This is a genomic window from Streptomyces sp. NPDC007905, assembly GCF_042959345.1.
Lineage (GTDB): Bacteria > Actinomycetota > Actinomycetes > Streptomycetales > Streptomycetaceae > Streptomyces.
Window position 1 is genome coordinate 696,954 of the sequence record NZ_JBIBKS010000001.1, and the last position, 55,283, is coordinate 752,236.

General features: G+C 72.5%; 50 protein-coding genes, 1 tRNA gene, 3 pseudogenes and 1 riboswitch (1 of these 55 only partly in view). Of the genes and pseudogenes, 23 read left to right on the forward strand and 31 right to left on the reverse strand.

Translation table 11 applies throughout. The features are described 5' to 3' along the window. The first annotated feature begins 107 nt into the window (after window positions 1-107). Complete coding sequence (locus ACFZDC_RS03350) at window positions 108-1,076, forward strand: glycosyltransferase (RefSeq protein ID WP_391319642.1); 969 nt, start codon at window positions 108-110, stop codon at window positions 1,074-1,076. A gap of 246 nt (window positions 1,077-1,322) precedes the next feature. On the opposite strand, the gene ACFZDC_RS03355 is transcribed toward ACFZDC_RS03350, so the two are convergent. Beyond that, on the reverse strand, window positions 1,323-3,251 hold the full coding sequence (locus tag ACFZDC_RS03355) for an ABC transporter transmembrane domain-containing protein (RefSeq protein WP_391319729.1): 1,929 nt from the start codon (window positions 3,249-3,251) through the stop codon (window positions 1,323-1,325). A 93-nt stretch (window positions 3,252-3,344) separates the two neighbouring features. Here ACFZDC_RS03355 and ACFZDC_RS03360 point away from each other — a divergent pair, with 93 nt between their 5' ends. Beyond that, window positions 3,345-4,412, forward strand: a complete 1,068-nt coding sequence (locus tag ACFZDC_RS03360; RefSeq protein WP_391319643.1) for a lysylphosphatidylglycerol synthase domain-containing protein — start codon at window positions 3,345-3,347, stop codon at window positions 4,410-4,412. A gap of 46 nt (window positions 4,413-4,458) precedes the next feature. Beyond that, entirely contained in the window at window positions 4,459-5,223 is a 765-nt protein-coding gene (locus ACFZDC_RS03365) for a crotonase/enoyl-CoA hydratase family protein (protein ID WP_391319644.1), read from the forward strand. Here the strand turns inward: ACFZDC_RS03365 and ACFZDC_RS03370 are convergent. Genes ACFZDC_RS03370 through ACFZDC_RS03380 form a run of 3 tightly spaced genes read right to left on the reverse strand, consistent with a single transcriptional unit; the run spans window position 5,208 to window position 9,105 of the window. Then, entirely contained in the window at window positions 5,208-6,278 is a 1,071-nt protein-coding gene (locus tag ACFZDC_RS03370) for an FAD-dependent oxidoreductase (RefSeq protein ID WP_391319645.1), read from the reverse strand. The genes ACFZDC_RS03365 and ACFZDC_RS03370 overlap by 16 nt on opposite strands. Further along, on the reverse strand, window positions 6,275-7,678 hold the full coding sequence (locus ACFZDC_RS03375; RefSeq protein WP_391319646.1) for an FAD-dependent oxidoreductase: 1,404 nt from the start codon (window positions 7,676-7,678) through the stop codon (window positions 6,275-6,277). The genes ACFZDC_RS03370 and ACFZDC_RS03375 overlap by 4 nt, the downstream gene beginning before the upstream one ends. Beyond that, window positions 7,675-9,105, reverse strand: a complete 1,431-nt coding sequence (locus ACFZDC_RS03380) for an FGGY family carbohydrate kinase (RefSeq protein ID WP_391319647.1) — start codon at window positions 9,103-9,105, stop codon at window positions 7,675-7,677. The genes ACFZDC_RS03375 and ACFZDC_RS03380 overlap by 4 nt, the downstream gene beginning before the upstream one ends. Before the next feature lie 264 nt (window positions 9,106-9,369). On the opposite strand from ACFZDC_RS03380, the gene ACFZDC_RS03385 reads away from it, so the two are divergent. From ACFZDC_RS03385 to ACFZDC_RS03400, 4 genes are all read left to right on the forward strand, one after another. Beyond that, window positions 9,370-10,362 (forward strand): hypothetical protein, encoded by a 993-nt coding sequence (locus ACFZDC_RS03385; protein WP_391319648.1) that lies wholly within the window; start codon window positions 9,370-9,372, stop codon window positions 10,360-10,362. Window positions 10,363-10,399: 37 nt separating this feature from the next. Further along, window positions 10,400-11,932: an amino acid permease gene (locus ACFZDC_RS03390; protein ID WP_391319649.1), complete on the forward strand. Its 1,533-nt coding sequence runs from the start codon at window positions 10,400-10,402 to the stop codon at window positions 11,930-11,932. A gap of 176 nt (window positions 11,933-12,108) precedes the next feature. Further along, window positions 12,109-13,197 (forward strand): mechanosensitive ion channel domain-containing protein, encoded by a 1,089-nt coding sequence (locus ACFZDC_RS03395; protein WP_391319650.1) that lies wholly within the window; start codon window positions 12,109-12,111, stop codon window positions 13,195-13,197. Between the two features lie 115 nt (window positions 13,198-13,312). Further along, a complete protein-coding gene (locus ACFZDC_RS03400) occupies window positions 13,313-13,783 on the forward strand; it encodes a DUF4186 family protein (RefSeq protein WP_391319651.1) in 471 nt (156 codons plus the stop codon). On the opposite strand, the gene ACFZDC_RS03405 is transcribed toward ACFZDC_RS03400, so the two are convergent. Continuing rightward, window positions 13,784-15,346, reverse strand: a complete 1,563-nt coding sequence (locus ACFZDC_RS03405; RefSeq protein WP_391319652.1) for a M1 family aminopeptidase — start codon at window positions 15,344-15,346, stop codon at window positions 13,784-13,786. A gap of 197 nt (window positions 15,347-15,543) precedes the next feature. Here ACFZDC_RS03405 and ACFZDC_RS03410 point away from each other — a divergent pair, with 197 nt between their 5' ends. Then, a complete protein-coding gene (locus ACFZDC_RS03410) occupies window positions 15,544-17,763 on the forward strand; it encodes an NADP-dependent isocitrate dehydrogenase (RefSeq protein WP_391319653.1) in 2,220 nt (739 codons plus the stop codon). A gap of 129 nt (window positions 17,764-17,892) precedes the next feature. Here ACFZDC_RS03410 and ACFZDC_RS03415 read toward each other — a convergent pair whose 3' ends face one another. Together ACFZDC_RS03415 and ACFZDC_RS03420 are read right to left on the reverse strand one after the other, a co-directional pair. Continuing rightward, the gene (locus ACFZDC_RS03415; protein ID WP_391319654.1) at window positions 17,893-18,573 is read right to left on the reverse strand and encodes a hypothetical protein; all 681 of its coding nucleotides are present in this window, start codon (window positions 18,571-18,573) and stop codon (window positions 17,893-17,895) included. A 2-nt stretch (window positions 18,574-18,575) separates the two neighbouring features. Further along, window positions 18,576-19,079, reverse strand: coding sequence for a hypothetical protein (locus ACFZDC_RS03420; protein WP_391319655.1), 504 nt, complete (start codon window positions 19,077-19,079; stop codon window positions 18,576-18,578). 196 nt (window positions 19,080-19,275) lie between these two features. Between ACFZDC_RS03420 and ACFZDC_RS03425 the strand changes: the two genes are divergently transcribed. Next, entirely contained in the window at window positions 19,276-20,124 is an 849-nt protein-coding gene (locus ACFZDC_RS03425; RefSeq protein WP_391319656.1) for an N-formylglutamate amidohydrolase, read from the forward strand. 2 nt (window positions 20,125-20,126) lie between these two features. Continuing rightward, a complete protein-coding gene (locus ACFZDC_RS03430) occupies window positions 20,127-21,404 on the forward strand; it encodes a cytochrome P450 (protein ID WP_391319657.1) in 1,278 nt (425 codons plus the stop codon). A gap of 6 nt (window positions 21,405-21,410) precedes the next feature. Here the strand turns inward: ACFZDC_RS03430 and ACFZDC_RS03435 are convergent, their stop codons facing one another. From ACFZDC_RS03435 to ACFZDC_RS03445, 3 genes are read right to left on the reverse strand one after another with little or no spacing between them, the layout of a single operon-like run. Then, on the reverse strand, window positions 21,411-21,887 hold the full coding sequence (locus ACFZDC_RS03435; RefSeq protein ID WP_391319658.1) for a hypothetical protein: 477 nt from the start codon (window positions 21,885-21,887) through the stop codon (window positions 21,411-21,413). 5 nt (window positions 21,888-21,892) lie between these two features. Further along, the gene (locus ACFZDC_RS03440) at window positions 21,893-22,531 is read right to left on the reverse strand and encodes a sigma-70 family RNA polymerase sigma factor (protein ID WP_391319659.1); all 639 of its coding nucleotides are present in this window, start codon (window positions 22,529-22,531) and stop codon (window positions 21,893-21,895) included. Further along, window positions 22,528-23,952, reverse strand: coding sequence for a S8 family serine peptidase (locus ACFZDC_RS03445; protein WP_391319660.1), 1,425 nt, complete (start codon window positions 23,950-23,952; stop codon window positions 22,528-22,530). Before ACFZDC_RS03445 ends, ACFZDC_RS03440 begins: the two co-directional genes overlap by 4 nt. A gap of 149 nt (window positions 23,953-24,101) precedes the next feature. On the opposite strand from ACFZDC_RS03445, the gene ACFZDC_RS03450 reads away from it, so the two are divergent. Continuing rightward, on the forward strand, window positions 24,102-26,714 hold the full coding sequence (locus tag ACFZDC_RS03450; protein WP_391319661.1) for a CHAT domain-containing protein: 2,613 nt from the start codon (window positions 24,102-24,104) through the stop codon (window positions 26,712-26,714). Between the two features lie 40 nt (window positions 26,715-26,754). Then, window positions 26,755-26,982, forward strand: coding sequence for a hypothetical protein (locus tag ACFZDC_RS03455; RefSeq protein ID WP_391319733.1), 228 nt, complete (start codon window positions 26,755-26,757; stop codon window positions 26,980-26,982). Here the strand turns inward: ACFZDC_RS03455 and ACFZDC_RS03460 are convergent. The 9 genes from ACFZDC_RS03460 to ACFZDC_RS03500 form a co-directional block, all read right to left on the reverse strand. Then, on the reverse strand, window positions 26,964-28,748 hold the full coding sequence (locus ACFZDC_RS03460; RefSeq protein WP_391319662.1) for a LuxR C-terminal-related transcriptional regulator: 1,785 nt from the start codon (window positions 28,746-28,748) through the stop codon (window positions 26,964-26,966). The genes ACFZDC_RS03455 and ACFZDC_RS03460 overlap by 19 nt on opposite strands. Window positions 28,749-29,041: 293 nt before the next feature. Further along, window positions 29,042-30,418, reverse strand: coding sequence for an NtaA/DmoA family FMN-dependent monooxygenase (locus tag ACFZDC_RS03465; RefSeq protein ID WP_391319663.1), 1,377 nt, complete (start codon window positions 30,416-30,418; stop codon window positions 29,042-29,044). 19 nt (window positions 30,419-30,437) lie between these two features. Next, window positions 30,438-31,646 carry an LLM class flavin-dependent oxidoreductase gene (locus ACFZDC_RS03470; protein WP_391319664.1) on the reverse strand — a complete coding sequence of 403 codons (1,209 nt, stop codon included), beginning with the start codon at window positions 31,644-31,646 and terminating at the stop codon, window positions 30,438-30,440. A 114-nt stretch (window positions 31,647-31,760) separates the two neighbouring features. Further along, complete coding sequence (locus ACFZDC_RS03475; protein ID WP_391319665.1) at window positions 31,761-32,075, reverse strand: putative leader peptide; 315 nt, start codon at window positions 32,073-32,075, stop codon at window positions 31,761-31,763. A gap of 111 nt (window positions 32,076-32,186) precedes the next feature. Next, window positions 32,187-33,206 (reverse strand): transporter substrate-binding domain-containing protein, encoded by a 1,020-nt coding sequence (locus tag ACFZDC_RS03480; protein WP_391319666.1) that lies wholly within the window; start codon window positions 33,204-33,206, stop codon window positions 32,187-32,189. Between the two features lie 105 nt (window positions 33,207-33,311). After that, the gene (locus ACFZDC_RS03485; RefSeq protein ID WP_391319667.1) at window positions 33,312-34,127 is read right to left on the reverse strand and encodes an ATP-binding cassette domain-containing protein; all 816 of its coding nucleotides are present in this window, start codon (window positions 34,125-34,127) and stop codon (window positions 33,312-33,314) included. Next, window positions 34,124-35,104, reverse strand: a complete 981-nt coding sequence (locus ACFZDC_RS03490) for an ABC transporter permease subunit (RefSeq protein ID WP_391319668.1) — start codon at window positions 35,102-35,104, stop codon at window positions 34,124-34,126. Before ACFZDC_RS03490 ends, ACFZDC_RS03485 begins: the two co-directional genes overlap by 4 nt. Window positions 35,105-35,459: 355 nt before the next feature. Then, window positions 35,460-35,570, reverse strand: a riboswitch (SAM riboswitch). 77 nt (window positions 35,571-35,647) lie between these two features. Next, window positions 35,648-36,532 (reverse strand): glutathione S-transferase C-terminal domain-containing protein, encoded by an 885-nt coding sequence (locus tag ACFZDC_RS03495; protein WP_391319669.1) that lies wholly within the window; start codon window positions 36,530-36,532, stop codon window positions 35,648-35,650. 79 nt (window positions 36,533-36,611) lie between these two features. Continuing rightward, window positions 36,612-36,734, reverse strand: coding sequence for a putative leader peptide (locus ACFZDC_RS03500; RefSeq protein ID WP_391319670.1), 123 nt, complete (start codon window positions 36,732-36,734; stop codon window positions 36,612-36,614). A 152-nt stretch (window positions 36,735-36,886) separates the two neighbouring features. On the opposite strand from ACFZDC_RS03500, the gene ACFZDC_RS03505 reads away from it, so the two are divergent. The 6 genes from ACFZDC_RS03505 (at window position 36,887) to ACFZDC_RS03530 (ending at window position 42,447) form a co-directional block, all read left to right on the forward strand. Continuing rightward, window positions 36,887-38,047 (forward strand): FAD-dependent oxidoreductase, encoded by a 1,161-nt coding sequence (locus ACFZDC_RS03505; RefSeq protein WP_391319671.1) that lies wholly within the window; start codon window positions 36,887-36,889, stop codon window positions 38,045-38,047. After that, a complete protein-coding gene (locus tag ACFZDC_RS03510) occupies window positions 38,044-38,346 on the forward strand; it encodes a 2Fe-2S iron-sulfur cluster-binding protein (protein WP_391319672.1) in 303 nt (100 codons plus the stop codon). Before ACFZDC_RS03505 ends, ACFZDC_RS03510 begins: the two co-directional genes overlap by 4 nt. Next, window positions 38,339-39,742 carry an FAD-dependent oxidoreductase gene (locus tag ACFZDC_RS03515; protein WP_391319673.1) on the forward strand — a complete coding sequence of 468 codons (1,404 nt, stop codon included), beginning with the start codon at window positions 38,339-38,341 and terminating at the stop codon, window positions 39,740-39,742. Before ACFZDC_RS03510 ends, ACFZDC_RS03515 begins: the two co-directional genes overlap by 8 nt. Before the next feature lie 77 nt (window positions 39,743-39,819). After that, window positions 39,820-40,716: a dihydrodipicolinate synthase family protein gene (locus ACFZDC_RS03520; RefSeq protein WP_391319674.1), complete on the forward strand. Its 897-nt coding sequence runs from the start codon at window positions 39,820-39,822 to the stop codon at window positions 40,714-40,716. A 24-nt stretch (window positions 40,717-40,740) separates the two neighbouring features. Continuing rightward, window positions 40,741-41,742 carry a proline racemase family protein gene (locus tag ACFZDC_RS03525; protein WP_391319675.1) on the forward strand — a complete coding sequence of 334 codons (1,002 nt, stop codon included), beginning with the start codon at window positions 40,741-40,743 and terminating at the stop codon, window positions 41,740-41,742. 6 nt (window positions 41,743-41,748) lie between these two features. Further along, on the forward strand, window positions 41,749-42,447 hold the full coding sequence (locus ACFZDC_RS03530; protein ID WP_391319676.1) for an FCD domain-containing protein: 699 nt from the start codon (window positions 41,749-41,751) through the stop codon (window positions 42,445-42,447). A gap of 149 nt (window positions 42,448-42,596) precedes the next feature. Here ACFZDC_RS03530 and ACFZDC_RS03535 read toward each other — a convergent pair whose 3' ends face one another. From ACFZDC_RS03535 to ACFZDC_RS03550, 4 genes and pseudogenes are all read right to left on the reverse strand, one after another. Continuing rightward, entirely contained in the window at window positions 42,597-43,529 is a 933-nt protein-coding gene (locus tag ACFZDC_RS03535) for a Dyp-type peroxidase (protein WP_391319677.1), read from the reverse strand. 127 nt (window positions 43,530-43,656) lie between these two features. Next, the gene (locus ACFZDC_RS03540; RefSeq protein WP_391319678.1) at window positions 43,657-44,289 is read right to left on the reverse strand and encodes a DUF1345 domain-containing protein; all 633 of its coding nucleotides are present in this window, start codon (window positions 44,287-44,289) and stop codon (window positions 43,657-43,659) included. Between the two features lie 127 nt (window positions 44,290-44,416). Next, window positions 44,417-44,490 (reverse strand) — tRNA-Pro (locus tag ACFZDC_RS03545). A gap of 45 nt (window positions 44,491-44,535) precedes the next feature. Further along, window positions 44,536-45,111, reverse strand: a pseudogene (locus tag ACFZDC_RS03550) (MFS transporter); the annotation flags it as partial. Window positions 45,112-45,113: 2 nt separating this feature from the next. Between ACFZDC_RS03550 and ACFZDC_RS03555 the strand changes: the two are divergent. Next, window positions 45,114-45,416, forward strand: a pseudogene (locus tag ACFZDC_RS03555) (TetR family transcriptional regulator); the annotation flags it as partial. Between the two features lie 119 nt (window positions 45,417-45,535). Here the strand turns inward: ACFZDC_RS03555 and ACFZDC_RS03560 are convergent. Then, entirely contained in the window at window positions 45,536-46,048 is a 513-nt protein-coding gene (locus tag ACFZDC_RS03560) for a hypothetical protein (protein WP_391319679.1), read from the reverse strand. A 165-nt stretch (window positions 46,049-46,213) separates the two neighbouring features. Here ACFZDC_RS03560 and ACFZDC_RS03565 point away from each other — a divergent pair, with 165 nt between their 5' ends. Continuing rightward, a complete protein-coding gene (locus ACFZDC_RS03565) occupies window positions 46,214-46,558 on the forward strand; it encodes a cupin domain-containing protein (RefSeq protein WP_391319680.1) in 345 nt (114 codons plus the stop codon). On the opposite strand, the pseudogene ACFZDC_RS03570 reads toward ACFZDC_RS03565, so the two are convergent. Further along, a pseudogene (locus ACFZDC_RS03570) lies at window positions 46,548-46,673 on the reverse strand (LacI family transcriptional regulator); the annotation flags it as partial. The gene ACFZDC_RS03565 and the pseudogene ACFZDC_RS03570 sit on opposite strands and share 11 nt — an antisense overlap. A 187-nt stretch (window positions 46,674-46,860) precedes the next feature. Here ACFZDC_RS03570 and ACFZDC_RS03575 point away from each other — a divergent pair. Next, window positions 46,861-48,021 (forward strand): Gfo/Idh/MocA family oxidoreductase, encoded by a 1,161-nt coding sequence (locus ACFZDC_RS03575; protein ID WP_391319681.1) that lies wholly within the window; start codon window positions 46,861-46,863, stop codon window positions 48,019-48,021. Here the strand turns inward: ACFZDC_RS03575 and ACFZDC_RS03580 are convergent. Next, the gene (locus tag ACFZDC_RS03580; protein ID WP_391319682.1) at window positions 48,002-49,033 is read right to left on the reverse strand and encodes a substrate-binding domain-containing protein; all 1,032 of its coding nucleotides are present in this window, start codon (window positions 49,031-49,033) and stop codon (window positions 48,002-48,004) included. The genes ACFZDC_RS03575 and ACFZDC_RS03580 overlap by 20 nt on opposite strands. 219 nt (window positions 49,034-49,252) lie before the next feature. Between ACFZDC_RS03580 and ACFZDC_RS03585 the strand changes: the two genes are divergently transcribed. Both ACFZDC_RS03585 and ACFZDC_RS03590 read left to right on the forward strand, forming a co-directional pair. Beyond that, window positions 49,253-50,029, forward strand: a complete 777-nt coding sequence (locus tag ACFZDC_RS03585; protein ID WP_391319683.1) for an oxidoreductase — start codon at window positions 49,253-49,255, stop codon at window positions 50,027-50,029. Between the two features lie 47 nt (window positions 50,030-50,076). Continuing rightward, complete coding sequence (locus ACFZDC_RS03590; protein WP_391319684.1) at window positions 50,077-51,081, forward strand: Gfo/Idh/MocA family oxidoreductase; 1,005 nt, start codon at window positions 50,077-50,079, stop codon at window positions 51,079-51,081. A gap of 268 nt (window positions 51,082-51,349) precedes the next feature. On the opposite strand, the gene ACFZDC_RS03595 is transcribed toward ACFZDC_RS03590, so the two are convergent. The 5 genes from ACFZDC_RS03595 to ACFZDC_RS03615 form a co-directional block, all read right to left on the reverse strand. Continuing rightward, entirely contained in the window at window positions 51,350-51,544 is a 195-nt protein-coding gene (locus ACFZDC_RS03595) for a hypothetical protein (protein WP_391319685.1), read from the reverse strand. 94 nt (window positions 51,545-51,638) lie between these two features. After that, window positions 51,639-52,547, reverse strand: a complete 909-nt coding sequence (locus ACFZDC_RS03600; RefSeq protein ID WP_391319686.1) for a TIM barrel protein — start codon at window positions 52,545-52,547, stop codon at window positions 51,639-51,641. A 1-nt stretch (window position 52,548) separates the two neighbouring features. After that, window positions 52,549-53,460 carry an ATP-binding cassette domain-containing protein gene (locus tag ACFZDC_RS03605; RefSeq protein WP_391319687.1) on the reverse strand — a complete coding sequence of 304 codons (912 nt, stop codon included), beginning with the start codon at window positions 53,458-53,460 and terminating at the stop codon, window positions 52,549-52,551. A 5-nt stretch (window positions 53,461-53,465) separates the two neighbouring features. Next, window positions 53,466-54,542: an ABC transporter permease gene (locus ACFZDC_RS03610; RefSeq protein WP_391319688.1), complete on the reverse strand. Its 1,077-nt coding sequence runs from the start codon at window positions 54,540-54,542 to the stop codon at window positions 53,466-53,468. Continuing rightward, a protein-coding gene (locus ACFZDC_RS03615; RefSeq protein WP_391319689.1) for a substrate-binding domain-containing protein crosses the window boundary here: on the reverse strand, window positions 54,542-55,283 show its 3' portion. 278 nt of this gene lie beyond the right edge of the window; the window shows 742 of its 1,020 coding nt (coding positions 279-1,020); its start codon lies beyond the right edge, outside the window; it ends in the stop codon at window positions 54,542-54,544. The genes ACFZDC_RS03610 and ACFZDC_RS03615 overlap by 1 nt, the downstream gene beginning before the upstream one ends.

Here is a 55,283-nt window from a genome sequence, read left to right on the forward strand (position 1 = left end):
GTGATCCGGCGGGTCCACTGCGACAGGGCCCTCCAACAGGGCCCGAGGGGGCTGCCGGCACCCCGCTACGCGGAATCCTGGCCACCCACTAAAGCGAAAGACGGCGCATGCCCCAGAGCTCCGATCCCGTGGTTTCGGTGGTCATCCCGTGCCACGACTACGCCCGCTATCTGCCCGATGCGGTGTCCAGCGTCCTTGCCCAGACGTTCGAGGACTGGGAACTGGTCGTCGTCGACGACGGCAGCACCGACGACACCGCCGAGGTGACCGAGGGCCTGATCGCCCGGCACCCGGACCGGCGCATCAGACTCCTCCGACAGGCCAATGCCGGGGTCTCCGCCGCGCGCAACACCGGAATCGCGGCCGCCGCCGGCCGCTACATCCTTCCCCTGGACGCCGACGACATGATCGCGCCCACGATGCTGGAGAAGACCGTCGCGGTGCTCGACAGTGAACCCGAGGTCGCCATCGCCTCCACCGACGTGTTCACCTTCACCGACGACGATCTGCCCCCACAGGTGATGCCGCTCCCCGCCTACAGCAGAGAACTGCTGCTCCAGCGACTGATCATGTTCTACTGCTCGCTGTACCGCCGTGAGGCGTGGCAGACCGTGGGCGGGTACGACGAGAACATGCGCGCCGGAGAGGACTGGGACTTCTGGATCGGCTGTGCCGAGCACGGCTTCGACGCGTACCACATCCACGAGCCGCTGTTCGGGGCGCGCAACAAGGACACCGGACTGCACCTGGAAGCCGCCGAGAACGACCTGGCCATCCGGGCCCGGATCGTCGCCAACCACCCGGAGCTGTTCAAGCCGATCACCCGCGGCTGGGCACACGCCGTGCTGAGCCAGGACGCGGAGGCCTGTCTGCGGGACGAGAACGTGCCCGACGACATCCTCACCCGGGCCACCGAGATGGACCAGTTCCTCGGCGCGGTCATGGCCCTGCAGAGGACCACGCGGGTGCAGTACTACCACATCCGGCGCCTGGAGAAGGCGCTGGCCGCCCACGGCGGAACCGCCACCCCGCCCAGCCGGGGAAGGGAAGAGACGCCGACGGCATCCGCCGTGTGACGCCGGCGCGGGGAAGCGGCCCCCGGGGTCTTTCTTTCGGATCAGGCCGGCTCGGAGCGACGGCGCCGTCTGGCCGACCCGAGCGGGGTCTGGTGCGTGCAACTGCAAGGCGGAGGAGGGAGTCGACGCGATGGGGGCGCCCCCGCGCGAGCGAAGCCGAGCGTGGGGGAGCCAGCGAGTGACGACAACCCGGCAGCTGTGCGTGCCAGGCCCCGCGACCCCGGCAAGATCCGAAAAGAGAGGTCCTCAGGCCGGTGTCACCTCGGCCGGTTCCGGCATCCCGGTCACAGCCGTCGGCGTCGGCGCCTCGGTGTGTCCGTCGCGCTCGGCGAACTGCGTCCGGTGCAGTTCCGCGTACCGGCCGCCCACCGCGAGGAGTTCCTCGTGCGTGCCCCGCTCCACGATCCGGCCGGCCTCCACGACCAGGATCTGGTCGGCGGCCCGGACAGTGGACAGGCGGTGGGCGATCACCACGGCGGTGCGGCCCTCCAGGGCCTCGCCGAGCGCCTCCTGGACCGCCGCCTCCGACGTGTTGTCCAGGTGGGCGGTGGCCTCGTCGAGGATGACCACGCGCTGGCGGGCCAGCAACAGCCGCGCGATGGTCATGCGCTGGCGTTCGCCGCCGGAGAGCCGGTAGCCGCGTTCACCGACCACGGTGTCCAGGCCGTCGGGCAGGGACCGTACGACCTCGGCGAGACGGGCGCGGCCGAGCGCGTCCCACAGCTCCTCGTCGGTGGCGGCGGGGCGGGCCAGCAGCAGGTTGGCGCGGACGGTGTCGTGGAAGAGGTGACCGTCCTGCGTGACCATGCCGAGGGTGGCCCGCAGCGAGGTCGCGGTGAGGTCGCGGACGTCGACACCGCCGATACGGACGGCGCCGGCGTCGACGTCGTACAGGCGCGGCAGCAGCTGCGCGATGGTCGACTTGCCCGCGCCGGAGGAGCCGACGAGGGCGACGGTCCGGCCGGGTTCGGCGCGGAAGGAGATGCCGTGCAGGACCTCGGCACCGCCGCGGCTGTCGAGGGCGGCGACCTCCTCGAGGGAGGCGAGGGAGACCTGGTCGGCGGACGGGTAGGCGAAGCGGACGTCCTCGAACTCGACCGCGACCGGGCCGTCGGGCACCTCGACGGCGTCCGGCTTCTCCTCGATCAGCGGCTTCAGGTCGAGCACCTCGAAGACCCGCTCGAAGCTGACCAGCGCGCTCATCACCTCGACGCGGGCTCCGGCGAGCGCGGTGAGCGGTGCGTAGAGCCGGGTCAGCAGCAGGGCGAGGGAGACGACCGCGCCCGCCTCCAGGGTGCCGCGCAGCGCGAACCAGCCGCCGAGGCCGTAGACGAGGGCCAGCGCGAGGGCCGAGACCAGGGTGAGGGAGGTGATGAACACCGACTGGGCCGTCGCCGTGCGCACGCCGATGTCGCGCACCCGGCGGGCGCGGGCCGCGAACTCGGCCGACTCCTCCTCGGGCCGGCCGAACAGCTTGACCAGGGTGGCTCCGGGCGCGGAGAAGCGCTCGGTCATCCGGGTGCCCATCGCGGCGTTCAGCGCGGCCGCCTCCCGCTGCATCCGGGCCATCCGGCTGCCCATGCGCCGGGCGGGCAGCACGAACACCGGGAGCAGCGCCAGCGCGAGCAGGGTGATCTGCCAGGACAGGGTGAGCATCACCGCGAGGGTGAGCAGCAGCGTCACCAGGTTGGTCACCACGCCCGAGAGCGTGTTGGCGAACGCCCGCTGGGCGCCGATCACGTCGTTGTTGAGACGGCTGACCAGCGCGCCCGTACGAGTACGTGTGAAGAACGCGACGGGCATGCGCTGCACATGATCGAACACAGCCGTGCGCAGGTCGAGGATGAGTCCCTCCCCGAGCGTCGCCGACAGGCGCCGGCCGAGGATGCCGAGCCCCGCCTCCGCGAGGGCGACGAGCGCGATGAGCAGGGAGAGCCGTACGACCGTCCTGGAGTCGTGCCCCGCCACGATCGCGTCGACGACGTGGCCGGCGAGTACCGGGGTGGCGACGGCGAGCAGCGCGGTCACCACCCCGAGCAGTACGAAGCGGACGATGCCCGCGCGGTGCGGGCGGGCGAAGGCGGCTATGCGCCGCAGCGTGGCGCGGGCGAAGGGACGGCGTTCCTGCTGCGCGTTCATCACGCTGTGCAGCTGCGTCCATGCGGTGGTTTCCATGCTCATGGAAGAGAACGTAAGACCTCAAGCTTCGTTGAGGTCAATGTCCGCGCCTGTTCAGCCCGGCCGGCGTCCGAGCACCCAAAGGCTTCCATGGCGCCTCCCTCCCATCCGCTGCCCGTCCGTAAGCCGCCGTCCGTGCTCGCGCCACCTGCCGTTGACGCGGCACGGAGAACCTCTTCCGATGTGACAGCGCTCCGATTCCCCGACGTCCCCCGGGGACGCCTCCCCCGGCGCGTCCCCGTCCGCCAGGTGCTGTGCCTGGTGCCGCTCGTGCTCGTCGCCGTGGCCGCGGTACGACACCGCTCGGTGCTCGCGGGGGGCTTCGGCCAGCTGCGCACGGCGTCCTGGCCGTGGCTGCTGGCGGCGGCCGGTGCAACCTGCCTGACCTGGGTCGCGGCCGCGTTCACCCGGCAGGGTGCGGTGGTGCAGCCGCTGCCGAAGGGGCGGCTGCTGGCGACCCAGTTCGCGGCGGGCGCGGCCAACCATCTGCTGCCCACCGGACTCGGCGCGGGCGCGGTGAACCTGCGCTTCATGACCGTGTGCGGGGTGCCGCTCGCCCGCTCCTCGGCCGCGCTCGCCCTGTATCTGCTGGCGGAGAGCGTGGGCCGGCTGGGCCTGCTGGCCGCGCTGCTGGCCGCGTTCCCGGACGCACTGCGGCTCGGCACGCTGCTGCCGGACGGCTCGGCGGTCCCGCTGCTGCTCGGCGCCGCCGTGCTGCTGGTCGTGGCGGCGGCCGCGCTGGCCCTCGTACGGCGGCTGCGCACGGCCGTCACGGGATTCCTGCGGGATGCCCTGGGCGAGGCGCGCTCGGTGCACACGCGTCCGGCCCGCGCGCTGGCCCTGTGGGGCGGTTCGCTGGCCTTCCCGGCGCTCCAGGCGGCCGGTCTCGCCGCGGTCGGCCAGGCGCTGCGGCTGCCGGTGCCGCCCGCGCACATGGCGCTCGCATATCTCGCGGCGACCGTCGCCGTGGCCCTGGTGCCCACGCCGGGCGGACTGGGCTCCGTCGAGGCGGCGCTGATCGTCGCGCTGATCGCGGCGGGCGGCCCGGCCGCGGTGGCCACGGCGGTGGTGCTCGCCTACCGGGTCATCACCGTGTGGGTGCCACTGGTGCCGGGGGCGCTGACCTTGGGGGCGCTGGTGCGGCTGAAGGTCATCTGAGGCAGAGTGGCCCCCCGAGCCGCACCCCCGTGAAGGAGTCCCTGCCGTGCCGGTCCGCGTGGAGCGCAAGGAACACGTCACCACGGTCGTCCTGTCCCGGCCCGAGGTCCGCAACGCCGTGGACGGCCCCACGGCCGCCGAACTTGCCGCCGCCTTCCGGGAGTTCGAGGCAGACGACAACGCCCGGGTGGCGGTGCTGTGGGGCGAGGGAGGCACGTTCTGCGCGGGCGCCGACCTGAAGGCGATGGGCACCGAGCGGGGCAACCGGGTCGCCGAGGGCGGCGACGGGCCGATGGGGCCGACCCGGATGCGGCTGTCCAAGCCGGTGGTCGCGGCCGTCGCGGGGCACGCCGTCGCGGGCGGCCTCGAGCTGGCCCTGTGGTGCGATCTCAGGGTCGCCGAGCAGGACGCCGTGTTCGGGGTCTTCTGCCGCCGCTGGGGCGTACCGCTGATCGACGGCGGCACGGTACGGCTGCCCCGGCTGATCGGCACCAGCCGGGCCATGGACATGATCCTGACCGGCCGCCCGGTCCCGGCCCGCGAGGCCTACGACATCGGCCTCGCCAACCGTCTCGTCCCCACCGGCCGCGCCCGTGCCGAGGCGGAGGACCTCGCGGCGGCCATCGCCCGCTTGCCGCAGGCCTGCCTGCGCGGCGACCGGGCCTCGGTGCTGGAGCAGGACGGGCAGGACGAGGAAGCGGCGATGCGCGGCGAACTGCGGTACGGATCGGCCGTATTGGCGGAGGGGTTGGAGGGAGCGGCCCGGTTCGCCGGGGGTGCCGGGCGGCACGGGTCCTACACGGACCTGTGAACCGTCCGACGGCGATCATCGGCCCCCAGCCACTCCAGCACCGCGCCGGCCGCCGCTGCTCCGTCCCGGGTCGCCGCCCTGGCACGCTGTCCGGGACGCAGCACGCCGCCGGCGGCGAAGACGTCCGGACGTGAGGTGTGCGGGCTCGTGCCCAGCGTGATGCCGGCCCGGTGGGCGAGTTCGTTCTCGGCGACGAAGTCGCCGGTGAAGACGATCGTGTCGCAGGGCAGGGTGGCCGTACGGCCGTCACGGTGGCGCACGCGCACGCCGGACAGGCGGCCGTGGCCGAGGACTTCGGTGACCGTGGTGTCCGTGAGGAGGGGAACGGCACGCCCCAGGCGCGCCGACCGGGCGCGCAGCGGCGGGACTTGGGCGCGTGCGTGCACGGTGACCAGAGCGACGACGTCGGTCCCCGCAGCGCGAAGGGTGCCGGCCGCCGCGTACGACACCTCCTCCGCGCCCACCACCACCGCCCGGGTGCCGATCGGCTGCCCGTACAGGTGTACCGACTGCTGGAGTTCACCGGTGGTGTAGACGCCGGCGGGCCGGGTGCCGGGCACCAGCCGGGCCGCACGGGGGCGTTCCCGAGCGCCGGTGGCGAGGACGACGGCCCGGGCCGCGATCCTCTCCAGCCCGCCAGGGCCGACGGCCGTGAGGACCGGCCCCGGCCCGCCGGAGGCGATCCCGGCCCGTCCGCCACCGTAGCTCACCGACGCAGGAGCGTCCGCCCTGCCGGAGGAGGTCCCGTCCGCGTCCCCGCCGCTGCCTGTCGGCTCCACAGCCGCCCAGTCGAGAACGGTCACGCCGGTCCGGATCACCGCCCCTGCCCGGCGGGCGGCCTCGGCCAGCAGCCGCGCGTACCCCGGTCCGGTCAGCGGACGCGTCCACGTGCCGAAACCGCCGTGCGCGCAGTACCGAGGCACTCCCCCGGCCTCCGCCTCCCGCTCCACCACCTCCACCCGGCCGACCCCGGCAGCGGCCAGGGAAGCCGCGACCGCGAGACCGGCGGGACCGGCACCCACGACAAGAACACCGACCCGGCGTTCGGCGATCACCTACGCCCCTCCTCGAACAGCCGCCGTACCGCCGCCCCGCAGTAGAAGCCCTGGCAGCGCCCGGCCCGGGCCCGGGTACGGCGGCGCAGGCCGTCCAGGGTGCGCGGCGGGATCGTACTGGCGAGGGCGTCGCGGATCTCGCCGCGGGAGACGCGCTCGCAGTGGCAGACGAGGGTGCCGTACTCCGGGTCGGCGGCGATGAGTTCGGGCCGTTGGTGGGGGCGCGGGAAGGCCTCGCCGAGGTGGGGCATGCGGACCGGGTCGAGGTCGTGCACCGGCCCGAGTTCGAGCCCGATGTGGGTCAGCAGGCCGGCGACGTGGGCGGCGATGGCCATGGACGCGGTCAGGCCGGTGGAGCGGATGCCGCCGACGGTGACGTACGCCTGCCCAGGGTGGGCGGTGATGCGGTAGTCCTCGTGCTCGGTGGCGGCGCGCAGCCCGGCGTAGACGGCGGTGACCTCCTCCCGCAGCAGCGCGGGCAGGATGCGGCCACCCTTGTCCCGCAGCAGGGCGAGGCCTTCGGCGGTGGAACCGGTGTCCTGTTTGTCGTGCAGGTCCTCGGCGGTGGGGCCGAGCAGGACGTTGCCGTGGACGGTGGGGGCGACCAGGACGCCCTTGCCGAGGGCGGTCGGGACCGGCAGGAGGATGTGCCGGACCAGGGGGCGGGCGAGCTTGTCGTGGACGATGAGCTGGCCGCGGCGCGGGGTGACGGTGAAGTCGTCGTGGCCGAGCGCCCGGTCGAGGGTGTCGGCGTGCAGTCCGGCCGCGTTGACCAGGTGGCGGGCGCGCAGGGTGCCTCTGGAGGTGGTCAGGAGATGACCGTGCTCGCTCCGGTCGGCCTGGTCCACGCGGGTGTTCAGGTGCAGGTCGACGCCCGCCCGGACCGCCTGGGTGGCGTACGCCAGGGTCGTCGTCCAGGGGCAGATGATGCTCTCGCCGGGCACGTGCAGGGCGCCGAGCGCGCCGGGGCCGAGGTGCGGCTCGCGGGCGTACAGCTCGTCGGCGCCGAGGAGCCGGGTGTCGGGGCAGTCGTTGCGTGCGGCCTTCTCGGCGAGGTGGGGCAGGGCGGCCAGTTGGTCCTCGTCCCAGGCGACGAGCAGGGCGCCCACCCGTTCGAGGGGGATGCCGGACTCGGCGGCGTACCCGGCCAGCCGCCGGGAGCCCTCGCGGACCAGCCGGGCCTCCAGGGAGCCGGGGGTCGCGTCGAAACCGGTGTGCAGGATCGCGGTGTTGGCCTTGGAGGTGCCCTGGCCGACGTCGTCCTGCGCCTCGAGAAGGGCGATGCGCAGGCGGGGACGGCGGGCGAGTTCGCGGGCGATGGCGCAGCCGACGACTCCGGCGCCGACGATCACGACGTCGTACGTCGGTGCGGCCGGCGGCCCTTCCGCCGTGACCGTCATGAGCCGAGCAGCGCGGCGACCGCGGTGCGGAAGCCGGCCATGCGTGCGGCGGCCTGTTCGGCCGGGATGCGGGGCTCGTAGACGGCGGCGGGTTTCCCGTCGGGCAGGGCGTCCTCGAAGTCCGGCGCGGGGTCGGCGCCGAGCCGGGCGAGGGCGGCCGCGCCGAGCGCGGTGGCGTCGGGGAGCGCGGAGACCTCGACGGGGCGTTGCAGGAGGTCCGCCTGGGTCTGCATGAGCAGGGCGGAACGGGTCAGGCCGCCGTCGACGCGCAGCGCGTCGAGCGGGGCGCCGAGGTCGGCCTCGGCCGCTTCCGCCAGCTCGACGACCTGGGCCGCCAGCCCCTCGCACAGGGCGCGCACCAGGTGCCCGGGGCCGGTGTCGAGGCGGAGTCCGGTCAGCGAACCGCGCAGATCGCCGCGCCACCAGGGGGCGGCGAGCCCCGCGAGGGCGGGTACGAAGGTGACGCCGCCGCTGTCGGGGACGGCGCCGCCCACCGGGTCGAGGTCGGCGGCCGAGGAGATGACGCCGAGGTCGGTGAGCCAGCGCACGGCGGAGGCTGCCGTGTAGACCTGTCCGTCCAGGCAGTAGCTCGTGTCTCCGGCGAGCCGCCAGGCGACGCAGCTCACGAGTCCTGAGGTGCCGCGCCGGGGTGTGCCACCGGTGTGCGCCAGCAGGAACGCGCCCGTGCCGTAGGTGCACTTGGCGCGGCCGGGGCCGGTGATGCGCTGGGCGAGCAGGGCGGCCTGCTGGTCGACCGCGAGACCGGTGAGCGGGATCTCGGTGCCGAACGCCTTTGTGGTGCCGATGGGTTGGGCGTTGTCGACCACTTGCGGGAGCCGTTCGCCCGACAGCCCGTAGATCTCCAGTGCCGGCGCTGACCACTGCGCGCGGTCGAGGTCGAGGAGCTGGGTGCGGCCGGCGGTGGCCGCGTCGGTGACGAAGGCGCCGGTGAGGCGGTGGACCAGCCAGGCGTCGGAGGTGGTGACGACGCCCTCACGGGTGAGGTGACGGCGGATCCAGGCCATCTTGGGTGCCGCGAAGTACGGATCGAGCGGGAGGCCGGTCAGCTGCCGCAACGTGTCGACGTGCTCGGCGAGTTCGCCGCAGAGGGTCTCGGCGCGCCGGTCCTGCCAGACGAGGGCGTCGGTCAGCGGGCGGCCGGTCGCCGGGTCCCAGGCGAGGACGGTCTCCCCCTGGTTGGCCAGGCCCATCGCCACGACGTCCTCGCCCGCCTCGGCTAGTGCGGCGCCACCGGCGTCGAGCACCGAGGCGTACAGCTCGGCCGGATCCACCTCGACCCGCGCGCCGGGCAGGTGGCGGGGCCGTACGGCGGCGAAGCCGGTACCGAGGACACCGCGTTCGGGGCAGACCACCAGGGCCTTGGTGCCGGACGTGCCCTGGTCGACGGCGAGCACCGGCCCCGTCATCGCACCCTCCCGCCCGCTCGTCCGGCCCTTTCGAAGATCGGCGCGACCAGCCTGCCGTCGGTCCGCGGCCCACGTCAAGCACGGCCGGACCCGGATCAACTGCCGGGAGGCCTGGTTGAGTTGACAACAATGGCAGGGCGGAATCGACCCGCCTATAGTGACCGCCGACCCACACGTGGCCCCTCAACCACCGCCCAGAGGAGGGCTGTTGTCACCGCGCCCCGCCACCCTGCCCGTCCGCTCGCGGACCGGGGCGGGCGGCTGATGCCCAGAGAAGGAGCACGTCCCTCCTACGACCCCGCCGGCCACGACGGCGCCCTGCGCACCGCCCTGCAGGATCTGCGCACCGGACGCTGGATGGCGATGCGCGCCCTGCTGGCGGACACCACGAGCCCGGGGCGGTGGACCCAGCGCACCCAGATCCTCGCGGCCGCGGCGGCCGGCACCGACGTGGTGCGGGCCTGGCTCGCGGAGGAACCGGACAGCGTCCAGGCCGCGGTGATGCACGCCCGGGTCGGCGTGGAGCGGGCCCTGCGGGCCCAGCGCGAACGGCATCTGCGCACCCACGAGTTGTGGATCGAGGCCTGGGACGCCGCGCAGTCCGCCACCCAGACCGCCCCCCAGGACCCCGTGCCCTGGGTGTGCCTGCTGGCGCTGGCCCAGCTGGATCCGGAGCGGCGCTGGGAGGAGCACCGGGCGCCGCCGCCGGAACCCGTGCTGCCGCCCGGCCCATGGGGGCTGCTGGCCGAGGCCGGCCGGCGCGATCCGGACAACCGCGAGGCCCACCACCGCATGCTGCAGTTCCTGTACGCGGCCGACGCCTCGGACCGGCTCGCCCAGGCCGCGGGCTACGCCCAGTGGGCCGCCGCCTCGGCTCCGCCCGGCTCCGCGCTGCACGTGCTGCCGCTGTACGTGCGGGTCGAACGCTACCGGCGGGGCAGCGGGCACGACGCGGCGCTCGATCTGCACTGGGTGGCGGAGGACGCGACCCGCGAGGCGCGGCGGGCGCTGCATTCCTGGTTCGAGCACGCGCCGCGGGACGAGCGCTCGCTGCTGGACCTCAACCACCTGGCCCACGCCCTGTGGGGCGCCCTCCGGTTCCCGGACGCGGCCCGGGTGTTCGACGCGATCGGCCCGTACTTCACACCCCCGCCCTGGATGTATCGCACCCCGGAACGCGGCCGTGCCGTGGAGGTCTTCCTGCAGGCCAGGGACCGCTGCCGGACGGCCGCCGAGGACTTCGACGCCCGCCCCTGACACCCTTCGTTTCCCTCACGCCCCCGGAGGTCTGCGCATGTCCCCCGCACCAGAACCGTCGCCCTCCCCGGCCCGGCCGCAGCACGACGAGGAGCGGCGGCTGCGCGAACTCGGCTACCGCCCGGTGCTGGCCCGCCGCATGGGTGGCTTCGGCAACTTCGCCATCAGCTTCTCGGTGATCTCGATCCTGTCCGGCTGCATGACGCTGTACGGCTTCGGGCTGGGCGCCGGCGGGCCCGCCGTGATGCTGTGGGGCTGGGCCGGGGTCGGTCTGTTCGTGCTCTGTGTCGGCCTCGCGCTCGCCGAGGTCACGAGCGCCTATCCGACCTCCGGCGCCCTGTACTACATGGCCGACCGGCTCGGTGGCCGACGCTGGGGCTGGTACACGGGCTGGCTGAATCTGCTCGGTCTGCTCGGCGCGATCGCCGGGATCGACTACGGCGCCGCCCTGTTCACCGGCGCCTTCGCCAACCTCCAGTGGGGCTTGAAGCCGACGCCCGGCAGGACCATGCTGATCTTCTGCGCCGTCCTGCTGCTGCATGCCGTGCTGAACCTGTTCGGCGTCCGTCTGGTGAGCCTGCTGAACTCGGTCAGCGTGTGGTGGCACCTGGCCGGTGTGGCGCTCATCGTCGGCGCGCTCGCGATCGTCCCCGACCAGCACCAGTCGCCGTCCTTCGTGTTCACCAGGTTCGTGAACGAGACGGGCTGGTCCAGCCCTCTCTACGTGGCGGCGATCGGACTGCTGCTCGCCCAGTACACGTTCTCCGGCTACGACGCCTCCGCCCACCTCTCCGAGGAGACCTCCAACGCCTCGGTGTCCGCGGCGCGGGGCATCGTCCGGTCCATCTGGGTGTCATGGATCGCCGGCTTCGTGCTGCTGGCCGGCCTGACCTTCGCCATCCAGGACTACGACGCCACGCGCACCACCGACACGGGTGTGCCGCCCGCGCAGATCCTGCTCGACGGGCTCGGCACCGACGGCGCGAGCGCCCTGCTGCTCGTGGTGATCATCGCTCAGCTGTTCTGCGGGAACGCCGAGGTGGCGGCGGCCAGCCGCATGGTGTTCGCGTTCAGCCGGGACGGCGCCCTGCCCGGCTCGCACCTGTGGCGCAGGGTCAGCAGCCGCACCCAGACCCCGGTGGCCGCGGTGTGGCTGTCCGTGATCGTCGCCGGCGTCCTCGCCCTGCCGTCCCTGTACTCGGCGACCGCCTACGGCGCGGTCACCGCCATCAACGTCATCGGCATCACCCCCGCCTACGCCATCCCGGTGCTGCTGCGATTGCGCGCGGGCGATCGTTTCCGGCCGGGTCCGTGGAACCTGGGCCGGTGGAGCAGGCCGGTCGGCTGGATCGCGGTGGTCTGGGTGGCCTGTGTGACGGTGCTGTTCTGCCTGCCGCAGTCCTCGCCGGTCACCGTCGACACCATGAACTACGCGTCCGTGGCCCTCGTCGTCGTCCTGGTCCTGGCCAGCATCTGGTGGTACGTCGCCCGCCGTTCGTACGGCACGCCCACCACCGCCGCCTACGGCAGCGACCGCGACCAGGCCGAACTGGCGGAGGGCATCGTCTGAACAGCGCCGGTCCAGGTACGAACTGCCGTGCCGGATACGGCAGGATGAACGTTCGCGCCGCTCGCCGAGGACGTCGGCGGCGGCGCGCACGCACATTCCGGACATCGAGCAGGTGGCAACGTGACGAGACTTCACATCAGGCTCTCCGCAGCAGCTTCGCGCCCCGGAGGTGACCGGTGAACCGCGCGCTGACCCTGGACGATCTCGTCCTCGCCGGCATCGCCCTGGCCGCGGGCCTGGTGCTGGCCTTTCTGTCCCGCATGTTGCTGCGCTGGCTGGCCAAGCACGCCAAGCGGACCCGGTGGAGCGGCGACGACGTCATCGTGGACGCGCTGCGCTCCGTGATCCCCTGGGCGGCGATCGCGGCCGGCGCGGCGGCGGCCGCGGCGGTGCTGCCGTTGACCCGGACCATCCAGCAGCACGTCAACCAGATCCTCCAGGTGTGGCTGATCTTCGTGGTGACCCTGTCGGCGGCCCGGGTGATCGCGGGCCTGGTCCGCTCGGTCACCCAGTCCCGCTCCGGCGTGGCGGGTTCGGCCACCATCTTCGTCAACATCACCCGGGTCCTGGTCCTCGCCATCGGCTTCCTGGTGGTGCTGCAGACGCTCGGCATCTCCATAGCGCCGCTGCTCACCGCCCTGGGCGTGGGCGGCCTCGCCGTCGCGCTGGCCCTGCAGGACACCCTCGCCAACCTCTTCGCGGGTATCCACATCCTCGCCTCCAAGACCGTCCAGCCGGGCGACTACATCCGCCTGAGCAGCGGCGAGGAAGGCTATGTCGTGGACATCAACTGGCGTCAGACGACGGTGCGGCAGCTGTCCAACAACCTGGTGGTCGTCCCCAACGGCCAGCTCGCGAAGACCAACATGACCAACTACACCCGGCCCGAGCAGCGGTTGACGGTGCTGGTGCAGGTCGGCGTGAGCTACGACTCCGACCTGGACCACGTCGAGCGGGTGACGGCGGAGGTCGTCGCGGAGGTGATGACCGGGATCACCGGCGCCGTCCCGGACCACGAGCCCGCCATCCGCTTCCACACCTTCGGCGACTCCCGCATCGGCTTCACGGTGATCCTCGGCGTCGGCGAGTTCAGCGACCAGTACCGCGTCAAGCACGAGTTCATCAAGCGCCTCCACCGCCGCTACCGCGAGGAGGGCATCCGCATCCCGGCCCCGACCCGCACGGTGGCCCTGCAGCAGGGGGCGGCGGTGATCCCGCACCAGCGGAGCGGGGACGACCTCAGGGAGCAGAGTTCCTCCGGATGAGATCCCCCGCGTCGCCCCGAGGGGGCCGCTGCGCCCGCGGTGCGCAGCGGCCCCCGACGCTCGCCGCGTGACGTCGTGCGCCCGCCTCCCCGGGGTGGAATACGCTCGAAGGAGTATGACTCCTCCTCCAGCCCCGACTCCTCCCGATCCGGCCGTTCCCGGCCCGGCTCCCCGCGATCCGGCCGCTCCCGACCCGACCGCCCGCTCCCTGGACCAGCGGCTCGACGCGATCGCGCGCCAGCCGTTCCGGGCGAAGTTCCATCTGCGCGGCCGGGACCTGGCCACCGCCGAGCTGAAGGGCCCGGCGACGATCCGGTGGCACGCGTACGACCTGATCGCCAAGCGGCTGGCCCCGGCCCGGCCGTACAAGGACGGCAAGCAGACCCCGTACCGGGGTCATCCGGTCTTCGTCGCCCAGCACGCCACCGCCACCTGCTGCCGTGGTTGCCTGCGGCGCTGGCACGGGATCCCCGAGGGGCGCGCGCTGAGCCGCGCGGAGCACGTGTACGTGGTGGACGTGATCTGCCGGTGGATCGAGCGCGAGGTGGCGGGCGGAGCCGGGCCGGACTCCGCCCGCCACGGTTGATCAGAGCGTGGCCGAGTTCTCGTGCCAGTGGCCGCCGCGCCCGCTGTGCGGTGCCGCGAAGGACGAGCTGACCGGGTTCACCGTCCAGTCGGGGTGGCCGGGCATGCGCGGGGTCTTCGTGCCGTAGAGCCAGTCCCGCAGGAAGCCGGACTGGTCCTGGCCGGAGACCTCCGAGGCGACCGCGATGTAGTCGTCCGTCACCGCCGAGGAATTGCGGAAGCGCTCCAGGAAGGCGCGCTCGACGGCGTTGAAGACCTGCTCCCCGACCTGCTGCCGGAAGGCGTACAGGACCAGCACGCCGCCCAGGTAGCGCTGGCTGTCGAACAGGTTGACCGCGTTGGGTGAGGCCACCGGGCCGGAGTCGTGGCGCCACTGGTCGCCGCGGGCGTAGGTGTCCTTCATACGGGCTTCCATGGTGGTCAGGCCCAGCGAGTCGGCCCAGCCCCGCTCGTAGCGGTACAGCAGCCCGTAGAAGTCGGCGTGGCCCTCGTTCAGCCACAGGTCGGCCCAGGTGGCGGGGCTGACCAGATTGCCGAAGTAGGAGTGGACCAGCTCGTGCATCATGTGCGAGCCGATCTTCTTCTCCTCCTGGAGCAGGAAGTTCGGCTTGTACAGGGTGAGGGTCTGCGTCTCCAGGCCGGTGAAGCCGAAGGCGTTCGGGTCGTCGGAGTTGCACGGGAGCAGGCCGTACGTCTCGAACGGGAAGGCACCCAGCCGGGACTCCAGCCACGTCACCAGGTTCGGGGTGAGCGCGAGCGCCGGTTCCAGCGCGGCGGCCCGGGCGGACGGCACGACGTCGCGCAGGGGCAGGCCGTGCGGGCCCTGCCGGTCCTTGACCACGTAGTCGCCGACGGTGATCTGGACCAGCTCGGTGGCCATCGGCGACGCCGAGCGGTACGAGTACGCCGTACGGCCGCCGGACAGGGCCTGGGTGCCGGTGAGGTTGCCGTTCGCCACGCCGCGCAGCCCGTTCGGGACGGTGATGCGGAAGGTGAAGTCCGCCTTGTCCGAGGGGTGGTCGTTGCACCGGAAGACGGTGTGCGCGGAGTTCGGCTGCGGGCAGATCGCGAAGCCGTCCGGGGTGGGCACCCAGGCGGTGTGGGCGAGGGTGCGGCGCGGGTCGGCGGAGTACGCGACGCTCACCCGGACCAGGGTCTCCGGCGCCAGCTCCGTGGCGGGTGTGATCCTCAGCTTCTCACCCACCTGCTCGAAGGCGGCGGTGGCACCGGCGACGCTCACCGAGCGTATGTCCAGGCCCAGGGCGTCCAGCGAGAAGCGGCTCAGCGGCCGGTCGATGCGCATCTTCAGGGTCGCGATCGCGTCGACCTTCTGGGCCGTCGCGTCGTAGGTGAAGTCCAGGCAGTAGGACGAGACCCGGTAGCCCTCGTTGCCGAGGGTGGGAAAGACGGGGTCACCGAGGGTCTCCGGGCCGGGGTCCGCCACCCTGCGCTTGGCCGTTCCCCCGCCGGCGGGACGCGCCTGGGCCGGGGAGCCCGCCGTCAGTGCCGCCGCCGTGCCGATCAGGGCGGCCACCGGGGCCGTCACTCTGGTGCGATATCTCATGGTCAGCTTTCGCTCGGGCGGCCGGGTGGTCGGGTCCCGCCGCCGGTCGGTTGGGCGATCGCTTGTCATGACCACGAGATCGGGGATTCGGTTGCACCCGCGCGGCACGTTTTCGATCGAGGTCCCCTGTCGAACGGACCTCGGTCACGAGATATCTTGATGTCGAGCAATGTTGCAGACGTGGAGCGGAGCACCCGGTGACTGACTCGACCATCATCTACACCTACACAGACGAGGCCCCGGCCCTGGCGACGCATTCGTTCCTGCCGGTGATCCAGGCGTACGCCTCGCAGGCCGGTGTGCCCGTGGAGACCCGCGACATCTCGCTGGCCGGGCGCATCATCGCCGTCTTCCCGGAGTACCTGAACGAGGACCAGCGCATCCCGGACGCCCTGAGCGAGCTGGGCGAGCTGGCCAAGACGCCCGCCGCCAACATCATCAAGCTGCCGAACATCTCGGCGTCCATCCCGCAGCTGAGGGCCGCCGTCGCCGAGCTGCAGGGCAAGGGCTACGCGCTGCCGGACTACCCGGACGATCCGAAGACCGACGAGGAGCGCGAGATCCGCGCCCGCTACGACAAGATCAAGGGCTCGGCCGTCAACCCGGTGCTGCGCGAGGGCAACTCCGACCGCCGCGCCCCCGCCTCGGTCAAGAACTACGCCAAGACCCACCCGCACCGCATGGGCGCCTGGAGCTCCGACTCCAAGACCAACGTGGCCACCATGGGCGTGGACGACTTCCGCTCCACGGAGAAGTCCGTGGTGATCTCCGAGGCCGGTGCGCTGCGCATCGAGCTCAAGGGCGACGACGGCTCGACCACCGTCCTGCGCGAGTCCGTCCCGGTGCTCGAGGGTGAGGTCGTCGACGCCTCCGTGATGCGCGTCGCCGCGCTGCGGGAGTTCCTGACCGCGCAGGTCGCTCGCGCCAAGGAGGAGGGCGTCCTGTTCTCCGTGCACCTGAAGGCCACGATGATGAAGGTCTCGGACCCCATCGTCTTCGGTCACGTGGTGCGCGCCTTCTTCCCGAAGACGTTCGCGAAGTACGGCGAGACGTTCGCCGCCGCCGGCCTGACCCCGAACGACGGTCTGGGCGGCATCCTCAAGGGCATCGAGGCCCTCCCGGAGGGCGCCGAGATCAAGGCCTCCTTCGACGCCGAGCTGGCCGAGGGCCCCGCGCTCGCCATGGTGGACTCCGACAAGGGCATCACCAACCTGCACGTGCCCTCCGACGTCATCGTCGACGCCTCGATGCCGGCCATGATCCGCACCTCCGGCCACATGTGGGGCCCGGACGGCCAGGAGGCCGACACCCTCGCGGTGCTGCCGGACTCCTCGTACTCCGGCGTCTACCAGGCCGTGATCGACGACTGCCGTGCCAACGGCGCCTACGACCCCTCCACCATGGGCTCCGTCCCGAACGTCGGTCTCATGGCGCAGAAGGCCGAGGAGTACGGCAGCCACGACAAGACCTTCGAGATCCCGACCACGGGCACCGTCCGCCTGGTCGACCGGGCCGGCAACGTCGTACTGGAGCAGACGGTCTCCGCCGGCGACATCTTCCGCGCCTGCCAGACCAAGGACGCCCCGATCAAGGACTGGGTGAAGCTCGCCGTCACCCGCGCCCGCGCCACCGGCGACCCGGCCGTCTTCTGGCTGGACGAGACCCGCGCCCACGACGCCAACCTGATCGCCAAGGTCAAGCAGTACCTGACGGAGCACGACACCGAGGGCCTGGACATCCGCATCCTGCCCCCTGTCGAGGCGACCAAGCTGTCGGTGGAGCGCATCCGCCGCGGCGAGAACACCATCTCGGTGACCGGCAACGTGCTGCGTGACTACCTGACCGACCTCTTCCCGATCCTGGAGCTGGGCACCAGCGCCAAGATGCTGTCGGTCGTCCCGCTGATGGCCGGCGGCGGCCTGTTCGAGACGGGCGCCGGCGGCTCCGCGCCGAAGCACGTCCAGCAGTTGGTCAAGGAGAACTACCTGCGCTGGGACTCCCTCGGCGAGTTCTTCGCCCTGGTGCCGTCCTTCGAGCAGTACGCGGCGGTCACGGGCAACACCCGCGCCAAGGTCCTCGCCGACGCCCTCGACCGCGCCACGGCGACCTTCCTCAACGAGGACAAGTCCCCGACCCGTCGCGTCGGCGGCATCGACAACCGCGGCAGCCACTTCTACCTGTCCCTGTACTGGGCGCAGGAGCTGGCCCGGCAGACCGACGACGCCGACCTGGCCAAGGCGTTCGCCCCGCTCGCCGAGACCCTTGCCGCGAACGAGCAGCGCATCGTCGACGAGCTGATCGCCGTCCAGGGCAAGCCGGCCGACATCGGCGGCTACTACCAGCCGGAGAAGGCCAAGGCGGACGCGGTCATGCGCCCGTCGGCCACCTGGAACGAGGCGCTCGCCTCGCTGAGCTGACACCCGCGGCAGTGATCCCGCCCCGGTCGGACTTCCCCGGCCGGGGCGGAGGCACGTCCGGTGCCGGCGTGCCCGCCTGGTGATGCCTCCGGCGGTGCCGGCCCAGGTGGCCGAGCCGCTGCCGCGACCCTAGTCGGTGCAGCCGGCCACGGCTGGTGAGCTGGGGGCGCAGTTGGTGCGGATGTTGTGCTCGACCCTGGTGGAGATCAGGTCGACCGTTCCGCCTTCGTTGAGGATGCCGCCCGGGTCGGTGTTGGCGACGTTGTAGGTCACGGAACTGTGCCTGAGGGTTGCGGTGGCTCCGTTCACGTTGGCGAGGCCACCGCCCCGGGCGCCGGCGCCGGTGGTCCTGTTGGCGTAGACGGTGCTGTCGTCGATCGTCAGACGACCACCGCTGTTGCGGATGCCTCCGCCGTCGCCGAGCGGTCCCCCCTGGCTGTTGTAGCTGACCGTCGTGCGGCTGAGCGTCGTCGTCGCGTCGGAGAGGTTCAGTCCACCGCCTGCGCCGAAGCCCTGCACGCCGCTGTAACCGGCCGAGTTGTCGGTGACGCTGCTGTCGGTGAGGGACAGAGTGCCACTGGCCCAGATGCCGCCGCCGCTGGCGAAGGAGGTGTTCCCGCTGATCGTGCTGGTCAGGAACGGCGCCGTGCCGCCGTCCTGGTCCATGCCGCCACCGGTGTCCGCGAAGTTGTCGACGATGAGGGTGTCCCGGGCCGTGACCGTGCCGCCGTCGTTTTCGATGCCACCGCCGGAACTGCTGTGGTTGGGGTCGGTGAAGACGGCGTTGTTGCGGATCTCGACATTGCGCAAGGTCAGGGCGGTACCGGATTCGCTGAGCCGGATCCCGCCGCCGGCCCCCTGGCCCCGGCCGTCGCGAAGGGTGAGGTCGCTGAGCGTGAGGTGACTGGCGAGTCGATCTGGAAGATCCGGAAGTCAGGCGTTCCCTGCCGGGTACTCCGCCTGATCGTGCTGCCGTTGCCCTCGACAGTGATCCTGCTCGTGATCACCGGCAGGCCGTTGCCGGTCCCCGTGGCGGAGTTGTCCGGTGTGGTCAGCGTGAAGACGCAGTTCCGGGCGAGCCGGAGGCGGCCGCCGCCGGCCTGGTTCAGGTCACGGACGGCGTTCTTGAGAGCGGTCTCACTGCAGCTGACATAGCGCTGCGAAGTGGCGGCGGCCGCCGGTACGCTGACGCCGGCGGCGAGGGCCGCCGCCGTCAGGGCCGCGCCGACGACAGCGGAAGATGGCCTCATGGTGCTGCCTTTCTCGGTGAGCAGCCGGAACCAGCCCCAGTCGCTCCCGCTGGTGACCTGCCGCATGGGGTACGCAACGACAGGTATGTATGAGTGACGGAACGCCATGGCATGCCGGGCGGGCGGCTCTTTCACTCCCCGGGGAGACGTCACGAGCCTCCCGGGGGCCGCCGTTCGGCCCCCTCGGCTCTGTGCACCGTGCGGCAGCGCCCACCAGCCCCTCCCTTCTCCGAAAACGCCCCCTGCAACTTACGGAGCAGCCATGACCGAACCCGCCGTCTCGTTCGAACTCCTGCCTGGTTCCGCCGAGTCGCCCGTGCTGCTGCACGTGCCGCACGCGTCGCGGGCGATACCGGACGACGTCCGCGAGGGGATCGTGCTGGACGACGCGGCGCTGGAGCTGGAGCTGGCCCACATCACCGACGCGCACACCGCCGAGATCGCGGAGCGGGCGGCAGGGATGGCCGGGACCACTCCCTGGCGGTTCGTCAACCGGCTGTCGCGGCTGGTGGTGGATCCGGAGCGGTTTCCGGACGAGCGGGAGGAGATGCTCGCCGTCGGGATGGGAGCGGTGTACACGCGGACCACGCACCGGGGCGAACTGCGGGCCGCGGACACCGACCCCGAGCCGCTGGTCGAACGGTATTTCCGGCCGTACGCCCGGGCGATGACCGAGGCGGTGGCCGGGCGGCTCGCCGCGACCGGGCGGGCGGTCGTGATCGACGTCCACTCCTACCCCGGCCAGGCGCTGCCGTACGAGCTGCACGGGTCGGGCCCGCGTCCCCCGGTGTGCCTGGGCACGGACGCCTTCCACACCCCGCCGGACCTGAAGGAGGCGGCGCGTGCGGCGTTCTCGGGGTGCGGGGAGACGGGGCTGGACAGTCCGTTCAGCGGGACCTATGTCCCGCTGGAGTACTACGGGCGGGACAGGCGGGTGAGCGCGCTGATGGTGGAGATCCGCCGGGACACGTACATGGCCGAGCCCGGCGGTCCCGCCGGGCCGGGTCTCGAGCGGCTCGCCGCCGCGCTGGCCGCACTCGTGGACGCCGTGCAGGCCTCCGGCTGGAGCACTCCCGCAGGACAGCGCTCGGAGTGCGTACGAGGGTGGTGAGCATGACCGAGGAGACCAGCACGCGCACCGACCAGGCCCCGGCGCCCGTGCGGGCGGTGGGCATGGCGGAGGAGATCACGCTCACCGGCCACGGCCCGCCCGTGCGGGACTGGCCGCCGCTCGACCTGGACGGGACGGACTTCGACCCGGTCCTCGCCGGTCTGATGCGTGAGGGCCCGCTGACCCGGATCCGGCTGCCGTTCGGCGAGGGCTGGGCGTGGCTGGCCACCCGGTACGAGGACGTGAAGCTGATCACCAACGATCCGCGGTTCAGTCGCGCGGAGGTCACCCGCCGTCAGGTGACCCGGCTCGCCCCGAACTTCGCTCCCCGCCCGGGCTCGCTCGCCTGGGCCGACCAGCCCGAGCACAACCGGCTGCGCAAGCCGGTCGCCGGCGCCTTCACGGTGGGCGCCATGAAGCGGCTGCGGCCCCGCGCACAGCAGATCCTGGACGAACTGGTGGACGGGGTCGTACGGGAGGGCCCACCCGCGGATCTGGTCGAGCGGGTGCTGGAGCCGTTTCCTGTCACGGTGGTCAGTGAGGTGATGGGCGTGCCGCCCGCCGACCGGGAGCAGGTGCACGCCTGGACCCGGCAGATCATCTCCACCTCGGGCGGCGCCGAGGCCGCCGGGCAGGCGAAGACCGGCCTGTACGGCTGGATCAGGACGATCGTCCGCGCCCGGGCCCACAGCACGGACGAGGACGTGTACTCGCTGCTCGGTGCCGCCGTGACGCGCGGGGACATCGGCGAGGAGGAGGCCGTCGGGCTCGCCGGGCCGCTGCAGATCGGCGGTGAGGCCGTCACCCACAACTGCGGGCAGATGCTGTTCCTGCTGCTGACCCGGCCGGAGCTGATGGAGCGGATGCGCGGCCGCCCGCGGGCGCGCGGACCCGTTCTGGACGAGCTGCTGCGTCACATCCCCCACCGCAGCACGGTCGGGCTCGCCCGGATCGCGCTGGAGGACGTGGAACTGGCCGGGCACCGGATCACGGCGGGCGAGCCGGTGTACGTCTCCTACCTCGCCGCCAACCGCGATCCGGACGTCTTCCCCGACCCGGACCGCATCGACCCCGACCGCGACCCCCATCCGCACCTGGCCTTCGGCAACGGCCCGCACTACTGCACCGGCGCCGTCCTCGCCCGGCTGCAGACCGAGCTCCTGGTGGACACGCTGCTCGACCGGCTGCCGGGGCTGCGTCTCGCGGTGCCGCCCGAGCAGGTGCGCTGGCGGCACAGGACGATGATCCGTGGGCCGCGGACGCTGCCCGTCACCTGGTGAGGGGGTTCACGCCCGCAGCCACTCCGTGACGACCACCTCGCCACCGGTCCGCAGCCGCAGCGCGAACGGGCCGGTGGGCGGCTGATCGCTGGTGAAGCGGCCCAGGGTGTCGACCGCGACGGGCCGGGCCGTCTGCGGTCCGCCCAGCACCTCGATGCGCGCCGACTGCGGCGGCAGCACCTGGCCGATCAGCCCCTCCTCGGTGACCTCGACGTCCACGGACAGCTCGCCCGCGCGGAAGGTCAGCATCCGCGGGGCGTCCGGCACCCCCCTGACCGGCAGCGCGTCCACGAGCGAGTCGAAGGTCAGCTCGGCGATCCGGGCGTCCAGGTCGTGCAACGCGTAGGCTTCGAGGGCCAGTTGGCGCAGCTCGGTGGGGACGGGGTCCAGGACCTCGGCCGCCTGGCGCAGGTCCTCCTCGAGCAGATCGCCGTCGAAGCCGCCCTCGTCGAAGCCCTCGTCGGGCAGTCCGTTACCGTCCACGCCGCTCACACCGTCCCCCGTGCGTCCATCCGGGCCCGCAAGCGCCGCAGACAACGCTGGCGCAGGGGTCCGATGCTGCCGACCGCGATGCCGAGCGCGGCCGAAACCTCCAGGTAGCTGGGCGGCGGCGAGGCGATGAGCACGCGCAGCAACTGCCTGCACCGCTCGCCGAGTTCCTCGAACTCCTGCCACAGCCGGCGAATCCGCTCGGCCCGGTCCGCCTCCTCCTCGGCGTCGATCAGCGACTGCTCCGGCGTCCGCTCCTCGCTGGCCCGGTCCAGCACCTGCGGGTCGTCCGTCAGCGTCAGCCGGGTGAGCCCCTTGAGCACCTTCAGGCACTCGTGCCGGGCCGTACTGGCCAGCCAGGCACCCGCCTTGTCGGGCTCGCGGAGCCGACCCAGATGCTGCGCGAAGCGGAACCACACCGTCTGGTAGACCTCGTGCCCGTCGGCGTCCGAGAGCCGGTGTGCGCGTACGACCGACCACACCAGCGGACTCATTCCTTCCACCAGCGCTTTCCAGGCCGCGGCGTCGCCGTCGACGGCGGACCGGACCAGTGCGCCGACCTCTGTTCGGTCCACGGCTCCACCCCTCGTGTACGGCACGTCATCGTACGCCGTGGAGCGGAGGGTTCCGGCCCTCATGCGGGCCGGGCCGGGATCGCGACGGGCACCGGGCGCCAGGTGGGCGGCCGGAGCGCCGGAACGTGCGCCCCGCGCACATCGGCGGATTTCGTGGCACTGCCGAGGAGTTGAGCGCGTGCCGCGCGCGGGTCACGCTCCTTGTGCGCTGTCATGTGGGCGGCGACGAGACCGGCGACGGCCGGGGTGGCGAAGGAGGTACCGCTCCACCGCGCGAGACCGTCGAACATCACCTGGTCGGGCTTGGCCGCGGTGCTCTCGCGCGCCTCGCTCAGCAGGCCCGTGTGGCGCGGGTACTGGCAGGTGCAGGCGTAGCCGAAGCCGAACCGGCAGGCGTCGTAGGTGGAGTGCTGGTAGACGTACGGCACGGGCGTGCCGAAGCCGGTGAGGGCGCTGGTGAGGCGCTCACCGGGGGCGTAGACCCCCACCCAGGGGCCGTGGTTGCTGAAGCACGCCTCGCACTCGCCGTCCCCGCGCAGCGCGCCGACCGACAGCACGCAGTCCGCGTACTGCGGCAGCGAGGCGTAGGCGGCCGGCCAGAACGGGGTGTCGCTGCCGTTGTTCCCGGCGGCGGCCACCAGCAGCGTGCGCTGCTCGCGGAGTTCGCGCAGGAACGCGTCGAGTCCGATCAGGCCGTCGGCGGAGCCGGTGGAGGTGCCGGCGGAGAGGCTGATGATGTCGGGCCAGCCGCCCTGGTCGACGGCCTCGAAGAGCTTGCCGCCGAATTCCGACTCCAGGATGGCGCCCACGTCGTTGAGGGTGCCCCGCACCGTGATGGCGGTGTTGGGCGCGACGGCCGCGACGATCCCGGCGATGAACGTGCCGTGGCCGACGTACTGCCGGAGCAGTCCGTCGGCGTCGGTCTCGGTCGCCTGGGGGTCTCCCGTGGTGTGGACGAGGAGGGGGTAGGCGTGGTGGTCGTGCACCAGGCCGGTGTCGATGACGAGGACCCCGACGGCGGTGTCCGGGTCGTAGTGGCCCTCCTCCGGCGCCGGATTGGCGGGCTCGCCGCGCGGCACGGGCACGGGCTCGTCGCCGGGGCAGGCGTTGACCGCGATGTGCACGACGTGGTTGCGGCTGATCAGGCGGCGTCCCTGGCGTCCCTCGGCCTCCCTGAGAGCGCGCAGGGCGTGCGGGACGACGTCGTCGCCCTGGGCGGGGTCGCCGACCCGGATCCGGGTGACGCCGGTGCGGTTGGTCTGCGGGCTCGTGCGCCGCACATGGTCGGGCACCAGGCCGCGGGTTTCGGTGAAGTGGGCGCGCACGGTGTCCTCGACCAGACGGGCCTCCTCACCGTCGCGGGCGAGGACGACGCCCTTCTCGTAGAGGAAGTGGGCCTCGTCGTCCGGCCCCATGGCCAGGGGAACGTCGGGCAACGAGCGCTGGATGTGATCGAACTGCTCGTGGAATCGCTGAGGTGCCATGAAGTGTCCTCCCCCTGAGACGGTGTCCGAAAGTCAGAGTCGCCGGACGACCGATTGATACAGCCCGCGGGTAGGGGCGGTACAGCGGAAGGAGACGGCGGAAGCAGACAACGGAGAACCCGTGTGACGGCTTTGCGCAGGCCACTAGCATGCGAGGGGTGACGGCGGGAAGCGAGTCGGTTCTCGAACTGCTGCCCTTGGTGTTCGCCGATCCGGGCGAGGCCCGGGCACGCGCGGATCAGGTGCTGCACACCGATCCGTCGCCGCTGCACGCCAGCGTCGCCCATCAGGTGCTCGGCATCTGGCAGCGGGACTTCGGCGACCTGAGGATCGCCCTGCGGCACCTGCGGCGGGCCCGGGACCTCGCCGCGCGCGCCGAGTCGGCCGAGCGGGAGGCGGACGTGCTCGCGACGCTGGGGGTCGCACTGGTGCACGCGGGGCGCACGCGACAGGGGCTCGCGTCGTTCGAGCGGGGTGTCGCACGGGGCAGCGGACACACCAGGGCGCGGGTGCTGTATCGGCGGGCCTATGTGTGGTGGGTGCTGGGGCACCACCGGGAGGCGCTGGAGGACGTGCGGCGGGCGCTTCCGGTGCTGCGGCAGGCCCGCGACGACATCTGGACCGCGCGGGCGCTGACCCTGCGGGCCACCGTGCATCTGGCGCTGGGCACGGTGGACCGGGCGGTCGCGGACTTCACGGCGGCGGAGCGGCTGTGGGAGACCACCGGGCAGGAGCACGACAAGGCGGACGCGGTGGAGAGCCGGGGCCTCGCCGCGTTCCGCTCCGGGGACATCCCGGCGGCGCTGCGGCTGCTGGACGAGGCCGAGGAGCGGTACGCCAAGCTCGGGACGCCCACCTTCATGCTGTCCATCCGGCGCTGCGAGGTGCTGATGGCAGCGGGGCTCGCCCCGGAGGCGCTCGCGGGGGCGGATACGGCGATCGCGCTGCTCGACCGGATCGGCGGGCAGTCCACCCGCAAGGCCGAGCTGCTGCTCGCCGCCGCGCGAGCCGCCCGCTCGGCCGGGGACCCGGACACCGCGATCGCCCGCGCCGCCGACGCCGTACGGCTGTTCGCGGGGCAGCGGCGGGCCTGGTGGGCGACGCATGCCCGGCTGGTCCTCATCGAGGCGCGGGCGGCGGCCGGGGGCAGGTCGGGGCGACTGGTCGCGGACGCGGCGGCGGTCGCCGAGCGGCTGGCCTCCTTCGGCTCGCCCGTCGCGCCCGAGGCCTCGCTGCTCGCCGGCCGGATCGCGCTCGCGCTGGGCCGGACGGTGGACGCGGAGCGGCACTTGACGGTGGCCGCGCGCAGCCGGCACGGCGGCCCACCGCCGGCCCGCGTCACGGGCTGGGTCGCGCAGGCGCTGCGGGCGCGGGCGGCCGGTTCCGGGCGCGGAGTGCTGGAGGCCTGCCGGCGCGGCCTGGACGTCCTCGACGACCACCGGATGACGCTGGGCGCCTCCGAGCTGCGGGCCCGCGCCACCGCGCAGGGCGCCGAACTGGCCGCGCTCGCCCAGGAGGCGAGCCTCGCGGACGGCGGTCCGCGGCGGCTGCTGGAGTGGAGCGAGCGCTGGCGGGCCACCGTGCTGTCCGCGCCGCCCGCCCGGCCGCCCGCCGACCCGGCGCTGCTGGGCGGCCTCACCGCCTACCGGGAGATAGCGGCCCGCGCGGGGGAAGCCCGCAGGGAGGGCCGCCCGGTCCCCGCCCTGGATCGCGAACAGCGGCGGCTGGAACGGGAGATCCGCTCCCGCACCCACCACATGCGCGGCGCGGCGCCCGGCGACGGCGACCGCTTCGACGCGGGCCGCCTGCTGGACCGGCTGGGTCAGGACCGCCTGGTCGAACTCGCCGTCGTGGACGGCCGGGTGCACATCCTGCTCTGCGGGCAGGGCCGGGTACGGCGGTTCGCGGGCGGCTCGCTCGCGGAGGCGGTGGCCGAGGCCGAGCACGTGCAGGCCGGGCTGCGCCGGCTCGCGCACCCTGGGGGCGAGGCGCGGCTGCCGCTGGTGGAGGCGGCGGGCCGACGCCTGCAGGAGCTGCTGCTGGGTGGCGCCGTACCGCATCTCGGGTCCGGGCCGGTGGTGATCGTGCCGCCGGGCGCACTGCACCGGGTGCCGTGGGCGCTGCTGCCCGAGCTGCGGGAGCGGGTGCTCAGCGTGTCGCCGTCGGCGGGCAGCTGGCTGCGGGCCCGGGAGACCGAGCCGCCGGCCGGCGGCCGGCACGTCCTGGTGCGCGGCCCGGGCCTTGCCACGGGCGGCGCGGAGGTGCCCGAACTGGCCGACCGGTACGGCACGGCGACCGTTCTGGAAGGCGAGGCGGCGCAGGCCCCGCGCGTGCTGGAGGAACTGGACGGCGCGGCCCTCGCGCACCTGGCCGCGCACGGCACGTTCCGCGCCGACAGCCCTCTGTTCTCGGCCCTGCGCATGGCCGACGGTCCCCTGATCGTGCACGATTTCGAGCGCCTCGCCCGCAGCCCGTACCGGATCATCCTCTCCAGCTGCGACACCGCCCGTCTCGCCTCGGTGGGCGCCGACGAACTCCTCGGTCTGGTCACCGCTTTGCTGCCGCTGGGCACGGCGGGGGTGGTGGCGAGCAGCGCACCGGTCAACGACGCCGCCGTGGTGCCGCTGATGCTCGCCCTGCATAAGGGCCTCGACGCGGGCCTCTCCCTGGCCGAGGCCCTCCGGGACGCCCGGGCCGCCCAGCCCGGCGACGCGGTCCACCAGGCGACGGGCTGGGCGTTCGCGGCGTTCGGCGCGGCGTGACGGTGCGCTCGCGGTCAACGACGCCGCCGTAGTGCCGCCGATGCTCGCCCTGCACAAGGGCCTCGACGCGGGCCTCTCCCTGGCCGAGGCCCTCCGGGACGCCCGGGCCGCCCAGCCCGGCGACGCGGTCCACGAGGCGACGGGCTTGGGCGTTCGCGGCGTTCGGCGCGGCGTGACGGTGCGCGCCGACCGGCGGCGCGACGGGTCGCGGCGTACCCGCACCACGCCTGCGGTGAAACGGCGACTCGCTCAGGCCGGCTGTGCCTGAGGCAGATCCGTCAGCCACGGCAGAGCACCACGGTCGCTCGCACCGAGCCGGGTGTACGCGCTGTACAGATGGTTGCCGACGGTCCGCACGGACAGCGTCAGCCTCTCGGCGATCTGCCGGTTGCTCAGACCGGCGGCCGCGAGAGCGACGATCTGCCGTTGCCGCGCGGTGAGTTCACCGAGAACGAGTCCGGACAGCGCCGGCGTGCGGGCCCCCTGGCAGCGGCGGGCCAGCGCCAGCGCGCGGGTGCGGGAGAGGCGGGCGGCGCGCGGGTCGCTGTGGGCTGGTACGGCCTGTGCGCGCGCCTCGGCCGCGAACAGCAGGAAGCCGCGCCCCTCCAGCGCCTCGGCCGCCCGGTCCAGGGCGGGCCCGTCGCCGCGGGCGAGTGCCTCGGCGTGCCGGGCGAAGATTCCGTCGGCCGGCAGCCGCCCGGCGACCCGCTCGGGAGCACCGAGGCGTACGGCGTCGTAGCACGCGAACACGTCGTCCCCGGCGATCCGGGCCAGGGCGCCTTCGATGTCACCGCGGGCCGCGGCGGACCACCCGCCCGCACCCGTCCCGTCGCCCGACTGCCCCGCGATCGTGTCGAGTTCGGTACGGCAGCAGGCGTCGTCCGGCGCCGCCCGCAGCCCTTCCCGCGCCCACGCCGCCGCTTCCCTCAGCTCGCCCCGCAGCCGGGAGTACCGGGCGCGTACGACCGCGTACCCCGCGGGGACCCGCAGCCCCTCCGACAGCAGCCAGTCCCCCACCGGCGTCGGCACGCCCCGCACGTCCTGCTGGCTCAACCCGTGCTCCAGTAAAACCTGTTCTGCCTCAAGAGCCGGCCCGCACCGGTGCGGTGTGCGGGCCAGCCGCCGTGCCCGCAGCCGGCCGGCGGTGGCGCGCAGGGCCGGCCCGTGCAGGGGGTGCGCGAGGGTGACGGAGCCGAGGTCGTCGACGTGGATCAGGCCGTCGGCCTCCAGGCGTTCGAGGACGTCCAGGTCGAGGTCGTCCAGGGCGAGCGGCAGGGGCTCGGCGAAGGCGAGGCGGTCGAGCGTCTCGCGCTCTTCGGCGTCGGGCCGGTCCAGTGCGGGGGCCAGGCGGTCGCGTACGGTCGCGGTGACGGGCAGCGGGCCGCGCCACGCCCACTCGTCGCACTCCGGGACCCGGGTGAGGCCCCCGGACTGGCGCAGCGCCCCCAAAAGGTCACGCAGCAGCCGCAGATCGCCCCGGCACATCCGGTGCAACCGCCCCATGGTGAGCGGTTCCAGGCCGGCGCCGGAGAGCAGCTGGGCGGTGTCCTCGCGGGGCAGCGGTTTGAGCGTCAGGCGCGGCAGCAGCTCGCCCGTCCACAGCCGGGACACCGCGCCCGGTGCCGGCATGCCGTCCGTCGCGGCCACGGCGAGGCGGGTGCGCCCGTGCACCGCGAGCTGGTGGACGAGCGCGGCGGAGGCCTCGTCGAGCAGATGGGCGTCGTCGACGACGAGGAGCCGTACACCGGACAGGAGCTGTACCGCGCGGTGCAGCGACACGGTGTCGGGCAGCAGGTGCGCGAAGGCCGCGAAAGGCAGTCCACGGGTCTCGGGAGTCCCGGTCACCCGGAGGCGGTCCGTGCCCCGGACCGCCTCCGTGATCAGCCGCGTCTTGCCGCGGCCCGCCGGTCCGGTCACCACGACTCCGGGCCGTCCGACTGCCAACGACCTTCGCACCAGCTCCAGTTCGTCCTCCCGGCCGGTGAACGGCCAGGCCGGCTCCAGCGTCTTCGCGTCCTGTTCGTAAGTCGTCACGAAAACTGGAGCCCGCCTACTCAGGTTTGATACAGGGCGACTTGAGTAGCCCCCGACTCAGGCGTCCCGGCCCCCCGGGACGGCACTCTGGCGGTCCAGGCCACACTCGGGCACCGGGGGAGCGGTCGAGGGGACGTAGCCTTCGGGGGAGGGAGACGTCCCCTCGACCACGCCGATACGCAGGCCGTGATGGCTCTGCGAGCCGGCCGGCTCCTGCCTGGATTCCTTCAGCCACGCCGGCCTGCGCCGAAGCGATCGCCCACGGGCGGTCGTGGGGAGTGCGGAGCACCAGTTCATGATGCGGCCCGCTCGGCCGGGGCGTCGGCGTCGGGGTGGGCGAGGCCCAGGTGGTCGCGGAGGGTGGTGCCCTCGTACTCGGTGCGGAACACGCCCTGTTCCTGGAGCAGCGGGACGACCTTGTCGGCGAAGACGTCGAGGCCGCCGGGGGTGATGTGCGGGACGAGGATGAAGCCGTCGGACGCGTCCGCCTGCACGAAGTCGTTGATGGTCTGCGCGACGGTGGCCGGGGAACCGACGAAGGTCTGCCGGTTGCCGGTGTTGATCACCAGGTCGCGGATGGACCACTTGTTGGCCTCGGCGAGCTGCCGCCACTCGCGGGCGATGGCGATCGGGTCGCGGTACATCCGCACCTGGGCGCGGCCGCGGGAGATGTGCTCCTCGCCGACCAGCGGGTCGACCTCGGGCAGCGGGCCCTCCGGGTCGTACGCCGACAGGTCGCGGTTCCAGACGAACTCCAGGTGCTTGATGGCCGTCGCGCCGCTGACCTGTTGCCGGCGCACCTCGCGCGCCAGTTCGGCGGCCTCCTGGTCGGAGTCGCCGAGGACGAAGGTCGCGGCGGGCAGGATGAGCAGCTGGTCGGGTCGGCGGCCGTAGGTGGCGAGGCGCCCCTTGACGTCCGTGTAGAAGGCCTGGCCCTCCTTGAGGGTGGCGTACCGGCTGAAGATCGCGTCCGCGCTCGAGGCGGCGAACTCGCGGCCCTCGTCCGAGTCACCGGCCTGGAAGATCACCGGGCGGCCCTGCGGGGAGCGCGGGACGTTGAAGCGGCCGTGGATGTCGAAGTGCTGCCCCTGGTGCACGAAGGCGCCGGCCCCGGCGTCGCTGAGGAAGGTGCCGGTGGCCTGGTCGGCGAGGATCTCGTCGCCGCGCCAGGAGTCGAACAGTTCGCCGGCGGTGGCCAGGAACTCCTTGGCGCGGGAGTAGCGCTCCTCCTGGGGCAGGAAGCCGCCGCGGCGGAAGTTCTCGCCGGTGAAGGCGTCCCAGGAGGTGACCACGTTCCAGGCGGAGCGGCCGCCGGAGAGGTGGTCGAGGCTGGCGAACTGGCGGGCCACTTCGTAGGGCTCGTTGAAGGTGGAGTTGATGGTGCCGGTCAGGCCCAGCCGGTCGGTGACGGCGGCGAGCGCGGCCAGCACGGTGAAGGTGTCGGGGCGGCCGACGACGTCCAGGTCGTAGATCTTCCCGCCCTGCTCGCGCAGCCTGAGTCCCTCGGCGAGGAACAGGAAGTCGAACTTGGCGCGTTCGGCGGTGCGGGCGAAGTGCACGAAGGAGCTGAACTCGATGTGGCTGCCCGCGGCCGGGTCGCTCCACACGGTGGTGTTGTTGACGCCGGGGAAGTGGGCGGCCAGGTGGATCTGCTTCAGCGGCTTGCTCATGGTCGTGCGTCCCTCCGGCTCAGGCGGTGGCTGCGGCGTAGCGGTTGGCGGGGCGGGCGAGCCCGAGGAGGCCGCGCAGGGTGTCGGCCTCGTAGGCGTGCCGGAGCAGGCCCCGGCGTTGCAGTTCGGGCACGAGGTGCCGTGTGATCCGCGGCAGGTCGTGGCCGGCCACGGCGGGCCGCAGCCGGAAGCCGGCCAGGCCGCCCTCCCGCAACTCCTCCAGCAGGTCGGCGAGTTGCCCGGGCGTACCGGCGAAGATCCGGGCGTCGCTGGTGTACGGCTCCCCCGCGAGGGCGTCGAGACGCTCGCGGCGGGCCCGGGCAGCCGCCGGGTCGTCGTCGAGGAAGACGACCAGGTCACCGAAGACGTGCAGGACCTGGTCGGCGCGGCCCGCCGCGGTCTGCTCGGCGCGGATCTCGGCGACGATCGCTCGCGCCTGGTCGGTGTCGTACGGGGTGACGTAGCCGATGTCGGCCTGGCGGGCGAGGAGCCGGTACGGGACGGTGTCGTGCGCCAGGGCGGTGACGACCGGCTGACCCTGGGGCGGGCGGGGCGTGATGGAGGGGCCCTTGACGCTGAAGTGGCGGCCCTCGAAGTCGATGTAGTGCAGCTTGTCGCGGTCGATGAAGCGGCCGGTGGCGGCGTCCCGGATCTCGGCGTCGTCCTCCCAGCTGTCCCAGAGCCGGCGCACGACCTCCACGTAGTCGGCGGCCTCGTCGAACAGCTCGGTGACCAGCTCCAGGGCGGCCGGGCTGTCGTAGGCGTCGATCAGCGGGATCGTGCGGCGGCCGAAGTGCGCGGCCTCGTTCGGCCGGGCGGTGATCTGCACGCGCAGTCCGGCGCGGCCGGTGCTGACGTAGTCGAGGCTGGCGATCGCCTTGGAGATGTGGAACGGCTCCGTGTGCGTGGCCACCACCGTCGGCACCACGCCTATGTGCCGGGTCAGCGGGGCGACGCGGGAGGCGATGAGCACGGCGTCCAGGCGGCCGCGTACCTGGTCGGTGCGGTCGTCCGGCTCGAGGAAGCGGGAGGACTGCGGGCCGAGGCCGTCCTCGATGGTCACGAAGTCGAGCAGGCCGCGCTCGGCCTCGGTGATCAGGTCGGCCCAGTAGCCGGCGGTGAACAGGTCCCGGGGCCGGGCCACCGGCTCGCGCCAGGAGGCCGGGTGCCAGCCGGTGCCGTCCAGGGCGACGGCAAGGTGCAGGAAAGAAGGAGGAGTTGCGGACACGTGGGTGCCTTCCTGGATGTCCGGACGAGAACACCGGCTCGCGCGGCAGGACGTCGGCGGCGGGCGAGCGCGGCAGGGTGAGGGCCCGGGCCCGGGAGGTGGGACCGGGAGAAGTCAGTGGCGACAGAGCGCGCCGGCGACGCGCTGGAGGTCTATGTGCGGCCGGGAGTGCAGGCGGACGGAGCGGTACGCGTGAGGGACGCGCAGCGGGAGTGCGTGTGTCACGGCCGGCACCTCCCTCCGTCGGGCGCGGCGGGCCTGATCGGCGTCCGCCTGGCGGATCTCGTCATGACGGGGAACGCCCGGGCGGCCCCGGATGTTCCCGCCCCCCAAGTGTCTTCGGGCGGGGGCACCCGCAGGATGCGCGAGCCACGACCGCTCCCCGGCCGGGACGCCCCATCGCTCGGGCGTCCCGGTCCGGTCGGTCACCGAGGCGTCCTCGCCGTCGTCGAGCCCGCGTGCCGCTGGGCCGCCGCGGGCCCGGACGCACAGCCCACGTCTCCACTCGACTCGCGTGACCGCTCCGGGTGTGACCTTTCCTCAGGAGTTGTCCAGTGGCAGCCCGGGCGGGTTGACCCTCGCCTTGTCGACGGCCTCGTTGGAGAGGTTGTAGGCCGCCAGCCACTTGGCGTACTGCCCGTTCTCGATCAGGTGGTTGACGGCGTCCGCGATCGGCTTGGCGAGTCCGCTGTCCTTCTTCGTGGTGGCCGCGATCAGGCCCTGCAGGGTGGTGCCGGCACCGGAGAAGGTGCCCGCGCTGCGGGTCGGGGCGGGCGAGTCGGCTGACTGCTTCTCGTGGTAGGCGAGGCCGGGGTTGGCACCGAAGTACGCGTCGATCCTGCCGCCCGTGAGGGCCAGATAGGTGGCGTTCTTGCCGGCGAAGTTCTTGACGGTGAGGGTCTTGCCCTCCTTCTTCAGCTTGGTCTGCCATTCCAGCAGGATCTTCTCCTGGTTGGTGCCGTTGTCGACGGCGACCGTCCTGCCCGCGAGGTTCTCGTAGTTGCCGTCGAAGTTCCAGGTGCTCTTCTTCTGCACCTCGAAGCCGAGGTTGTCCTTGCGGTAGGAGGCGAAGTCGTACTTCTTCTTGCGCTCCTCGGTGTCGGTGATGTTGGAGAAGCCGACGTCGGCCCTGCCGCTGTCGATGCCGACGAACATGTTCTCCCAGGTGAAGTTCTTCACCTCCGGCCTCAGGCCCAGGACCGCGGCGACCAGGCGGCCGAAGTCGGGCTCGGCGCCGGTGAGGGTCTTCTGGTCGGAGCCGACGAAGGCCAGCGGCGGGAAGCCGTCGGGCAGGGCACCGATGGCGATCCGGAGCGTGCCGCTCTTGCGGACGGACGCGGGCAGTTCGGCGCTGATCGACTTCACCTCGGAGACCTTGAGCGTGGTTTCGGTCGCCGCGCCGTTGGACACCTTGCCCACGGTCACCGTGCCGGCGGCGGCGGTCGTGGTCGCGGCGTCGCTGTCACCACCGCAGGCGGCGAGCCCGGTGGCGAGGGTGGCGGCGGTGGTCGCCGCGGCGATGCCGCGTATCAGGCTGCGTCGGGAAGGGTGGCTGGGCATGGCTGTCCTTGTCGTTCAGAGGGTGATGAGGCTGCTGAGGGTGATGAGGGTGGGGTGGGGGGAACTCGTGGTGGACCGGTCGGGGCTGCCCGAACTCGGCTCGTCTCACAGGACCTTGCTCAGAAAGTCCCGGGTCCGTTCGTGCCGGGGCCGGTCCAGCACCTGGGCCGGCGGCCCCTGCTCCACGATCCTTCCGCCGTCCATGAAGACGATCCGGTCGGCGACCTCGCGGGCGAAGCCGATCTCGTGGGTGACGATGACGAGGGTGGTGCCGCCGGTCGCCAGGTCCTTGATGACGGAGAGGACCTCGCCGACGAGTTCCGGGTCGAGTGCCGAGGTCGGCTCGTCGAAGAGGATGATGCCGGGTCGCAGGGCGAGGGCGCGTGCGATGGCGACGCGCTGCTGCTGGCCGCCGGACAGCTGCCTCGGGTAGGCGCCGGTGCGGTCGCCGAGGCCGACCCGGGTGAGCAGTTCGCGGGCCAGCTCCCGCGCCTCGGGCCTGTTCAGCCTTCCGGTGGCGACGGGGGCCGCGGCGACGTTGTCGAGGACGGTCAGGTGCGGGAAGAGGTTGAAGTTCTGGAAGACGAAGCCGATCCGGCTGCGCTGGGCCAGGATGGCCCGCTCGCTCAGTTCCTTGAGCCTCCCCCAGCCTTCGGCCGGGGGGACCCCCACCCCGTTCCGCCTCACACCGATCGGTTCGCCGCCGACGCTGACGTGGCCGATCTCGGGCTTCTCCAGGTGGTTGATGACCCGCAGCAGCGTGGACTTGCCGGAGCCGGAGGGTCCGATGACGACGGTGACCTCGCCGGGGCGGACGGTCAGGTCGATGCCGTCCAGGACGCGGTGGGTGCCGTACCACTTGTGGACGTCGTGCACCTCCAGGGCGGCCGGCGTCGTCTCCAGGGTGTCGGTGGTGGTCATACGGCGGCCTCCCTGCGCAGCCGGGCCCGGAACTCGCACAGGCCCGCCCGCGCCTTCTGCAGCGGGGTCGGCGGCAGGCTGCGGGTGGCACCGCGGGCGAAGTACCGCTCGACGTAGAACTGGACGACGGACACCACGCTGGTCAGGATCAGGTACCAGACGGTGGCGACGAGCAGCAGCGGCACGATGTCGCCGGGGTAGGTGCTGCCCATGGTCTGCACCGAGCCGAACAGGTCGAGCAGCGAGACGTAGAACACCAGGGACGTGCTCTTGATCAGGCCGATGAGCTGGTTGACGTAGTTCGGGGTGATGGACCGCAGGGCCTGCGGGAAGACGATGCGGGTGAACTGGTAGCCCTTCGGCAGGCCGAGCGCGGCCGCCGCCTCGTGCTGGCCCTGGTCGACGGAGAGGATGCCGCCGCGTACGACTTCGGACGCGTACGCCGCCTCGTTGAGGCTCAGACCGATGACGGCGACCGTCATGTCGGTGGCGAGCCTGGACTCGTCGAAGGTGACGAAGGCCGGTCCGAAGGGGATGCCGAGGCTCAGCGTCTTGTACAGGGCGGAGAAGTTGTAGAGGAAGATCAGGACGACGATCAGCGGTACGGAGCGGAACAGCCAGGTGTACGTCCAGCTCACCGCCCGCAGCACCGGACTGCCGCTGAGGCGGCCGAGGGCCAGCAGGATGCCGCCGAGCAGGCCCAGCACGGCGCTGAACGCGGTGACTTCGAGGGTGACGACGAGCCCGTCGAGGAGGGTGGGGCGCAGGAACCAGTAACGGAAGCGGTCCCACTGGTAGAAGGGGTTCGTGGCGAGTCCGTGTGCGATCTGCGCGACGAGCACGAGGACGACGGCGGTGACGATCCACCGGCCGGGCCGGCGCAGCGGCTGAACCCGCTGCGCGGTGAAGGACTTTGACGGTGTGTGGACGGTGGGCGCCTCGGCGAGGGACAAGGCTGCGCCCGGGGGTTCACTCATGGCGGGCTCCGGCGGAGTCGGACACCCCGGGATCGCGGCGAGCGGGTGTGGGCCACGGCGGCGCTACGGCACGGGGCGGCACACGGGAACGCGCGGGAACCGGGGGCTGGGCGGACAACGGCACACCGCCGAGACGGTGTGCGTCAGGCACGCGGGGACTGGAAAGAGGAGGTCAGCCCCGACAGCGGGCACGGCCCGATGCGGTACACAGTGCGCTGTTGACGCGGAGCAGATCGACGGCGCGGTCGGCGACGAGGAGCCCGGCGTACGGCGCCACGCAACTCTGGACGCGGCTCGTCGCCGTCCGGAGAGCTGCGTGCATGGCGTCACCTGTCACTGTTCCGGCCCCGCAGGGCCCTCGCGCTTACCGAAAACGTCGTCCGGTCCGGTCGTCACCTGGGGCACCCCACCGCGATGCGAGGGTTGCCGGTCAGCGAGCCAGGGCTTGGCGCTGACGCTCATGACCGTTCTGAGCCGCAAGTAAGGCAGTTGACCGTTCGAATGTCAACGGTTGTCCGTTGGGTGGACCTGCCTGACCGGCTCTCACCAGCGGTGACTGTCCGGTGCCTGCGCGACGTGGGTGGTCCAGTCCAGGATCTGGACAGCGGCTCCGGCGGCCTCGAGGCCCTGGCACCGACCGTGGTGGCGGCGGGCGATGCCGTCCAGGTCCAGGTGGGTGCCGAAGGCGGGCCGGGCGGCCAGGCGGCGGGCGTGGGCCCACAGCGCCGGGTGGTCGGCGATGCGGTGCACGGCGGACGCGTCGAGGTGGTAGCGGTGCACGGTGTCCAACTGCACCAGGGACACCCACAGTTCGATGTCGGCCGCGGTGAGCCGGCCGTCGATGATGGACTCCTCCCCCTCCAGGTGCCGCTCCAGCCTGCCCAGCGTGTCCAGCAGCACCTCCAGTGCGGCGGCGCGCTCGGCGGGGTCGGAGTCGGCCTGTCCGGCGCGCTGCGCGGCCCCCTGGATGCCGGCGCAGAGCCGTTCGACGGCTTCGATCTGGCTCTCCGTGCCGCACGGATACAGAGAGGGCCGGCCGTCGCGCGGGAAGCGGTCCAGGTCGCGCAGGATGTCCGGGGTGTGGGTGCTGACGATGCGTCCGGACCAGTCGTCGCTGAGCACCGGGGCGAGGGCCGGTCCGGTGTAGTGGTGGGCGCTCGCCTCGTACAGCGGCCGCAGGGCCGAGTGGCCGCCGCCGGGACAGTCCGGTACGGCGGGCAGGAAGGTGACCGGACAGCCGGCGTCGAGACCGAGGAGGCTGTGGCCGATGGCGAGCCGCAGCCCGTCGGGACAGGCGGTGGACAGATGGAGGCGATAGCGGTGCGGCACCGCGTAGTGGCCGCTGCGCGCGTCCCTGCCGATCCGGCCCCGAAAGGCCGGTGCGGTGCGGCGGGCGGTCGGGACGGCGGCGAGCGGAGTGATGGACATGCGTCTCCCCTGGTGCGGGCGCGCGGACGTGCGCGCGACGGAAGCGTTCCCGGTGGGTGGGTGCGAGGGTGGGCCCGGCTCAGCGCTGACGGCTGATCGCGCTGCAGACACGCAGCAGGTCGATGTGCAGGCGGGAGGTGAGAAGCGGCGCGCGCAACGACGTACGGCCCGCTCGGTCGGCGACCGTTCCGAGGCGCACCATGTTTCCCTACCTGTTCACTAGGATTCCCTCCCAGGAGTGTCGATCCGGTCTCCTCGCGGCGTCAAGGGGGCGTCCACGCCTGGGACTCCGGCCGGGTGACGAGGGCGGTGCGGGGTCTCCTCAGGGAGTGCGACATGTGACATAGTACTGATGTGGCGAAGCGACTGACCTGCGATGTCGTGGTGGTCGGAGCCGGCATGGTGGGCGCGGCCTGTGCGCTGTACGCCGCTCGGACCGGCCTCGACGTGAGGGTGGTGGACCGGGGCCCGGTGGCCGGCGGCACCACCGGCGCCGGCGAGGGCAACCTGCTGGTCTCCGACAAGGGACCGGGCCCAGAGCTGGATCTCGCCCTGCTGTCGGCCCGCTTGTGGGCGGAGCTGGCCGGGGAACTGGGGGCGTCGGTCGAGTACGAGCCCAAGGGCGGTGTGGTGGTCGCCTCGACGCCCGGCACCCTCGGCGCGCTGGCGGACTTCGCCGAGGGCCAACGGGCCGCCGGTGTCACGGCCGAGCCCGTCGGCGCCGACGAACTGGGCGAGCTGGAACCGCGGTTGGCCCCCGGCATGGCGGGTGGTGTCCACTATCCGCAGGATGCGCAGGTCATGCCCGCGCTGGCCGCCGCCCACCTGCTCCACGCCTCCGGAGCGCGCCTGCACACGGGCCGGGCCGTGACCGGGGTGCTGCGCGCGGCCGACGGCACGGTGCTCGGCGTCCGTACCGGGCAGGGGGACATCCACGCGCCGGCGGTGGTGAACGCGGCCGGCACCTGGGGCGGCGACCTGGCCGCGCTGGCGGGCGTACACCTGCCGGTCCTCCCGCGGCGCGGCTTCGTCCTGGTCACCGAGCCGCTGCCGCGCATGGTCCGGCACAAGGTGTACGCCGCGGACTACGTGGCCGACGTGGCGAGCGACTCGGCCACGCTGAGGACCTCGCCGGTCGTCGAGGGCACGGCCGCCGGCCCCGTCCTGATCGGGGCGAGTCGTGAACGGGTCGGTTTCGACCGCTCGTTGTCCCTTCGCGCGGTACGGGCGCTGGCGGCCGGGGCGATCGCGCTGTTCCCCTTCCTGGAGCGGGTGCGTGCACTGCGGACGTACGCGGGATTCCGGCCCTATCTGCCCGACCACCTCCCGGCGATCGGCGCCGACCCCCGGGTGCCCGGGCTGTATCACGCCTGCGGCCACGAGGGCGCCGGCATCGCACTGGCCACCGGAACGGGGCAGTTGATCGCCCAGGCGCTGACCGGGAAGACGGCCGGTCTGGATCTCGCGCCGTTCCGTCCGGAGCGGTTCGAGGCGAACGGAGGGACCACGCGGTGAACCCGCGGGAACTGGCCCGGGCCAGGGCGGGCGCCGCCTTCACCTTCACCTTCGACGGCAGGCCCGTGGCGGCACTGCCCGGCCGGACGGTCGCTGCCGCCCTGTGGGCGGCCGGGACGACCTCCTGGCGCGGCGCACGCGGAGCCGGCCGGCCGCGCGGGGTGTTCTGTGGGATCGGGGTGTGCTTCGACTGCCTGGTGACGGTCAACGGCCGTGCGAACCAACGGGCCTGCTTGGTGCCGGTACGACCGGGTGATGTGATCCGCACACAGGAGGGGACGGGCGGGGACGATGACTGAGCGACCGCATCTCGCCGTCGTCGGGGCGGGCCCGGCGGGACTGGCCGCGGCACTGGCGGCGGCCGCGCGGGGCGTGCGCGTGACCCTCGTGGACGCGGCCGAGCAGGCGGGCGGGCAGTTCTACCGGCAGCCCGCCGCCGCCCTGGGGGCACGCCGGCCGCAGGCCCTGCACCACCAGTGGCGCACCTGGGAACGGCTGCGGGACGGCCTCGACCGGCACCGCACCGCGGGGCACGCGGTCCATCTGGCGGATCACCATGTCTGGTGCGTGACAAGGGAGTCGGGCGCCGCGACGTTCACGGTGCACGCGCTGCGCGGCCCGCTGCAGGAGGAGGGGGTCACGGTACGCGCCGACGCCGTGCTGCTCGCCACCGGCGGCTACGAGCGGGTGCTGCCCTTCCCGGGCTGGACGCTCCCCGGTGTCGTCACCGCGGGCGGCGCCCAGGCCATGCTCAAGGGCGGCCTGGTGCTGCCGGGCCGTACCGCCGTGGTCGCCGGCACCGGACCCCTGCTGCTGCCCGTGGCCACCGGCCTCGCGGCGGCGGGTGCCCACGTGGCGGCGCTGGTCGAGTCCGCCGATCCGAGGGCCCTGCTGCGACGGGCACCGGCGTTCGCCGCGCAGCCCGGGAAGCTCGCCGAAGGTGCCGGGTACGCGGGCCGGTTACTGCGGCACGGTGTCCGCACCCTGACCCGGCACACCGTCGTGGAGGCGCACGGCACCGACCGGCTGGAGGCGGTCACCGTCGCCGCGCTCGACCGGGACGGACGGCTCGCACCCGGCGGCGCCCGCCGCATCCCCTGCGACACCCTCGCGGTGGGCCACGGCATGCTGCCGCACACGGACCTCGCCGAGACGCTCGGCTGCGCCCTGTCCGGGACGGACGTCCGGGTCGACGCCGAGCAGCGCACCGATGTGCCGGGCGTCTGGGCGGCCGGCGAGGCCACCGGGATCGGCGGTGCGGGCCTCGCGCTCGCCGAGGGGCACATCGCCGGCCGCTCGATCGCCGCCCGTCTGCACGGCGCCGTACCGGACCCGCGCCGGTGGGCCGCGGCCGCCCGGGCCCGCGCCCGCCTGCGGGAGTTCTTCGCGGCCCTCGACGCGGTGTGCGCCCCGCCTGCGGACTGGGCCGACCGGGTCACGGACGACACGGTGGTGTGCCGCTGCGAGGAGGTCACCGCCGGGCAGGTCCGCACCGCCGTCGACGGGCTCGGGGCCGAGGACCTGCGCACCGTGAAGCTGCTGACCCGGGCCGGGATGGGCTGGTGCCAGGGGCGGATCTGCGGGCCGGCGGTGGCCGGGCTGTCCGGCTGCCCGCTCACGCCCGGGCGCCGGCCGTTCGCCCGCCCGGTTCCGCTCGGCGTGCTGGCCGGACCGCCCGAGGAAAAGCCGGACTGACGGGCACGACACCCTTCCCAGGGCTGCACAGCTAAGCCTCAGTAATATGTCACACCCTATTGGATGGGGGACCGCTCATGACCCACCCGGAGAACCGCCCCTGGCGCGGTGTCCTCGTCGCCACCGCGCTGCCGTTGCGCGAGGACCTGTCGGTCGACCACGACCGGTACGCCGAGCACTGTTCCTGGCTGGTGGAGAACGGCTGCGACGGCGTCGTGCCGAACGGCTCCCTGGGCGAGTACCAGGTGCTGAGCCCCGAGGAGCGCGCCAGGGTGGTGGAGACGGCCGTGGCCGCGATCGGCGGTGCACGGGTGATGCCGGGCGTCGCCGCGTACGGCTCCGCCGAGGCCCGGCACTGGGCGGAGCAGGCGGGCGAGGCGGGCTGCGAGGCGGTGATGCTGCTGCCGCCCAACGCCTACCGCGCGGACGAACGGTCCGTGCTCGCCCACTACGCGGAGGTCGCCGGGGCGGGTGTGCCGGTGGTGGCCTACAACAACCCGATCGACACCAAGGTGGACCTCGTACCCGAACTCCTCGCGCGACTGCACGGCGAGGGCCACATCCACGGTGTCAAGGAGTTCTCCGGCGACGTCCGCCGCGCCTACCGGATCTCCGAACTCGCCCCGGACCTCGATCTGTTGATCGGCGCCGACGACGTGCTGCTGGAGTTGGCCGTGGCGGGCGCCAAGGGCTGGGTGGCCGGCTACCCCAACGCGCTCCCTGGGGCGTCGGCCGACCTGTACCGTGCCGCCGTGGCCGGGGACCTCACCACCGCGCTGCCCCTGTACCGGCAACTGCACCCGCTGCTGCGCTGGGACTCGCGGGTGGAGTTCGTGCAGGCCATCAAGCTGTCCATGGACGTCGTCGGCCGGTACGGCGGCCCGGTGCGCCCGCCGCGCGTCCCGCTGCTGCCGGAGCAGGAGGCCGCGGTCCGCGCGGCCACCGAGAAGGCCATGGCCGCGGGGCTCGCGTAACGGACTACGGGAAGGAACCGCACGATGCGCAGCAAGCTCGTCCTGCACGCCGTCGACTCGCACACCGAGGGCATGCCGACCCGTGTGATCACCGGCGGGATCGGCACCGTACCCGGCGCGACGATGAACGAGCGGCGGCTGTACTTCCGTGAACACCGGGACCCGGTCAAGCAGTTGCTGATGAACGAGCCGCGGGGGCACTCCGCGATGAGCGGCGCGATCCTGCAGCCGCCGAGCCGCCCCGACTGCGACTGGGGCGTGATCTACATCGAGGTCTCCGGCTATCTGCCGATGTGCGGCCACGGCACGATCGGCGTGGCGACCGCGCTGGTCGAAACCGGCATGGTGGAAGTCGTGGAACCGGTCACGACCGTTCGCCTGGACACCCCGGCCGGCGTGGTGGTGGCCGAGGTCGCGGTCGAGGACGGAGCCGCCACGAACGTCACGTTGCGCAATGTGCCGTCCTTCAGCGTCGGGCTGGACCGCAAGGCGGTGCTCGCCGACGGGCGGACGGTGACGTACGACCTCGCCTACGGCGGCAACTTCTACGCCATCCTGCCGCTGGAGGAGTTCGGCCTGCCCTTCGACCGTGCCCGCAAGGACGACATCCTCGCGGCCGGGCTGTCGCTGATGGAGGCGATCAACACCGAGGAGGAGCCGGTCCACCCGGAGGACCCGTCCATCCGCGGCTGCCACCACGTGCATCTGTACGCGCCCGGCGCCACCGCCCGCCACTCCCGGCATGCCATGGCGATCCACCCCGGCTGGTTCGACCGCTCGCCCTGCGGCACGGGTACGAGCGCGCGCATGGCGCAACTTCACGCGCGAGGCGAACTCCCCTTGCACACCGAGTTCGTGAACGAGTCCTTCATCGGCACCCGGTTCACCGGCCGGCTGCTGGGCACCACCGAGGTCGCCGGTGTCCCCGCCGTCCTGCCGAGCTTCACCGGCCGCGCGTGGATCACCGGCACGGCCCAGTACCTGCTCGATCCGACCGATCCGTTCCCGGAGGGGTTCGTCCTCTAGACTTCGATGATGCGTGACATGGCACAGAAGCCGCAGGATGCGGACGCGCCCGTGCTCCCCCGCCTTGGCGGTCGGCGGAGCAGCTACCGCGAGCGGGTCGCCGACGCGCTGCGGGCCGCGCTGATCGCGGGCGAACTGCGGCCGGGCGAGGTCTACTCGGCGCCCTCGCTCGCCTCCCGCTTCGGTGTCTCGGCGACGCCGGTGCGGGAGGCGATGCTGGACCTGGCCAAGGAGGGCCTGGTCGACACGGTGCCCAACAAGGGCTTCCGGGTCACCGCCGTCTCCGAGCGGCAGTTGGACGAGTACACCCACATCCGCGCGCTCATCGAGATCCCCACGGTGGTGGACCTGGCCCGCACGGCCGACCGGGTCTCCCTGGAGGCGTTGCGCCCGGCGGCGCGGGAGATCGTCACCGCGGCCGCGGCGGGCGACCTGATCGCCTACGTCGAGGCCGACACCCGCTTCCACCTCGGGCTGCTGGCCCTGGCAGGCAACGCCCACCTGGTCGAGGTGGTCGCCGACCTGCGCGGCCGCTCCCGCCTCTACGGCCTCACGGCCCTGGTCGAGACGGGTCGCCTGCCGGCCTCGGCCGACGAACATCTGGAACTCCTGGACGCACTGCTGGAACGCGACGAAAAGGCCGTGCGCGAGATCATGACGCGGCACCTGGGGCACGTACGCAGCCTGTGGGCGGCACGGGACTGAACCGGCCTCCAGGCGGCCCGGGACGCCGGCGTCGGCCGTGCGGGTGCCGGGCGAGCGTGCCTTTCGAACGGGGGCCGGTCGGTGCCGGGACCGGAGGCCGGACGGTCGCGCCGGGTCCGAACAGCGGTGGCACCGGGGCGCGTCGGGGCTCAGCCGGGGGCGGCGGGGAGGTCGTCGAGAAACGTCACGGTCGGGACGTGGAACAGGCACCCGGTGACCGCGGTGGAGAAGTCGAGGATGCGGTCGTGCCCGGCTCGGCCGTCGCCGAGGAACATGTTCCGCAGCATGTGCTCGGTCACGTCCGGGGTGCGCGCGTAGCCGATGAAGTACGTGCCGAACTCGCCCTCCGAAAGCGAGCCGAACGGCATGTTCTCGCGCACGATCTTGCGCTCGTTGCCATCCTCGTCGGTGACGGTGGTGAGGGCCACGTGGGAGTCGGCGGGCTTGACGTCGTCGGGGAGTTCGACATTGGCCTGTTTGGTCCGCCCGACGACCTTCTCCTGCTCGTCCGAGGACAGAGCGTTCCACGCCGTCATGTCGTGCAGGTACTTCTGCACCACCACATAGCTGCCCCCGCTGAACGCGGGGTCCTCGTCGCCGATGAGCACCGCGTCGACCGCGAGCCGTCCTTCGGGGTTCTCGCTGCCGTCCACAAAACCGAGCAGGTCGCGCTCGTCGAAGAACTTGAAGCCATGGACTTCGTCCACCACCGTGACCGCGCCGCTCAGCCGCTCCGTGATCAGCCGGGCGAGCTCGAAGCACAGGTCCATACGGCGGGCCCGCACGTGGAAGAGAACGTCTCCGGGGGTGGCCGGGGCCCGGTGGTGTGGGCCGTTCAGTTCGGCGAACGGGTGCAGCGCCCGGGGACGCGGGCCGCTGAAGAGCCGGTCCCAGGCCGCGGAGCCGATGCCGACGACACAGCTGAGCTGCTCGTCGGGAGCGCGGAAGGCGACGGAGCGGCGCAGGCCGGAGACATCCTGCAGCAGGTCACGGACCGTCTCCTCGCGGCCCGGGGCGATCGTGACCACGAGGAACACGGTGGTTCTGGCCGGTTCGACGATCACGGGCTGCGATTCGAGCACGCCCTGGCCTCCTCGTGAGATGCGGCTGACCCCGTCGTGCGCGGGGCGGTACGCCCCTCTTCCCATGCTGCTGCGTCCGGGGCGAAACCGCGCGGGAACGAGGTTCGGCTCCTGCCGGGCCCCCGCGTCAGCGGGTGACGAGTCCGGCGACGAGGTTGATGGCGCTGGCGAGAATTCCCGTGCCGAAGACGTACGACAGCAGGGTGTGCCGCAGCACGATCGAGCGGATGCGCGTATTCGAGACGGCGGTGTCGGACACCTGGTAGGTCATGCCGAGGTTGTAGCTGAAGTAGAAGAAGTCGCGGTATGCCGGCGGCTGGTCCGAGTTGAAGTCGATCCCGCCCTCGAAGGCGTAGTAGAGGTAGGCGTAGCGGGCGGCGTACATCAGGTGCAGCGCGGCCCAGGACATGAACACGCCGAGCAGCGCGATCGCGGCGCCGGCGTGGCCGGTGTCGGACGGGCCGAGCAGGAGGAGCAGCATGATGGCGACCAGGCCGCACACAGTGACCGCCACCACCACCAGTTCCTCGGTGAGGGGCCGGAAGTCCTCTCGCCGGGCGTTGCGGTGGGTGGCCGTGGCGTCCATGGGCCACAGCACCAACCAGCCGGGCACGACGAAGGCCAGCTGCATCGCGGCGATCCCGGCCAGCGCACCCAGCGGCACCCGGCTCGGCAGTGCGACGACCACGCCGACCACGGCCCCGAGGACCACGGCACCGATGAGGCGGGGCACGGCGTCCAGCGGCAGCGAGATCCTCATGCGCCACCAGAGTAGTTCCGTCCCGTGACCGGGACAAACGGCACGAAGGGGGTGGCCGGCCTGCCGCATACGGCGAAGGGGCCGTACCGGATTGCTGCGGCACGACCCCTGACCTGCGTCTCGCAAGTCGGGACGACAGGATTTGAACCTGCGACCCCTTGACCCCCAGTCAAGTGCGCTACCAAGCTGCGCCACGTCCCGTTGCGGACTCACGCGGAGTGTTCCGCGTGATCACGCAGGTCAACCCTACCGCACGCGCACGGGTGCCCGTGTCGTATCCGGTGTGACGGCGCCGGCCGCTCGGCTGGTGCGGCGGACGGGGACGAGGAGGGCGGCGCCTGCCGCGGCCAGGCAGAGCAGGGCGGGCAGGGCCCAGCCGTGGGTGTAGCCGGAGGCGTAGGGGAGGCCGGAGGGCTGGAGGCGGCCGGTGACCAGGACGCCGGTGAGGGCGGCGACGATGGAGCCGCCGATGGTGCGGACGTTGGCGTTCATGCCGGTCGCCGCGCCCGTCTGCTCGGGCGGGACGCTGCCCACGATCAGGTTGGCCATGGAGGCGAAGGCCAGTCCGATGCCGAGGCCGAACAGGCCCGCGACCACGGCGATCTGCCACTGCGCGGTGTGCCAGAGGGTCAGGAAGCCGCAGGCCAGTGCGGCGCCCGCGGTGAGCAACGTCTTGGCGCCGACACGGGGTTCGAGCCGTCCGGAGAGGACACCCGAGAGGAACATCGCGAGGAGCATCGGCAGCATGAGCAGGCCGGACTCGGTGACGCTCGCACCGAAGCCGTAGCCGGCCGCGGACGGTGTCTGGACGAAGCCCGGCAGGCGAGCCGTGGGAGGCCCTGACGGCCTGGCTGGACCGATTCGCCGGCTACATGGTCACCAAGCGCGCGGTCCGCGAGGCCCTGAACGACGAGTCGGACATCTTCATGGCCTGCCGCGAGTCCCTGTACGCGGCCGGCGGCCCGCTGCTGGAGCGCGCCCAGAAGGCGGGCGTGGCCCGGGCGGACATGGACTTCGGCGACCTGCTGCGGATGGTCGCCGGCATCACGGCGCCGGCCTTCGAGGACGACGCCCAGCGCGACCGGGTTCTGTCGATCGCCCTGGACGGGGTGCGCCCGGGCCGCTGAGGTCAGCCGGTGAGCGGGTGCTCGGGGGCGAGCGCGGCCGCGGTGCGTCCGGTGACCGTCCTGGCCATCCGGACTCTCCGGCCGCTCCCGGCGGCCGAGGTCGCGCCCCGTCCCCCGGACTACTCGATGAACGCGTTCGCCACGACCACGACCGCACCGAGCAGGGCGTCCCCCACTCCGGTGGCCACGGCGACGGCCCAGGCGCGTCCCGCCCACCGGGCCGTGACCAGGCCCAGCGCGAACAGCAGGGCGATGTTGAAGGAGAAGACCGCGAACTCGATGTTGCGGGCGGGCCACCAGCCCCAGCCGGCTCCCGCGAGGATCAGGACAGTGGGCAGTACGGCCACGACGAGCGGCCACTCGCGGACGAGGACGCGCAGGGCCTCCCTGCGGGGGCGGGGGCCGCGTTCGGCGATGTAGTGGGCGTAGCCGTGGGCCAGCGCGGAGGCGAACCCGGTCACCAGCAGCCAGGTGGCGTCGTAGAGCCGGCTTTCCCGCGTGGTGTGCCCGTACTGGATGAGTGCCGCGACCATCGCGCTGGCCAGGACCGAGCCGTAGACGCCTCCGAACAGGGTCTGGGACCGGGTGTCGTGTGCGGACCGCTCGGGGACGGGCTCCGTGCTGTCCGCCATGGCTGCTCCCTTCGCGGCGTACGGTGACGGTTGCACCCACGATCGCCTGAGCCGCGCGGCCCCGCCACTTCGTCCTTCCTCCCCGACGAAGTGTCCGCGCGCCCACGCCGATCCCGCACACTCTGTCGACGCCCCGGGGCCCGACGACGTGGCTAGGGTCGCCCCATGACGCACAGCTTCGCGCTCCACATCCCCGACGCCGGCCTCGAACCCGAGCCCCTCGACCCGGAGCAGATCGTCTCCGGCGACCCGGAGGTGACCGGCAGGGTGGTCTGGGAGTCGGCGGACGGCCGGCAGATCCGCGGGATCTGGCAGATCACGCCGGGCGTGGTCACGGACACCGAGGCCGACGAGCTGTTCGTGGTGATCAGCGGCTCGGCGACGATCGAGGTCGAAGGCGGGCCGGCGCTGACGGTGGGGCCGGGCGACATGGCGGTGCTGCGCGCGGGCGACCGTACGACGTGGACCGTGCACGAGACGCTGCGCAAGGCGTACGCGATCAACCTGTGAGGCCGGGTGGCGCCGCCGTCGTACCCCGGACCTCCAGGGTCGGTACGGCCAGGTGCAGGCGTCCGTCGCCGGGGCGCTCGAAGCGGTCCAGCAGGCAGCGGGCCGCGCGCCGGCCGAAGGACGCCGACGATGGGGCTCCCCTGCTCGAGCGCATCCGAGAGGGGGAGGGTGCGCTGTTCGCGCAGGCTGCGCATGGCCGCGTTCGGCAGGTAGTCCCCTTCCCGGACGGCCGGTTGACAGCCACTTCATGTCCGGACATGGTGACCCCGACAGGAACTGGATCGGTCCGAAGAGGGGCTGTCATGGTGGACGCGCTCGGTGTCGCCGTCGTCGGGTTCGGCTGGATGGGGCGGGTGCACACCCAGGCGTACGCCCGCGTCCGGCATCACTTTCCGCAGCTGCCGCTGCGGCCGGAACTGGTGACGGTCGCCGAGGAGGTGCCGGGCCGGGCCGAGGAGGCCGCCGAGCGGTTCGGGTTCGCCTCCGCCCTCCGCGACTGGCGCGAGGTGGCCGCCGATCCGCGGGTACGGGCCGTCAGCGTCACCGCGCCCAACTTCCTGCACCGGGAGATCGGCGTGGCCATGGCCGAGGCCGGCAAGCACCTCTGGATCGAGAAGCCGGTGGGCCTGACCGGCGAGGACGCCCGGGCGGTGGCCGGCGCGGTCGCCAAGGCCGGCGTGCAGGGCACGGTCGGCTTCAACTACCGCAACGCGCCCGCCGTGGAGGCCGCCCGCGACCTGATCGCCTCCGGGGAGATCGGCACGGCCACACATGTGCGCATCCGCCTGTTCAGCGACTACGCGGCCCACCCGGACGGCGCCCTGACCTGGCGTTACGAGCGCGAACGCGGCGGCAGCGGGGTGCTCGGGGATTTGGCCTCGCACGGCGCCGACCTGGCTCGCTTCCTGCTCGGCGACATCGCCTCCCTGACCGCCGACACGGCCGTCTTCGTCCCGCAGCGAGCCCGCCCGACGGGCGCCACAGCAGGTCACGCCCTCGCCTCGGGCGGCGAGCCGGGTCCGGTCGAGAACGAGGACTACGTCAACTGCCTGCTCCGCTTCGCCTCCGGCGCCCGGGGTGTCCTGGAGGCCTGCCGGGTCTCGGTCGGCGAGCAGAACAACTACGGTTTCGAGGTGCACGGCTCGAAGGGCGCGGTGTTCTGGGACTTCCGCCGGATGAACGAGCTGGCGATCAGCCGCGGTACGACGTACCAGGACCAGCCGGTGAGCACGGTGTACGTCGGCCCGGGCGACGGCGAGTTCGCCGCGTTCCAGCCGGGCGCGGCCAACGCGATGGGCTATGACGACCTGAAGGTCATCGAGGCGTACCGCTTCCTGCGCTCGATCGCCGAGGGCAGGCCGTACGGCACCACCCTCGCGGACGCGGTGCACAGTGCCGCCGTGCTCGACGCCATGGCGGTGTCGGCCGAGAGCGGGGCGTGGGTCAACCTGCCGGTGTCGTAGGCATGTTGTACGGGGTGACCACCTGGATCGCGGACGGCAGGACCGGTCCGGCGGGCGGCAGGGCCCCGTGGAAACGCATCACCTCGCGGCAGGCCTCGCGCAGGTCGTGCCCGAGGTCGTGGTGCAGGACGGCGGACAGGCGGTGCTCGCGCAGCAGGCGGGTGTTGTCGTGGTCGAGGTCGTGGGCGACGAACACCGCGCAGTCGCGGCCGAGGTCGGCGAAGGCGCGCAGGGTGGCGTTGTTGCCGCCGCCGATGGAGTACACCGCCCGGATCTCCGGATCGCGTTCCAGGGCGGCGCGGACGAGGTCGTACTGGGTGGCGTCCAGGCCCTGCCCCTCGGCGATCTCGACCAGGGTGCGCCCGGGATGCCTCGCCCGCATGACGCCGCGGAAACCCATCTCGCGCTCCTCCTCGTTGCGGAAGAAACCGCTGCTGAGGCTGGTGAGGACGTTGCCGGGCCGGTCGCCGAGCCACTGGCCCGTCAGATAGGCGGCGGTGGCCCCCGCGGCCCGGTTGTCGATGCCGACGTAGGCGAGGCGGCCGCTGGCGGGCAGGTCGGTGACGAGCGTGACGACCGGGATACCGGCCGCGGTGAGCCGGCCCACGGCGGCGGTGACCTCGGGGACGTCGGGTGCCTTGAGGATCACGCCCTGCGAGCCCCGCCGGGCTATCCGGTCCAGCGTCCTGACCTGCTCGGCCACCGGCCCGGTCTCACGGAAGTGGAAGCGGGAGCGGACCACGGCCGGGTGCAGCGACGGCAGCTCGGCCTCCAGAGCGGCCCGCACGGCCGTGGTGAACCGCTCGGGCGCCTGCACCACGATGTCGACCATGAACGTACGGCCGACCAGCCGCACCTGGGTGCGCTGCCGGTCCAGGTCGGCGATGGCCCGGTGCACCTCCTGGGCGGTGCTCTCCCGCACCCCTCCCCTGCCGTTCAGCACGCGGTCCACGGTGGCCTCGCTGAGGCCTGCCTGACGTGCGATCTCCCGGAGGGGGAACGGGTGGCCCATGAACCGACTCCTTGAAGGTTTTTTGATGGCTGCCTGCTGGTTGTTCGAGGGGTTTGTACTGACAAGAATGACAGGGCCGCGTGGGCCACGTGGCTTCCTTGACGGAAAGAAGGACGCCGATGTCCCTCACCACTGCCGCAGGCCGGGCCTGGTGGTCCGAGCGGGACTGCGACCTCGACGACTTCCGCGCGCTGGTCGGAGAAAGGAACCCGGCGGGACATGGGACTTCTCGACGACAAGGTCGTCCTGGTCAACGGCGGCAGCCAGGGGCTGGGCGCGGCGATCGCGCGGGCGGCCGTCCGGGAGGGCGCCGCGGTGGCGGTCACGGGCCGTCGTACGGAACCCGGTGAGGCGCTGGTGGCCGAGCTGGCGACGGCCGGCGGCAAGGCGATGTTCGGCCGTGCCGACCTGGCGGACGCCGAACAGGCGAAGGCGTCCGTGGCCGAGGTGGTCGACGCGCACGGCCGGATCGACTGTCTGGTGAACTCGGCGGGGCTGACCTCCCGGGGGACGCTGCTGGACACGACGCCTGAGCTGTTCGACGCGCACATCGCGATCAACCTCAAGGGGCCGTTCTTCGCCATGCAGGCGGCGGTCGCCGACATGGTGGCCCGCAAGGCGCCCGGCACGATCGTCAACATCATCACCTCGTCGGCGCACGGCGGGCAGCCGTTCCTGGCGCCGTACGTCGCCGCGAAGGCCGGTCTGATGGGCCTGACCCGCAATGCGGCGCACGCACACCGCTGGGACCGGATCCGGATCAACGGCCTGAACATCGGCTGGACCGCGACCGAGGGCGAGGACGCCACCCAGCGCGCCTTCCACGGCGCCGGCGACGACTGGCGGGAGCAGGCCGCCGCCCGGCTGCCGATGGGCAGGCTCGGCCGGCCGGACGAGATCGCCGACTTTGTGGTCCTCCTGCTGTCCGACCGCTCGGGCGTGGTCACCGGCTCGGTGATCGACTGGGACCAGAACGTGCTCGGCGGCCTCGACTAGCTCTCCCTTCGGCCTTCGGCACCACCGCACTTTAGGAGTTGCACCTCATGCGCATGGGAATCCTCGGCCTCGGCCGCATCGGCGCCTTCCACGCCGAGACCCTCTCCGGGCTCGACGCCGTCGACTCGCTCGTCGTCTGCGATCCGTTCACCGATGCCGCGAACGCCGCCGCCGAGCGGTTCGGGGCCGAGGTCGCGGACTCGCCGGAGGCACTGCTGGCCGCCGGCGTGGACGGCCTGGTCGTCGCGGCCGCCACCGACGCCCACCCGGCGCTGATCCGGGCCGGTGTCGAGGCGGGCGTACCGGTCTTCTGCGAGAAGCCCGTCGCCCGCACGATGGCGGAGGGCGTCGAAGTGCTGCGCGCCGTGCAGGGCAGCGCCGTGCCGATCCAGATCGGCTACAACCGCCGTTTCGATGCGGGCTTCGTCGCCGCCCGGGCCGCCGTCCAGGCCGGTGAGCTGGGCCGGCTGCACACGGTCCGCTCGACGACCCTCGACCCGGCGCCGCCGCCGGCCGCGTACATCGCCGCCTCCGGCGGCATCTTCCGGGACTGTTCCGTCCACGACTTCGACATCATCCGCTGGGTGACCGGCCGCGAGGTCACCGAGGTGTACGCGGTGGGGGGCAACCGGGGCGCCGACTACATCAGGGAGGCGGGCGACGCGGACACCACCGGCGCGATCCTCACCCTGGACGACGGCACGATCGCGGTGGTCTCCAACTCCCGGCACAACCCCCGCGGTTACGACGTCCGCATGGAACTCCACGGCTTCCAGGACTCGATCGCGGTCGGCCTGGACGACAAGCTCCCACTCCGCTCGGTCGAGCCCGGAGTGACCTTCCCGGCGGGCACCCCGCACGACTTCTTCATGGACCGCTTCGCCACCGCCTACCGCGCCGAGCTCACCGCGTTCACCGAGGTCGTGGCCGGCACCCGCCCCTCCCCGTGCACCGTCGAGGACGCCCTGGAGGCCGGCTGGATCGCCGAGGCCTGCACCCTGTCCCTGCACGAGCACCGTCCGGTGACCGTCGCGGAAGCACGGGGCGCCTGACGGCGGGCGCAGCGGGGCGAGTCGGTGACCCCGTCCTGTCTCTCACCCGAGACGAGCGGCCACAAGACTCGCCCCGGGCCGTATTCCGACGTCGCTCAGCGTCCGGTGATCGGAGGTGCCGGCACCTTGGGCTGCGCGCCACCGGAACCCGTCTGTGGTGCCACGGCGGCCCCCTCCCCCGTACCGACTCTCGACGGCACCCTAGCCCAAAGGAGCGCCGAGCAAGCCCTGGTCCTGACAGGGCGTCAACTCCCCCTGCGCACAGGGTTCAAAGGCAGTACCGCACCAGCCACTCGTCCGCGCTGTACCGGTCCCGTGCCGGGTCCGGCAGGGTCGCCGGCCTGGTTTCCACCGTGTCCTGCGGGCGTATCCGCTCGGGCAGGTGGCTGAAGCGGCTGGGGCGCGGGGCGGCCGTCTCGGCGGCCTCCTGAGGCGACTTTCGGGGTTCCGTACGGTGTGTCATGCGGTCGTCCTCCCGTCCTTGCGGGCGTTCCCCCGTCGACAGTCAGAACGCCCGCATGCCCCCGTTGGTTCCCTGCACACCTCGGACCAACCCCTCAGGCCCCGCACGACCTCAGGAACCTGCGCGTCCGCACCGCGATGGGTAGCGGCTTGTCCGGCTCGCACGGGTACATGTCCTGCTCGACGATCGCGAACAGTTCCACCCCGAGACGCTGCGCGGCCTCCAGGACGGGGCCCAACTCGGGGACTCCGGACGGGGGTTCGCACATGACTCCGCGCTGCACCGCCGGCCCGAAGGGCACCCCGTTCGCGACCACGTCCGCGAGGATCGCCGGGTCCACCTGCTTGAGGTGCAGGTAGCCGATGCGCCCGCCGTAGGTCTCGATCAGCTCGACGCTGTCGCCGCCGCAGTAGGCGTAGTGGCCGGTGTCGAGGCAGAGGTTGACCAGCTCGGTGTCGGTGGAGTCGAGGAAGCGCTCGACGTGGTCCTCGGTGTCGATGTGCGTGTCGGCGTGCGGATGGACGACCAGTTCGAGGCCGTACGTCTCCTTGACCTCGTGGCCGAGCCGTTCCATGCCCTTGGTGAGGTGCGCCCACTGTTCGGGCGTCAGCTCGGGCGGTTCGAGGAGCACGGCCGTCCTGTCGTCCCGCCAGAAGGAGGGAATGACGACGAGGTGCCGCGCGCCCATGGCCTGGGTGAGGGCGGCCACCTGGCTGACGTGGGCCCAGGTCTCCTCCCAGACGGACGGGCCGCGGTGCATGCCGGTGAAGACCGTGCCGGCCGACACCTTCAGGTCGCGCCGCCCCAGCTCGTCCGTCAGGCGTGCCGGGTCGGTGGGGAGATAGCCGTAGGGGCCGAGTTCGATCCAGTCGTAGCCGGCCCCGGACACCTCGTCGAGAAAGCGTTCCCAGGGGACCTGGCGCGGGTCGTCGGGGAACCAGACGCCCCAGGAGTCGGGAGCGGAGCCGACCCGGATGCGGTCGAGGGAGGAGGGGTTCACCATGTCAGGTGGTCCCTTCCGGGGCGTTCGCCACGGGTGCGGTGAGGTCCTCCTCCTCCGGGAGTTCCTCGACGTCGACGCCCCGCACCTGCGCCAGCTCGTGCTTGAGCGCGGCGAGTTCGGCGCCGCCCGCCATGTGATTGGTCAGCTCCTCCAGCGTGATCTCGCTGCGCTCGGCACTGAGTTCGAGGGTGCCGAGGCGCAGGACGCTGAAGTGGTCGCCGACCATGTAGGCGTGGTGCGGGTTGTGGGTGATGAAGATGACGCCGAGGCCGCGCTCGCGGGCGGCGGCGATGTACTTCAGGACCACACCGGACTGCTTGACCCCGAGGGCGGCGGTCGGCTCGTCCAGGATCAGCACCCGGGCACCGAAGTAGACGGCGCGCGCGATGGCCACGCACTGGCGCTGGCCGCCGGAGAGCGTGCCGATGGGCTGTTCCAGGTCGTCCAGGACGATGCCCATGTTGCGCAGTTCCTGGTCGGCGGTCTCCTTCATGCGGGCGATGTCGAGGCGGCGGACGGGCCAGGGGCCCTTGGTCATCTCGGAGCCGAGGAAGAAGTTCCGCCACACCGGCATCAGGGGCACGGTGGCGAGGTCCTGGTAGACGGTGGCGATGCCCTTGTCGAGGGCATCGCGCGGAGAGCCGAAGCGCACCGGGGTGCCGTCCACGAGGAGGGCGCCCTCGGTGTGCTGGTGCAGTCCCGAGATGATCTTGATGAGGGTGGACTTGCCGGCGCCGTTGTCGCCGAGGACACAGGTCACCCGCCTGGGGCGGACCCTGAGGTCGACGCCGTGCAGGGCGCGGATGTTGCCGTAGGACTTGCCCGCCCTGCGCAGCTCGACGATCGGTCCGTCGGGGGCGGGCACGGTGTCCTCGAGGACGGCGCCGTGGGTTCCGGTTCCGTTGTCTGTCATCGGTGTCACCTCCGCGTCGCCGTGCGCTGGACCCACAGGTTGATCAGGACGGCGCCGAGCAGCATCACGCCGAGGAAGGCCTTGAACCAGTCGGGGTTCCAGCCGGCGAACACGATGCCCTGGTTGACCATGCCGAACATGAACGCGCCGAAGACCGGGCCGATCGCGGAGCCGGAGCCGCCGGTGAGCGAACAGCCGCCGATGACCGCGGCGGCGATGTAGATCAGCTCCTGGCCGACGCCCTCGCCGGACTGCACGGTGTTGAAGGAGAACAGATTGTGCATGCCGACGAACCAGGCGCCGAAGCCGACCAGCATGAACAGGGAGATCTTGGTGAAGTTCACCGGCACACCGACGGCGCGCGCACTCTCCTTGTTGCCGCCGACGGCGAAGATCCAGTTGCCGTACTTGGTGCGCAGCAGCACCCAGGTGGCCAGGGCCGCGAAGGCCAGCCAGTAGAAGACGGTGATCTTCACCTCGACGCCCGCGATGTCGACGGAGGACGCGAAGATCTTCTTCGCCTGGCCGAAGCCGTCCATGTTGCTGATGTCGTCGGTGGCGACGTTGCCGGTGATCAGCTTGGTCACGGCGAGGTTGACGCCCTGCAGGATCAGGAAGGTGCCCAGGGTGACCAGGAAGCTGGGCAATCCGGTCTTGACCACCATCCAGCCGTTGAACGCGCCGACGGCGAGCGAGGCGAACAGCGCGACGATCACGCCCACCCACACGTTCATCGTGAGCTGGTAGCTGATCATGCTCGCGACGAGCGCCGAGGTGATCACGGCGACACCGGAGGACAGGTCGAACTCGCCGCCGATCATCAGCAGGGCCACCGGGAGGGCCATGATGCCGATGGTCGAGGACTGATAGAGGACCGTGGCGATGGAGCTGCCCTGGCGGAGCGAGGGCGCGGCGATCAGGAAGAAGACCAGTACGGCCACGGCGCCGAGGAAGACGCCCACTTCGGGCCGGGCCAGCAGCCTGAGCGCCAGCGGGCGCCGGGTGGTGCGGCCGTCGGTCTGCCTGGGGCCGGGCGCCGGCGGTGTCCCCACCGCCGGCTCGGCGTGCTGGGCCATGCTCATCACCGGGTGCCCTTCGCGGCGAACTGTGCGACCTGGTCGACGTTGGACTTGTCGACGAAGGCCGGGCCGGTGAGCACCGGCTGCTCCCCACCGCCGCTGTAGTTGCCGTTGTTCTTGTACAGCCACAGGGAGTCGATCGCCAGGTAGCCCTGCAGGTACGGCTGCTGGTCCACGGCGAACTGGATGGTGCCCTTCTGGATGGCGCTGGTCAGCTGGCTGTTCAGGTCGAAGGTGGCGACCTTGGCCTTGCTGCCGGCGTCGCCCACCGCCTGCGTCGCGGTCAGCGCGAAGGGGGCGCCGAGCGTGGCGACGTAGTCGATGGACTTGTCCTGCTTGAGCTTGGCCGTGATCGTCGACTTCACGGACGGCATGTCGGTGCCGTTCACGTACAGCGTCTCAGTCGTGCCGGAAAACGTCTTCTTCACACCGTCGCAGCGCTGGGTGAGGCCGATGTTGCCCTGCTCCTGGATCACACAGACGGCCTTCTTGGCGCCGACCTCGTTCAGCTTCTTGCCGAACGCCTCGCCCGCCACCGTCTCGTCCTGCCCGAAGAACTGCAGCAGGCCGAGCTTCTTCCAGTCGCTGACCCCCGAGTTCAGGCCGACCACGGGTATCTTCGCCGCGTGGGCCTTGCTGACCACGTCCCTCATGGCGTCCGGCTTGGCCAGGGTGATCGCGATCCCGTCGACCTTCTGGTCGACGGCGTTCTGCACCAGGTTGGCCTGGGTGCCGGCGTTCGGG

Bases quoted from the DNA above. Each gene is read 5' to 3' on its own strand.
- ACFZDC_RS03390 (WP_391319649.1), top strand. From the start codon at position 10,400: ATGTCCCCCGCACCAGAACCGTCGCCCTCCCCGGCCCGGCCGCAGCAC.
- ACFZDC_RS03530 (WP_391319676.1), top strand. From the start codon at position 41,749: ATGATGCGTGACATGGCACAGAAGCCGCAGGATGCGGACGCGCCCGTG.
- ACFZDC_RS03500 (WP_391319670.1), bottom strand. From the start codon at position 36,734: ATGGTGCGCCTCGGAACGGTCGCCGACCGAGCGGGCCGTACGTCGTTG.
- ACFZDC_RS03560 (WP_391319679.1), bottom strand. From the start codon at position 46,048: ATGGCGGACAGCACGGAGCCCGTCCCCGAGCGGTCCGCACACGACACC.
- ACFZDC_RS03440 (WP_391319659.1), bottom strand. From the start codon at position 22,531: ATGAGGGCCGGAACCCTCCGCTCCACGGCGTACGATGACGTGCCGTAC.
- ACFZDC_RS03350 (WP_391319642.1), top strand. From the start codon at position 108: ATGCCCCAGAGCTCCGATCCCGTGGTTTCGGTGGTCATCCCGTGCCAC.
- ACFZDC_RS03355 (WP_391319729.1), bottom strand. From the start codon at position 3,251: ATGGAAACCACCGCATGGACGCAGCTGCACAGCGTGATGAACGCGCAG.
- ACFZDC_RS03600 (WP_391319686.1), bottom strand. From the start codon at position 52,547: ATGGTGAACCCCTCCTCCCTCGACCGCATCCGGGTCGGCTCCGCTCCC.
- ACFZDC_RS03385 (WP_391319648.1), top strand. From the start codon at position 9,370: ATGCCCAGAGAAGGAGCACGTCCCTCCTACGACCCCGCCGGCCACGAC.
- ACFZDC_RS03575 (WP_391319681.1), top strand. From the start codon at position 46,861: ATGGTGGACGCGCTCGGTGTCGCCGTCGTCGGGTTCGGCTGGATGGGG.
- ACFZDC_RS03455 (WP_391319733.1), top strand. From the start codon at position 26,755: ATGCTCGCCCTGCACAAGGGCCTCGACGCGGGCCTCTCCCTGGCCGAG.
- ACFZDC_RS03425 (WP_391319656.1), top strand. From the start codon at position 19,276: ATGACCGAACCCGCCGTCTCGTTCGAACTCCTGCCTGGTTCCGCCGAG.
- ACFZDC_RS03375 (WP_391319646.1), bottom strand. From the start codon at position 7,678: ATGACGGTCACGGCGGAAGGGCCGCCGGCCGCACCGACGTACGACGTC.
- ACFZDC_RS03495 (WP_391319669.1), bottom strand. From the start codon at position 36,532: ATGTCCATCACTCCGCTCGCCGCCGTCCCGACCGCCCGCCGCACCGCA.
- ACFZDC_RS03400 (WP_391319651.1), top strand. From the start codon at position 13,313: ATGACTCCTCCTCCAGCCCCGACTCCTCCCGATCCGGCCGTTCCCGGC.
- ACFZDC_RS03565 (WP_391319680.1), top strand. From the start codon at position 46,214: ATGACGCACAGCTTCGCGCTCCACATCCCCGACGCCGGCCTCGAACCC.
- ACFZDC_RS03590 (WP_391319684.1), top strand. From the start codon at position 50,077: ATGCGCATGGGAATCCTCGGCCTCGGCCGCATCGGCGCCTTCCACGCC.
- ACFZDC_RS03380 (WP_391319647.1), bottom strand. From the start codon at position 9,105: ATGACGGGGCCGGTGCTCGCCGTCGACCAGGGCACGTCCGGCACCAAG.
- ACFZDC_RS03515 (WP_391319673.1), top strand. From the start codon at position 38,339: ATGACTGAGCGACCGCATCTCGCCGTCGTCGGGGCGGGCCCGGCGGGA.
- ACFZDC_RS03585 (WP_391319683.1), top strand. From the start codon at position 49,253: ATGGGACTTCTCGACGACAAGGTCGTCCTGGTCAACGGCGGCAGCCAG.
- ACFZDC_RS03445 (WP_391319660.1), bottom strand. From the start codon at position 23,952: ATGGCACCTCAGCGATTCCACGAGCAGTTCGATCACATCCAGCGCTCG.
- ACFZDC_RS03450 (WP_391319661.1), top strand. From the start codon at position 24,102: ATGCGAGGGGTGACGGCGGGAAGCGAGTCGGTTCTCGAACTGCTGCCC.
- ACFZDC_RS03605 (WP_391319687.1), bottom strand. From the start codon at position 53,460: ATGACAGACAACGGAACCGGAACCCACGGCGCCGTCCTCGAGGACACC.
- ACFZDC_RS03430 (WP_391319657.1), top strand. From the start codon at position 20,127: ATGACCGAGGAGACCAGCACGCGCACCGACCAGGCCCCGGCGCCCGTG.
- ACFZDC_RS03465 (WP_391319663.1), bottom strand. From the start codon at position 30,418: ATGAGCAAGCCGCTGAAGCAGATCCACCTGGCCGCCCACTTCCCCGGC.
- ACFZDC_RS03595 (WP_391319685.1), bottom strand. From the start codon at position 51,544: ATGACACACCGTACGGAACCCCGAAAGTCGCCTCAGGAGGCCGCCGAG.
- ACFZDC_RS03485 (WP_391319667.1), bottom strand. From the start codon at position 34,127: ATGACCACCACCGACACCCTGGAGACGACGCCGGCCGCCCTGGAGGTG.
- ACFZDC_RS03525 (WP_391319675.1), top strand. From the start codon at position 40,741: ATGCGCAGCAAGCTCGTCCTGCACGCCGTCGACTCGCACACCGAGGGC.
- ACFZDC_RS03420 (WP_391319655.1), bottom strand. From the start codon at position 19,079: ATGCGGCAGGTCACCAGCGGGAGCGACTGGGGCTGGTTCCGGCTGCTC.
- ACFZDC_RS03490 (WP_391319668.1), bottom strand. From the start codon at position 35,104: ATGAGTGAACCCCCGGGCGCAGCCTTGTCCCTCGCCGAGGCGCCCACC.
- ACFZDC_RS03360 (WP_391319643.1), top strand. From the start codon at position 3,345: ATGGCGCCTCCCTCCCATCCGCTGCCCGTCCGTAAGCCGCCGTCCGTG.
- ACFZDC_RS03540 (WP_391319678.1), bottom strand. From the start codon at position 44,289: ATGAGGATCTCGCTGCCGCTGGACGCCGTGCCCCGCCTCATCGGTGCC.
- ACFZDC_RS03480 (WP_391319666.1), bottom strand. From the start codon at position 33,206: ATGCCCAGCCACCCTTCCCGACGCAGCCTGATACGCGGCATCGCCGCG.
- ACFZDC_RS03520 (WP_391319674.1), top strand. From the start codon at position 39,820: ATGACCCACCCGGAGAACCGCCCCTGGCGCGGTGTCCTCGTCGCCACC.
- ACFZDC_RS03610 (WP_391319688.1), bottom strand. From the start codon at position 54,542: ATGAGCATGGCCCAGCACGCCGAGCCGGCGGTGGGGACACCGCCGGCG.
- ACFZDC_RS03580 (WP_391319682.1), bottom strand. From the start codon at position 49,033: ATGGGCCACCCGTTCCCCCTCCGGGAGATCGCACGTCAGGCAGGCCTC.
- ACFZDC_RS03405 (WP_391319652.1), bottom strand. From the start codon at position 15,346: ATGAGATATCGCACCAGAGTGACGGCCCCGGTGGCCGCCCTGATCGGC.